General features: G+C 52.7%; 34 protein-coding genes, 4 tRNA genes, 3 rRNA genes, 11 pseudogenes and 1 riboswitch (2 of these 53 cut by a window edge). Of the genes and pseudogenes, 15 read left to right on the top strand and 37 right to left on the bottom strand.

Features of this window, described 5'->3' with window-relative positions:
• The 4 genes and pseudogenes from nagA to ACQ86O_RS06455 form a co-directional block, all read right to left on the bottom strand.
• Nucleotides 1-792 carry the 5' portion of an N-acetylglucosamine-6-phosphate deacetylase gene (gene nagA / locus ACQ86O_RS06470; RefSeq protein ID WP_431224567.1) on the bottom strand. The gene continues 417 nt to the left of window position 1, outside the view, so the window shows 792 of its 1,209 coding nt (coding positions 1-792); its start codon is at nt 790-792; its stop codon lies off the left edge, out of view.
• Complete coding sequence (locus tag ACQ86O_RS06465; RefSeq protein WP_431224566.1) at nt 785-2,137, bottom strand: class-II fumarase/aspartase family protein; 1,353 nt, start codon at nt 2,135-2,137, stop codon at nt 785-787. Before ACQ86O_RS06465 ends, nagA begins: the two co-directional genes overlap by 8 nt.
• A gap of 11 nt (nt 2,138-2,148) precedes the next feature.
• The gene (locus ACQ86O_RS06460; protein WP_431225667.1) at nt 2,149-2,436 is read right to left on the bottom strand and encodes a PTS transporter subunit EIIB; all 288 of its coding nucleotides are present in this window, start codon (nt 2,434-2,436) and stop codon (nt 2,149-2,151) included.
• A 270-nt stretch (nt 2,437-2,706) separates the two neighbouring features.
• Nucleotides 2,707-3,626: pseudogene (locus ACQ86O_RS06455) on the bottom strand (PTS transporter subunit EIIC); the annotation flags it as partial.
• A gap of 425 nt (nt 3,627-4,051) precedes the next feature.
• Between ACQ86O_RS06455 and ACQ86O_RS06450 the strand changes: the two are divergent.
• The 4 genes from ACQ86O_RS06450 to ACQ86O_RS06435 all read left to right on the top strand — a co-directional run bounded on the left by ACQ86O_RS06450 (nt 4,052) and on the right by ACQ86O_RS06435 (nt 7,412).
• Nucleotides 4,052-4,546: a hypothetical protein gene (locus tag ACQ86O_RS06450; RefSeq protein WP_431224565.1), complete on the top strand. Its 495-nt coding sequence runs from the start codon at nt 4,052-4,054 to the stop codon at nt 4,544-4,546.
• A 47-nt stretch (nt 4,547-4,593) separates the two neighbouring features.
• Complete coding sequence (locus ACQ86O_RS06445) at nt 4,594-5,085, top strand: hypothetical protein (protein WP_431224564.1); 492 nt, start codon at nt 4,594-4,596, stop codon at nt 5,083-5,085.
• Between the two features lie 22 nt (nt 5,086-5,107).
• On the top strand, nt 5,108-5,479 hold the full coding sequence (locus tag ACQ86O_RS06440) for a molybdopterin-dependent oxidoreductase (RefSeq protein ID WP_431224563.1): 372 nt from the start codon (nt 5,108-5,110) through the stop codon (nt 5,477-5,479).
• Nucleotides 5,480-5,597: 118 nt separating this feature from the next.
• Nucleotides 5,598-7,412, top strand: coding sequence for an ATP-binding response regulator (locus ACQ86O_RS06435; protein ID WP_431224562.1), 1,815 nt, complete (start codon nt 5,598-5,600; stop codon nt 7,410-7,412).
• A gap of 207 nt (nt 7,413-7,619) precedes the next feature.
• On the opposite strand, the gene ACQ86O_RS06430 is transcribed toward ACQ86O_RS06435, so the two are convergent.
• Nucleotides 7,620-8,471 carry a helix-turn-helix domain-containing protein gene (locus tag ACQ86O_RS06430; RefSeq protein ID WP_431224561.1) on the bottom strand — a complete coding sequence of 284 codons (852 nt, stop codon included), beginning with the start codon at nt 8,469-8,471 and terminating at the stop codon, nt 7,620-7,622.
• Nucleotides 8,472-8,886: 415 nt separating this feature from the next.
• On the bottom strand, nt 8,887-9,438 hold the full coding sequence (locus ACQ86O_RS06425; RefSeq protein ID WP_431225666.1) for a TetR/AcrR family transcriptional regulator: 552 nt from the start codon (nt 9,436-9,438) through the stop codon (nt 8,887-8,889).
• Nucleotides 9,439-9,821: 383 nt separating this feature from the next.
• Between ACQ86O_RS06425 and ACQ86O_RS06420 the strand changes: the two genes are divergently transcribed.
• On the top strand, nt 9,822-11,042 hold the full coding sequence (locus ACQ86O_RS06420) for a Tm-1-like ATP-binding domain-containing protein (RefSeq protein ID WP_431224560.1): 1,221 nt from the start codon (nt 9,822-9,824) through the stop codon (nt 11,040-11,042).
• 77 nt (nt 11,043-11,119) lie between these two features.
• Here ACQ86O_RS06420 and spy read toward each other — a convergent pair whose 3' ends face one another.
• Nucleotides 11,120-11,605: an ATP-independent periplasmic protein-refolding chaperone Spy gene (gene spy / locus ACQ86O_RS06415; protein WP_431224559.1), complete on the bottom strand. Its 486-nt coding sequence runs from the start codon at nt 11,603-11,605 to the stop codon at nt 11,120-11,122.
• A 367-nt stretch (nt 11,606-11,972) separates the two neighbouring features.
• Between spy and pdeR the strand changes: the two genes are divergently transcribed.
• Nucleotides 11,973-13,967: a cyclic di-GMP phosphodiesterase gene (gene pdeR, locus ACQ86O_RS06410; protein ID WP_431224558.1), complete on the top strand. Its 1,995-nt coding sequence runs from the start codon at nt 11,973-11,975 to the stop codon at nt 13,965-13,967.
• A gap of 18 nt (nt 13,968-13,985) precedes the next feature.
• On the opposite strand, the pseudogene ACQ86O_RS06405 reads toward pdeR, so the two are convergent.
• Nucleotides 13,986-14,851, bottom strand: a pseudogene (locus ACQ86O_RS06405) (crotonase/enoyl-CoA hydratase family protein).
• Between the two features lie 398 nt (nt 14,852-15,249).
• Here ACQ86O_RS06405 and yhjD point away from each other — a divergent pair.
• From yhjD to ACQ86O_RS06390, 3 genes and pseudogenes are all read left to right on the top strand, one after another.
• Nucleotides 15,250-16,256: pseudogene (yhjD, locus tag ACQ86O_RS06400) on the top strand (inner membrane protein YhjD).
• A gap of 340 nt (nt 16,257-16,596) precedes the next feature.
• Nucleotides 16,597-17,919, top strand: coding sequence for an MFS transporter (locus ACQ86O_RS06395; RefSeq protein ID WP_431224557.1), 1,323 nt, complete (start codon nt 16,597-16,599; stop codon nt 17,917-17,919).
• Nucleotides 17,920-18,009: 90 nt separating this feature from the next.
• Nucleotides 18,010-18,761 (top strand): annotated as a pseudogene (locus ACQ86O_RS06390) (CDP-diacylglycerol diphosphatase).
• A 188-nt stretch (nt 18,762-18,949) separates the two neighbouring features.
• On the opposite strand, the gene ACQ86O_RS06385 reads toward ACQ86O_RS06390, so the two are convergent.
• Together ACQ86O_RS06385 and pdeH are read right to left on the bottom strand one after the other, a co-directional pair.
• The gene (locus ACQ86O_RS06385; protein WP_431224556.1) at nt 18,950-20,995 is read right to left on the bottom strand and encodes an AsmA family protein; all 2,046 of its coding nucleotides are present in this window, start codon (nt 20,993-20,995) and stop codon (nt 18,950-18,952) included.
• 108 nt (nt 20,996-21,103) lie between these two features.
• Nucleotides 21,104-21,883: a cyclic-guanylate-specific phosphodiesterase gene (gene pdeH, locus ACQ86O_RS06380; RefSeq protein WP_431224555.1), complete on the bottom strand. Its 780-nt coding sequence runs from the start codon at nt 21,881-21,883 to the stop codon at nt 21,104-21,106.
• Nucleotides 21,884-21,991: 108 nt separating this feature from the next.
• Here pdeH and ACQ86O_RS06375 point away from each other — a divergent pair.
• Together ACQ86O_RS06375 and ACQ86O_RS06370 are read left to right on the top strand one after the other, a co-directional pair.
• Nucleotides 21,992-22,216, top strand: a pseudogene (locus ACQ86O_RS06375) (2-hydroxymuconate tautomerase family protein); the annotation flags it as partial.
• A 170-nt stretch (nt 22,217-22,386) separates the two neighbouring features.
• The gene (locus ACQ86O_RS06370; RefSeq protein WP_431224554.1) at nt 22,387-23,319 is read left to right on the top strand and encodes a sugar kinase; all 933 of its coding nucleotides are present in this window, start codon (nt 22,387-22,389) and stop codon (nt 23,317-23,319) included.
• A 199-nt stretch (nt 23,320-23,518) separates the two neighbouring features.
• Here the strand turns inward: ACQ86O_RS06370 and ilvC are convergent, their stop codons facing one another.
• Nucleotides 23,519-24,994 carry a ketol-acid reductoisomerase gene (gene ilvC / locus ACQ86O_RS06365; protein ID WP_431225665.1) on the bottom strand — a complete coding sequence of 492 codons (1,476 nt, stop codon included), beginning with the start codon at nt 24,992-24,994 and terminating at the stop codon, nt 23,519-23,521.
• Between the two features lie 153 nt (nt 24,995-25,147).
• Here ilvC and ilvY point away from each other — a divergent pair, with 153 nt between their 5' ends.
• Nucleotides 25,148-26,029 (top strand): HTH-type transcriptional activator IlvY, encoded by an 882-nt coding sequence (gene ilvY, locus ACQ86O_RS06360; protein ID WP_431224553.1) that lies wholly within the window; start codon nt 25,148-25,150, stop codon nt 26,027-26,029.
• 744 nt (nt 26,030-26,773) lie between these two features.
• Here the strand turns inward: ilvY and ACQ86O_RS06355 are convergent.
• The 8 genes and pseudogenes from ACQ86O_RS06355 to ACQ86O_RS06320 form a co-directional block, all read right to left on the bottom strand.
• Entirely contained in the window at nt 26,774-27,475 is a 702-nt protein-coding gene (locus ACQ86O_RS06355; protein ID WP_431224552.1) for a DUF2461 domain-containing protein, read from the bottom strand.
• Between the two features lie 21 nt (nt 27,476-27,496).
• Entirely contained in the window at nt 27,497-29,041 is a 1,545-nt protein-coding gene (gene ilvA, locus ACQ86O_RS06350; RefSeq protein WP_431224551.1) for a threonine ammonia-lyase, biosynthetic, read from the bottom strand.
• A gap of 5 nt (nt 29,042-29,046) precedes the next feature.
• Nucleotides 29,047-30,897: a dihydroxy-acid dehydratase gene (gene ilvD / locus ACQ86O_RS06345; protein ID WP_431224550.1), complete on the bottom strand. Its 1,851-nt coding sequence runs from the start codon at nt 30,895-30,897 to the stop codon at nt 29,047-29,049.
• A gap of 327 nt (nt 30,898-31,224) precedes the next feature.
• Complete coding sequence (ilvE, locus tag ACQ86O_RS06340; protein WP_431224549.1) at nt 31,225-32,151, bottom strand: branched-chain-amino-acid transaminase; 927 nt, start codon at nt 32,149-32,151, stop codon at nt 31,225-31,227.
• 22 nt (nt 32,152-32,173) lie between these two features.
• Nucleotides 32,174-32,431: an acetolactate synthase 2 small subunit gene (ilvM, locus tag ACQ86O_RS06335; protein WP_431224548.1), complete on the bottom strand. Its 258-nt coding sequence runs from the start codon at nt 32,429-32,431 to the stop codon at nt 32,174-32,176.
• Nucleotides 32,428-34,073 (bottom strand): annotated as a pseudogene (gene ilvG / locus ACQ86O_RS06330) (acetolactate synthase 2 catalytic subunit). The gene ilvM and the pseudogene ilvG overlap by 4 nt, the downstream one beginning before the upstream one ends.
• A gap of 141 nt (nt 34,074-34,214) precedes the next feature.
• A complete protein-coding gene (gene ilvL, locus ACQ86O_RS06325) occupies nt 34,215-34,313 on the bottom strand; it encodes an ilv operon leader peptide (protein ID WP_431225664.1) in 99 nt (32 codons plus the stop codon).
• Nucleotides 34,314-34,447: 134 nt separating this feature from the next.
• Nucleotides 34,448-35,678: pseudogene (locus ACQ86O_RS06320) on the bottom strand (MFS transporter).
• A 342-nt stretch (nt 35,679-36,020) separates the two neighbouring features.
• Here ACQ86O_RS06320 and ACQ86O_RS06315 point away from each other — a divergent pair.
• A pseudogene (locus ACQ86O_RS06315) lies at nt 36,021-37,549 on the top strand (YifB family Mg chelatase-like AAA ATPase).
• 28 nt (nt 37,550-37,577) lie between these two features.
• Here ACQ86O_RS06315 and ACQ86O_RS06310 read toward each other — a convergent pair.
• Nucleotides 37,578-37,915 (bottom strand): annotated as a pseudogene (locus tag ACQ86O_RS06310) (DUF413 domain-containing protein).
• 119 nt (nt 37,916-38,034) lie between these two features.
• Between ACQ86O_RS06310 and hdfR the strand changes: the two are divergent.
• Entirely contained in the window at nt 38,035-38,862 is an 828-nt protein-coding gene (gene hdfR, locus ACQ86O_RS06305) for an HTH-type transcriptional regulator HdfR (RefSeq protein ID WP_431224547.1), read from the top strand.
• A 4-nt stretch (nt 38,863-38,866) separates the two neighbouring features.
• Here hdfR and yjfF read toward each other — a convergent pair whose 3' ends face one another.
• The 13 genes and pseudogenes from yjfF to btuB all read right to left on the bottom strand — a co-directional run bounded on the left by yjfF (nt 38,867) and on the right by btuB (nt 52,487).
• A complete protein-coding gene (yjfF, locus tag ACQ86O_RS06300) occupies nt 38,867-39,859 on the bottom strand; it encodes a galactofuranose ABC transporter, permease protein YjfF (protein WP_431224546.1) in 993 nt (330 codons plus the stop codon).
• A pseudogene (ytfT, locus tag ACQ86O_RS06295) lies at nt 39,856-40,877 on the bottom strand (galactofuranose ABC transporter, ATP-binding protein YtfT). The gene yjfF and the pseudogene ytfT overlap by 4 nt, the downstream one beginning before the upstream one ends.
• A complete protein-coding gene (ytfR, locus tag ACQ86O_RS06290; RefSeq protein ID WP_431225663.1) occupies nt 40,874-42,388 on the bottom strand; it encodes a galactofuranose ABC transporter, ATP-binding protein YtfR in 1,515 nt (504 codons plus the stop codon). The pseudogene ytfT and the gene ytfR overlap by 4 nt, the downstream one beginning before the upstream one ends.
• A 22-nt stretch (nt 42,389-42,410) precedes the next feature.
• Nucleotides 42,411-43,367 carry a galactofuranose ABC transporter, galactofuranose-binding protein YtfQ gene (gene ytfQ, locus ACQ86O_RS06285; RefSeq protein ID WP_431224545.1) on the bottom strand — a complete coding sequence of 319 codons (957 nt, stop codon included), beginning with the start codon at nt 43,365-43,367 and terminating at the stop codon, nt 42,411-42,413.
• A 295-nt stretch (nt 43,368-43,662) separates the two neighbouring features.
• A tRNA-Trp gene (locus ACQ86O_RS06280) sits at nt 43,663-43,738 on the bottom strand.
• A gap of 53 nt (nt 43,739-43,791) precedes the next feature.
• Nucleotides 43,792-43,868, bottom strand: a tRNA-Asp gene (locus tag ACQ86O_RS06275).
• A gap of 94 nt (nt 43,869-43,962) precedes the next feature.
• Nucleotides 43,963-44,078 (bottom strand): 5S ribosomal RNA (gene rrf / locus ACQ86O_RS06270).
• Between the two features lie 106 nt (nt 44,079-44,184).
• Nucleotides 44,185-47,092, bottom strand: a 23S ribosomal RNA gene (locus tag ACQ86O_RS06265).
• 337 nt (nt 47,093-47,429) lie between these two features.
• A tRNA-Ala gene (locus tag ACQ86O_RS06260) sits at nt 47,430-47,505 on the bottom strand.
• Between the two features lie 149 nt (nt 47,506-47,654).
• Nucleotides 47,655-47,731, bottom strand: a tRNA-Ile gene (locus ACQ86O_RS06255).
• A gap of 74 nt (nt 47,732-47,805) precedes the next feature.
• Nucleotides 47,806-49,347 (bottom strand): 16S ribosomal RNA (locus ACQ86O_RS06250).
• Together the 16S, 23S and 5S rRNA genes with 4 tRNA genes alongside form the textbook arrangement of a ribosomal RNA operon.
• Before the next feature lie 411 nt (nt 49,348-49,758).
• Nucleotides 49,759-50,637, bottom strand: coding sequence for a glutamate racemase (murI, locus tag ACQ86O_RS06245; protein ID WP_431224544.1), 879 nt, complete (start codon nt 50,635-50,637; stop codon nt 49,759-49,761).
• A pseudogene (gene btuB, locus ACQ86O_RS06240) lies at nt 50,582-52,487 on the bottom strand (TonB-dependent vitamin B12 receptor BtuB). The gene murI and the pseudogene btuB overlap by 56 nt, the downstream one beginning before the upstream one ends.
• 44 nt (nt 52,488-52,531) lie before the next feature.
• Nucleotides 52,532-52,766: riboswitch (cobalamin riboswitch) on the bottom strand.
• A 122-nt stretch (nt 52,767-52,888) separates the two neighbouring features.
• Here btuB and trmA point away from each other — a divergent pair.
• Nucleotides 52,889-53,989 carry a tRNA (uridine(54)-C5)-methyltransferase TrmA gene (gene trmA / locus ACQ86O_RS06235; RefSeq protein ID WP_431224543.1) on the top strand — a complete coding sequence of 367 codons (1,101 nt, stop codon included), beginning with the start codon at nt 52,889-52,891 and terminating at the stop codon, nt 53,987-53,989.
• Nucleotides 53,990-54,023: 34 nt separating this feature from the next.
• Here the strand turns inward: trmA and ACQ86O_RS06230 are convergent, their stop codons facing one another.
• The 4 genes from ACQ86O_RS06230 to fabR all read right to left on the bottom strand — a co-directional run.
• On the bottom strand, nt 54,024-55,163 hold the full coding sequence (locus ACQ86O_RS06230; RefSeq protein ID WP_431224542.1) for a glycoside hydrolase family 88/105 protein: 1,140 nt from the start codon (nt 55,161-55,163) through the stop codon (nt 54,024-54,026).
• Entirely contained in the window at nt 55,150-56,751 is a 1,602-nt protein-coding gene (locus tag ACQ86O_RS06225) for an MFS transporter (protein ID WP_431224541.1), read from the bottom strand. The genes ACQ86O_RS06230 and ACQ86O_RS06225 overlap by 14 nt, the downstream gene beginning before the upstream one ends.
• A 275-nt stretch (nt 56,752-57,026) precedes the next feature.
• On the bottom strand, nt 57,027-57,383 hold the full coding sequence (locus ACQ86O_RS06220) for a YijD family membrane protein (protein ID WP_431224540.1): 357 nt from the start codon (nt 57,381-57,383) through the stop codon (nt 57,027-57,029).
• A 13-nt stretch (nt 57,384-57,396) separates the two neighbouring features.
• A protein-coding gene (fabR, locus tag ACQ86O_RS06215) for an HTH-type transcriptional repressor FabR (protein ID WP_024482854.1) crosses the window boundary here: on the bottom strand, nt 57,397-57,671 show its final stretch. It continues 358 nt past the right edge of the window; only the last 275 of its 633 coding nucleotides appear in the window; its start codon lies off the right edge, out of view — the gene reads right to left on this strand; it ends in the stop codon at nt 57,397-57,399.

Below are 57,671 nucleotides of genomic sequence, written 5' to 3'. Positions count from 1 at the left end.
GAGCAGATCAAATGCCTCGGGTTTAATGGTGATTCCGCTCTGTTTCGCCACTTCGGCGTAGGTATCCTGGTAGTACATCAAGGCCCCCACCACACCAAGCTCACGGTGGTGAAAGCCGCGCATCCCGCTGTAGGCATGCGTAAAATGGTTTAACCCCGCCTCGACTGCGGCCGTGATTTCGGCAAAAGTGGCATCGGTATGCCCTGCCGAAGCGGTAACGCCCTGCGCACGCAGGTAGCGGATTAATTCCAGCGCCCCAGCCAGTTCCGGGGCCAGCGTCATCAGGCGGATATGGTGGCCCGCCAGCCGATTGAATCGCTTAAACCCTTCAATGCTTGGCCGCTGCAAGCAATCGGCCCGTTGCATGCCCAGGTGCTTCTCGCTGATATAAGGGCCTTCCATATGAATGCCAATGGCTTCGGCCCCTTCTGCCGGTGTCGCCGTGGCGATATAGTCGGCAGCCGCCACTAGCGAAGCCTCAAGAAAATCATTTGGCATGGTGCCGGACGTCGGCAGATAAGAGGTAACGCCAGCCTTGACCAGATCCTGGCTCATCCACTGCAAAGAGGCGGCGCTGCCTTTGTAGGCAAAGGACCCTCGCCCCCAGCCATGCACATGAATATCGACAAAGCCGGGCATGATAATCCGCTCACTATGGTCGATGCAGCTCGCGGAAAAATGGGTTTCAAACCCAGTGATTTTGCCTTCCGTTACGATGAGGTAACCGGCCTTGATGCCATCAGGGAAGACAATCCTGTTGGATTTTATTACCCCGGAGCACAGGCTATTCATGATTTCGCCCCAGCACCCGATCCGCCATTTCATCGGCCAATACCGCACACAGCCCGGTATAGCAGGCAGGATCAAGCAGTTCCGCGATCTCTGTTGGGGTAAAGCTAGCGGCAATTACCGGGTGGTTGCTCAACACTTCACTGTATTTAAGATGCTCGTGGGTGCTGCGCATTGCCATGTCGTAAACCAGTTCGTGAGCCGGGTCTTTGCCCAGCTTATCCACCAGTTTCATCATGATTTTCTCGCTGTTGATCAGCCCCTGCGTCAGCATTACATTGTCGTGCATCCGTTCAGGGTTAATCACCAGCGTCCGCGTCAACTCCTCGGCGCGCAGGATAATCTCTGCCATCAGTTCGATACTTTCCTGCAGGCTGGCATCGAAAATAAAGTAGGCGGAACTGTCTGCCTCAAACGGCCTCGGGCAGACGTACAATGCCGCCGTCAGTACTGAATAGAGTTTCTGCGCGTTGGCAATAATGCCCTTTGCCAGCTTGGGATTAACCTTCTGCGGCATGGTGCTGCTGCCCACCGTGCCTTTGGTGAAAGCCTCTGAGACCTCGCCAAATTCCTCACTTGAGGTCTGATAAACCTCTTCGGCGATTTTATGCAGGGTGGTTGCCAGCAAGCATAAATTGCTGATGTACTCGGCGCGGAACACGCTGATATTGCGCGAAGGTACCAGCATCGAGTGCATGCCAAGCTGTTCGGCAACCAAGTCCTGTACCCGGCGGCCTGGCTCACCCATGGCGTGGAAGCCGCCAACTGCGCCCCCCATCATCACGCTGAATACTCTCCCCTCCGCCTGCTGCATGCGCTCTACCGCCGCCAGCAATTCATAAATCCACACTGAGACCTTATAGCCATAGGTGATTGGCAATGCGTGTTTGCCATGCGTGCGCCCTGCCATCAGGGTGTTTTTATAGGTTTTCGCCACATGAGCCAGGTTCACCAGCGTGTCATCCACGAACTTCATCAGTTTCTGGTGGAATTTTTTCACGATCAGCAGGTGAGCGGTCTGCTGAATGTTCTGGGTGGTCACGCCGTAGTGAACATACTTGCCACTTTCCGCATCACAAGCCTTGACCAGCACCTTGATCACCGGCACAAATCCGTGGCCAATCTGGCGCATTAACCGGTCAATCTCGGCAAGATCGATGCATTCCAACCGGCAGTTGGCGGCGATATTTTCTGCCGCAGTAGCCGGGATCATACCGACCTTTGCCTGCGCCAGTGCCAAAGCGCCTTCTACATCGAGCCAGGACTGCACCCGGGCTTCGTGGGTGAACAGGTCTTTCATGCCCTGATGGTCGATGGTTTTGCTTTTAGAATCATAAAGTGCGCGCATGCTGTTTCCTCTTAACGTTGCTGGATGCCAGCGAGATGATCATCCACCGCATTACGGACAAACTCGACGTGTGGCCCGAAGACGACGTGAATATGGTTACTGGAGGGAATAAAGGTGCCCAATGAACCCGCCTCCTTCAGCAACTCCATGTTCATCAGCTTTTGATCCCCGAGATCGATACGCAGCCGCGACACACAGTTTTCTACACGTTTTATATTCTGCTTGCCGCCCAGCCCCTCGACGACCAGCTCCGCGACTTTGTCGTACTCCTTGTTATTAAGCAGCGCACTGTCGGCCATTTCATTTTCACGGCCTGGTGTTTTGATATCAAATTTACCAATCGCGTAGCGGAATACGCCGTAGAACACCACAAAGTTAATGACGCCCAGCATAATAAGATTCACCCAGTGGGTGTTTTCGTACATCAGCCCGAAGATGCCGAAGTCAAATATAGTGCCGCGAATATACCCAATCGAAACTTCCAGGATTTGCAGCGGAATGGTTAACAGGCCGCATAATATCGCGTAGATGATAAACAGCTTGGGCGCGATAAACAGGAAGGAGAACTCAAGCGGCTCGGTGATATTGCCGAGGAACGCTGTCAGCACCACAGTCAGGATCATCCCTTTGGCAAATTTCTTGTTCTTGAAATAGGCCATATGGTACATCGCCAGCCCGATGGCCGGGACACGGAACAACGTGGTCAGCATCTGCGAAGAAGCCAGGTAGCTGGACAGCGTTGGCATAAACTCATTCCAGGCCGGATGATTTGGCCCCAGCTCAAACAGGATCTTGTTCATGGCTGGCAGAATGCCTACATAGGTTTGCCCATCAATCAGATAGGTGCCACCCGCCTCGGTAAAACGCACCGTTGAACTCAGCACATGGTGTAAACCGAACGGGATCAGCAGCCGGTTTAGGGTCATATAGATCCCGGCCCCGATATTGGGAGCCATCATAACGGTCGAGATGCTTCTCATCCCATAGGTGAAGACATCCCAGACAAAGGGAATAAGCAGCCCCACCGGAATGGTAAAGGCAATTGATAAGATGGCGACCGACTTTTTACCGCTGAAGAAGGCAAATGCCAGCGGCAGTTGCAGCCGATAGAACCTGTCTGTCACCTTGGCGGCAAGCAAACCGGCAATGATCCCCCCAGGGCTTCAATTTTCAGCGTGTGGATACCAAGCACCATTCCCTGGCCGACAAACGCCATATTTTCTGTGACCAATTGATCCATTAATTTCAGATGCACATGCATTGAAATCAATAAGGTCAAATAGGCGATTACCGAAGAAAAAACCGCAATACCCTTTTCTTTCTTCGACATCCCATAAGCCACCCCCATGGCAAACAGTAATGGGATGTTCTGGAACACGACGCTGCTGATTAATCCCACCGAAGACAGGATCGCCTTACAATAGACATTTCCCAGAAAGGGCAGCTTGTCTATCATATACGCTTGCCCCAGCGCACTGCAGATGCCCATTAACATCCCTACCGGGGCTAAAACAGCAATCGGCAATAATAGGGAGCGCCCAAATGTTTGTATTTCGTTTTTAAAATTGGATTTCATAGTCTGGCCCCTGGTTCACTTAACACCGCTATCAGACTATATCGGCGTAGTTACCATCAAGGCCAAATACTGGCCAATTCAAAGCTCACTTTTTGGCCGTCAAAATGCGGAGGGAAATCACTCAGGATTAACCCGGTATTTTTATATAATTCACTGGTAGCCTTAACAAGTGAAGGCTCTGTAACCGCCCACAAATAACCAGGCTGAGCTAGGTACATCTGCCGATAGCTGCTACGCTTGGATCGTTGATAAGCTACTGAAAGTCAGGCAATCGTTTCATTGTAGACTAAAGTTAAACGTTTAAACTTGGTGTCAAACATGCCAGTAGAATCATAGATATGATTATTTTAACAACGGACGACGTGTTATATCACCGAGGAAGCTTACTGACGCATGACGGCCTGATGATGGCCTCATGGGATCTCGAACAGCAGGACGGCTTTTCCGGTAAGTATTTTAGCCTGGCTGGCCATCGCGGTATCCTCAACGCGGCAGCCACCCCTTTCAACGTTGATTACCGCAGCGAATCCGTCGTGCATATTATAAATGGCATGGGCGTTACTCTGGGGGACTCAATTATTGGTCTGACAGCCATTGAGGCTCTGCGGGAGCTTAATCCGTCTCTGCGCTGTGTTCTCTACCGGCCAGGGCGCGCACCAGGCTATGTCGACAAGCTTTATCATCTGGCGGCAGGCGTGATCGCGGAAATGCGCTGGCTACCCCAGAAGGCCGAGAGTATTCCAGAGCAGGAACTGTGCATTGATGTAGGTAACCAACTGTTCTGGCCTGCCTTTGCCACTTTGCCGATGATTGATTTTTTCTGCAGGCATTAGGGGTAGAACCCTCGGTTATTCCTGCAACGGCCAAGGCTAACCGCTGGATGCAAAAACTGTGTCTGCCCGCCCTGCCGCAATATTGGCAAAATAGAAAGTATGTGCTGTTTTGCCCACAGGCCAGCACACCGCTGCGCAGCATCCCTGGCAGTTGCCATGCCACCTTGGTGAATGCCCTGTGGCAGAGATTTGCCTGCCCGGTGCTGGGGTTTGGCCAGGTGGACCATCCACATTATGTGAATATCCAGCCCTTTTCACCCGACAGCAGTGATTTCCTGGCATGGGTGAAGCACGCCAGCTATGTTATGACTGCAGACACTGCGGCCGTGCATATTGCGGCCGGTTACGATGTGCCAACCACGGCCTTTTTTACTTCTATCGCCCCAGAGTTGCGGGTGCGGGATTATCCATTATGCCAGCCGGTGTATTTCGCGCTGCCAGCGCTGAATAATCTGCAGGCAAGCGCAAGAAAACATGACCTGGATCTGGTCGAAAAAGCATTTACTACCCTGAAGCTGAACGAAATTCCGTGGGCTTGACCCACTGCCTGGAGACATACTGATGCTGTTGACCGTAATGAGAAATACCGCGTTCGCTCTGCTTGCTTTGGTTATTGCCCAATCGAGCGCGCTCAGCTTTACCCTGGAGATCGCTGGCAAGATTAAAAACACCACCGACGCAGAGAACAAAACCTTTGTCTTTACGGATAAAGAGCTGTTTGCCATGCCGGTTCACAGCATTACCACCACCACCTCATGGACGCCACGAGAAAAGTTCGACGGGGTTTTGCTGGGGGATATCCTGGCCAAAGTGGGTGCAGAAGGCACCATGATGACGCTGTACGCGCTAAACGACTATTCCATTGATGTGCCGATCTCCGATGTGGCCAAATACAATATGATCCTGGCCTACAAGATGGGGGGAATCTGTTAAAAGTACGCGATTTCGGGCCGCTTTTCCTGATATATCCCCGGGATGCCGGTGGTGCAGAACTCAACTCTCCGTTGTATAACTCGCGCTTTATCTGGCAGATCAACAGGATCGTGATTAAATGAAGTTAGTCCGATTTAAAGACAGCAAGCTGGCTATTCCGGCGATTTTTGCCGCTCTATTTTTGCTCGCGTCAACCGTGACTCTGTATTACTACAGCGCAACCTTATCCAAAAAAGGGCTATATGCCGTTGCCGGGACACAGGAGAACTACTCTTGGTCGATCGCAAAATTCGCCATCAAGCTGGCAGAATTTGAAACCTTGGTGGAACAGCAAAAAAGCGCTAATCCGCCAGATATCGACAATCTGCGATTAAAATTCGATATTCTCTACTCACGCTATTCGGTGCTCGCCCGCCCTTCTGAATCAACCTTGCCGCTGTATCACGAGCCGGGTTATCCCGAACTCGTCGAACGCATGCGTGATGAAATCAACCTGCTGGATAAGCTGGTAAACAATTCGAAGGTCGATCTGGAGGTCATCTCGCAGGCCATGCAGCAAGTCAAGCCTTCGGCCATTATGATGGCCAATCTGGCTGACCACGCAGAAGTCAAACAGCGCACGGGCGCCTACGAAGATTTTATCGAGAAAAGGCACATCATTTTCTACGGCCTGGTGATCATTATGTTCTCGGTGATTACCCTGATCGCGATAACGCTGATCGTTATCCGCCAGCAGCGCCAGACCATCAGCCAGCAGTCGAAAGCCATCCGTGCGGAGCAAAAGGCTATCCGCACCAAAAATGCCTTCCTGGGCGCCATCGGTCATGAATTGCGCACCTCGCTGCAAAGCATTATGTCCGCCATCGATGTGCTAACCAATACCCGCGTGTCATATGAGCATAGCGATACCTTCCACCGGCTGGAAACCGCTGCCGAGCAGATAGAAAGCCAGATGAAGGATCTCACTGACTATGCGCGTCTGGACAGTGGCATGATGGAGTTGCGTATCGTGCCGTTTAACGCACAGCAGGTGATTGATGAAGTGGCAGATGAAATCACCATGCTGACCCATAAAGTGGGGGTTAAGCTGGTGCGTGAGGTGGAATTCAATCATGCGCAGATTTATTCCGACCCGCAACGGTTGCGGCAGATCGTGGTTAACCTGTTGACCAACGCCTTTAAATATACCGAAAGTGGCACCATCACCCTGCACAGTTGCCTGCGCAGCCAACCGGCGGGCAGCTCGCTGATTATCGAGGTCACCGATACCGGTATCGGCATCGACAATAATTTGCTGCCGCAAATTTTTGAACCCTTCACCCAGTTGGATCAGTCACATACCCGCCAATACAGCGGTGTTGGTATGGGGTTGGCAATCGTCCACGGCCTGGTCGAACTGCTTAATGGCACCATTACGGTATATAGCGAAGTGGGGAAAGGCAGCACCTTTATCGTCAGCATTCCCGTTGAAATCAGCGAGTCACAGTTGCCGGATAAAAGCCCACAGCCTGAACCAACGCAGTTGAAAAAAGAGCAGCGGCTCCTGGTGGTTGACGACAATCATGCCGCTGGGCAGGCATTTGCCGCCTTACTCGACAAGCTAGGCTATCAGCATGAGTTGTGTGATTCCTCGGAGCGGGCGCTACAAAAGCTGTTAAGACGCCCCTATGACGCCTTGCTGCTGGATTTGCAGATGCCGGGTATTGATGGCGTTGCCGTAGCGACACAGTTACGCAGCCAGCGGGGCCCGAATCGTGACATCCCGATTATCGGCATCAGTGCCTACACCCCGGAATTGTTGCCCGCCGAACAACGGGCCATGTTTGACGACTATCTGATGAAACCGGTTCGAATGGAGGTGCTATCCACCTCATTAATCGCTTTATTTACCCCCAAAGTCATTGATGCGGCAACCAGGCAGCAAGAGCGTTAATCCCCTGGAGCTTACCAAGGTCAATGACTGGGGTTCACTCTCGCGGCCAACAACGCTGCGATTTCACATCGGAAGGGGATATACCCAAAGTAATTGGAGTGGCAGCCAGGCGGCAAGAGCGTTAATCCCCTGGAGCTTACCAAGGTCAATGACTGGAGTTCACTCTCGCGGCCAACAACGCTGCAACTTCAATTAAGAAGGGTATAGTTATAGATTGAAACAGCGCTGCAGTGCGGCTTCAATCACATGCAGCCGCACCGGTTTTTCATAAGGCCCAAGCACGTCGTAATCTCGCATCGCCCTGGCAATCTCAGACTCACGCAAGTCGGTACCCAATTGCCCGGTCAGAACCAATATCGGTGCGTCTGGATGCTCTGAGGTGCGGATAGTTTCAATACATTGTTGCGCTGTTTCCTGGCCAATCAACCAATCGACGACATATCCATCAAATGGGCCCTTGCTTACCGCCTGGCAAAAACGGCTAACGTCATAGAAAGCCACGGCGTTAAATCCCTGGCTATTGAGATACTTGGTCAGCTCATCGGCCGCCTGGTGCGCATCATCCAATACCGCAATGCTCAGGCGCTGATCTTCGATATGGCCGGGGCGGATTTCGATCAGTTCCACACAGTGGCGTTTACCCTGCGGAGCTTCATCGCAACGGTAGATAATCCACTGTCCATCCTGTTGCAACCCCATGTACTCCGCCTGCCTGCCAACCGGCAATTCATGGCCGATGTGCGCAACGCAAGGCAGCGCGACACCCGCGACAAAAAAGATGGCATCCTGCACCATCATTTGCCCTGGAGGATCGCTTTCGGGGAGAATATCGACAATGGCTGCCGGGGTTTCACCCAGAGCACCAGCCACAGTGTTGATTTGCTCTAGCGTCCACGGGCTCTGCCCTTTCAGCTTGCGGTGAGCATGGGAGAAACTCAGATCCAAAATGCGGCTGAGCTCCTTTGCGTGTTGACGCTTGCCGATCCCATGATGCAAAAATAGTTCTCGGACTTTTGCTGCAATCGACTGCGAATCGAATTTTTGATGGTTGTTATACATTTTATCCTTCGATCTTTTTCACTGACTTATCAGTCGCTTTGATGCACTTTTATCTTGAAACGTTAACGAAAACTCACATATTATGCAATCTCAACTGAATAGCTTGCTTGACATACCACCTTTTATGGTCAAACATGGTATCAGAAGCAACATATTATAAAAACGATAGTAGACCTTTAAAGCAATAATAACCATCACGACACCAGGGAATTTTAAAAGCGGCGCAGTACCTGAATAAGCAGTTTCTCAGGATATGCTGTCAACCGCGCAAATTTAGCCGTAGCGCTACGAGTTTTACCCGTTGTTAAACCGGACCCTGCAAGGGGGCCGGTTTTTTTATTTATATCACCATGAAAAAAGGCCGGGGAGAAACCCCCGGCCCTTCAGACCATGAAAAATGTCAGCCAATACAAGATTATGTTACAGCTGATGCCCCACCACCGTTCGCATCTTCTTCTGCCTGCCTGATGATGGCTTTTGCCATCCACTGGGTCACTTTCTGAATATCATCAAGCTGTAAGCCCCAGATATCTTTCAGTACCAGAAACACTTCCGAGCCATAAATCAGCGAAAAGGCATGGATCACCTGTTGCAGAGCCTCAGGTGGCAATTTATCTTGCAAGGGTTCCACTGCCAGCTTTAGCAACCGCTTACGGTTACCACGCACAAACTTTTCACCGGGAGTAGCATGAGCCCACTGTTGTAATGACAGTTGCAACGCCGCGCGCAATGCGCCTTCATGCTGCTCCATCTGCGGGTAGGCAAATGCCAACAACTGATGAATACGCTTCAGCGCATCGTTATCCTTCGGTTGCCATTCCAGGATCGGCCCAAGGCTTTGCGCCACTACGGCAGAGATCAACGCACTTTGAGTAGGAAAATAGCGGTAGGCTGTAGCACGGGAAACTTGTGCATGCGCTGCCAGCTCGGTGATGGAGGGGAAAATGCCGCCATCGTAGAGTTCCATCGCACAGGTCAGCAACAAATGGCGGGTACGGGCCCGGGTATGCGTCAAAGATTCATCCCGTGGTTCGGGAAAAGCGGATATTGGCACGTCGACCTCAAACTTCCTCGTATCATCCAACCCGGGGATCAATACGATAAAAAACGTAACCGGAGGCTCCTGGCCCACTGGCAGCGTAAAAAATCTGGCGGAAACCGCCCAAAACGAGACACAGGCTTACTTTAAGCGATTTAATGCTTGCAAAAATGATACGGCAGTCTCAATATGTCTACAAAATAAACGGCTGTACCATATTGTCCGACACCAGGGTTCCAAACTTAAAATAATAATTAGTAGTATTATCAAACTGTTCGGACATTTGTCCGAACCTTTTTCAGGAACAGACCATGAGAAACACCCCAACTTTTGTCTATATTGCTACCACAGCAGATACTAAAGGACAAGAGTTGGAATATGTTCGTGCCCGAATTGCCAACCTATGTTTGACCCCACTTACCTTAGATCTTTCCACTTCAGGCATACCGACTCATTATAAGACCGACATCTCGGCCATCGAGATCGCCCGTTACCATCCACAAGGCGAACAGGCCGTTTTTTGCCCCAATCGCGGCCAGGCCATTGCCGCCATGGCGATCGCTTTCGAACGCTTCATGCTGTCACGTAACGACGTTGCTGCGCTGCTTGGCCTTGGCGGTTCGGGTGGAACGGCGATCATCACACCGGCAATGCAACAATTGCCTATCGGCCTCCCTAAACTGATGGTTTCGAGCATGGCTGCGGGTGATGTCTCTGGCTATGTCGGCTCAAGCGATATCGCCATGCTGTATTCGGTTACCGATATCGCTGGCCTGAATCGTATTTCACGCAAGGTGTTGAGTAACGCGGCCAATCAGATTGCCGGTGCCATACGTTTTCATATTGATGATGATGCTGACAGCTTGCCTGCCACCGGCCTGACCATGTTCGGTGTTACCACGCCCTGTATTAAAGCCATCACCAGTGCTATTGAGGCCGAATGGGATTGCCTGGTCTTTCATGCCACCGGCAGCGGTGGCCGGGCGATGGAAAAACTGATCGACAGCCATTTACTGAATGCCGTATTGGATCTGACGACTACCGAGGTATGTGATTATCTGTTTGATGGCGTTTTAGCCTGCAACGAAGATCGTTTTGGCGCGATTGCCCGCACCGGGATCCCGTGTGTAATGTCTTGTGGTGCGCTGGATATGATTAACTTCGGCCATCCTAAAACCGTTCCGGCCCGTCATGCAAATCGCCATTTTTATAACCACAACACCCAGGTGACGCTGATGCGTACCACGGTGGCAGAAAATGACCATATGGGCCGTTGGATCGGGAATAAACTTAACGCCTGCGCAGGGGAAGTGCGTTTTGTGATCCCTCTGGGCGGCGTGTCGGCACTGGATGCGCCAGGGCAACCTTTCTGGGATCCCGGTGCGTTGAACGCTTTTGTCCACGCGCTGGAACAGACTCTGGTGCAAACGGAAAAGCGCAGGTTAATCAAAACACCGTACCATATCAACGATCCCTGCTTTGCCAATGTTGTTATCGAACAATTTCATGCCATTACAGCAATGGCTAAATAACGTGGATTAACGCGTTTTATCAAATAAAAAATGCCGGATATATCATCCGGCATTTTTTATTATTATACCTATTTACATTATTGAGCAGCGGGTTGCTGATCGCGCATTTTCTTCATATGCTCCATCATTTTCTGCTCACGTTTCTGATAATTCTCATTGTATTGTTTTTTCTGTTCTGGTGTCAGCAGGTTATACATTTTGTTTTCAGCTTTGGCACGTTCCAGCATGCGCTCAGATTGCGCTTTGCTGATAGTATCAATTTGCGCTTTTGCCTTGGCTTCATCGAAGCTGTCTGAAGCGACCATGTTGTGCAATGCCTGGCGCTGATCTTTGGCACCTGGGCCACGATTCTGATGCGACTCTTTCATAATATCGCGCATCTGTTGGCGTTGCTGCTCAGTCAGATTCAGCCCGGCAAATGGGCCTTCTTTACCTGGGCCTTTATGATGCATCATTTTTATCGGGGCGGCTGCCGGGGCAGTGGTGGTATCAGCAGCAAAGGCTGCAGAAGCCGAACCCAGGGCTAAAGTAGAAGCGACAAATAAAGCGATCAGTTTACGCATAATCATTTCCTTAAAAATTACTTTTTATCAGGAGCGCTGTACGTTAACAGGCTCATCCGGTCTTCGGAAATAATAATATGCGGAAAAATATATAGTAATGCCTTGGAGTGTAAATATTTTAAAATCGAAAATGACCTTATTCGTCAATTATGAACAAATTATGGAGATGACGTCGGGTATTTGGAAATTTGCATTTCGCCACTATCGCTATTGGTCTTATTTAACCCGGCTATTTATTCTGATCTCATTTATTAGCCAGATTAGCAACCATTGAACAACACGAGAAGAAACGGTTTTTCGCACAGTTTGCAGTTCTCTTTTACACTCTATAGGAGTCGCCGCTAAAGCGAAATTTTGAGGAAAGATCATGTTCGCAGACCAAGGCCCTATGCTTCTTAACACCCATTTTGGCACCAGCAGCCCCTATTGGCACCTGGCGTTTGACAGCAATGCCTTGGAGTTAACCGCAGTGAAAGGCAAAACGCACCTCGCGGTGGCGCTCAGCGAAATACAGGCGGCTAAAATCCGCCGCCTGACCGGGGTCACCGCCAGCCTGGATCTCACCATTCAACTCGGCGACCAACCCATTCATTTGCATCTGGTAGGCCGACGGGTCAATAAGCTTGAATGGGCTGGCACCGCCTCGGCTTATACCGATACTCAGGCCGTAGCGCGCGATCTGGTGCATGGCCTGTCATTTGCCGAACAGGTGGTCTCAGAAGCCAACTCGGTGATTGTGATTGTTGATCAGCATGGCCGTATCCAGCGCTTTAATCGTCTTAGCGAAGAGTACACCGGCCTGCAAGAGCAGGACGTTATCGGCAAAAATGTCTTCAAGATGTTTATGAGCCCGGCAGAAGCCGCCGCTTCACGGCGAAATATCGCCGGTTTCTTCCGCAATGGCTCGTCCTATGAGGTGGAACGCTGGATAAAAACGGTAAAGGGTGAGCGATTATTCCTGTTTCGCAATAAATTCGTTCACAGCGGCAGTGGTAAAAATCAGGTTTTCCTGATCTGCTCCGGTACGGATATCACTGAGGAACGCCGCGCGCAGGAGCGCCTGCGGCTGCTGGCAAATACCGATGTCATTACCGGCCTGCCAAACCGTAACGCCATCCAGGACGTCATCAACCAGGCCATTAGCGAACGCGGCGACAGCAACATCGGGCTGGTCTATCTCGATCTGGATAACTTCAAAAAGGTAAACGATGCCTATGGCCATATGTTCGGTGACCGTTTGCTGATTGAGGTTTCCCGCGCCATTCTCACTTGCCTTAACCACGGGGAAATGCTCGCGCGCCTGGGGGGTGATGAGTTTTTGGTTCTGGTGTCCCAGGCCGACCGCATCCTGTTGCAGGAACTGGCCCAACGGATTATCGATCGGCTGAAAACACCGTTCCGCATTGGCCTTATCGAAGTGTATACCGGTTGTTCAATCGGCATTGCGCTGTGCCCGGAGCACGGTAAAGATCTCGACAGCCTGATCCGCAGCGCGGACACCGCCATGTATGTCGCCAAGGAACAGGGTAAGCGAACTTTTATCGTGTTCTCGCCGGAAATGAATCGGCGTGTAGCTGAATATATGTGGCTGGATACCAACCTGCGTAAAGGGCTGGAACAGAACCAACTGGTGGTCTATTACCAGCCGAAGGTCAACACGCGCAGCGGAAAAGTCTACAGCGTGGAGGCCCTGGTTCGCTGGGACTCCCCAGAGCGTGGGTTGATCCCCCCGCTGCAGTTTATCTCTTATGCTGAAGAGTCGGGGCTTATTACCCCACTTGGCCGTTGGGTGCTGCAAACCGCCGCCAAGCAGGCCGCCAAATGGAAACGGCAGGGGCTGAATATACGTATCGCGGTTAACCTTTCTGCCAGACAATTGGTAGATGATAGCGTCGTTAACGATCTGGTTGAGGTGTTGCGGGAGAACCAGCTTACCCCTTGCCTGCTGGACTTTGAGCTGACAGAAAGCAGCCTGATAGAAGATGAAAACCGGGCACGTGAGGTGATCGGCCGGTTAAGAGCAATGGGCGCGCAGGTGCATCTGGATGATTTTGGCACCGGTTATTCTTCCCTGGCACAGTTGGCGCGTATCCCACTGGATGCCATCAAGTTGGATCAAAGCTTTGTGCGCGGCGTAAACCTGGCCCCGGTGTCGCAATCACTGATCCGCGCCATCGTGGCGGCCGCCGAAGCGCTGCAATTCCGGGTGATTGCCGAAGGGGTTGAAACGGAAAGTGAAAACCAGTTTCTGGATTGCGTAGGTGTTGATGAAAAGCAAGGGTTCCTGTTTGCACGGCCCATGTTGCCAGAACAGTTGGAACGCTGGCTGGAAGCATATCGCCCGCAATCACCAGCACAGTGATGCGGGCGGAATTAAGCGTTACCCTGCGTGGCGCAGATTAAGCGCATGCCGATCCTGCAGCATGACCAGCCGCTCAATATACAGGCGATCTTTCTCCTCGATGGTAAACGCTGAATGCACCCAATCCTCAGTAATATCCATCAGCTCAGAGCGGGTCAGTTGCAATACCCGTTGGCGGGCACGCAGCATGGCACGCATACCGTTCAGCTTGGGCCTGATGGTATCAATGAAGGTTCGGGTAGCCATATAGGCATCACCAGGTTGGAACAGCTGATCCACCAGCCCGCGGCTTTCAAACCATTCGGCGGTATGGGATTCACCGCTCCAGATCAGTTCTTCAGCCAGGCGCATCCCCGCCCTGCGCGTGACCAGTGAATACCCCCCATACCTGGGAACAGATTGAAGGCGATTTCCGGGAACCCCATCCGCGCATTGTTCTGCGCCAAAACAAAATGGTGCGCCAACGCTGCCTCAAAACCGCCTCCCAGCGCACTGCCCTCCACCATGGCAATGCTGACTGCGCCGGTATCAAAACCCCGGGCTGCCGCATGAACGCAGTCAATACAGGCTCTGGCATAGGCCATCATGGCTTCACGCTTGCGGTTTTTGATCGCTTGCGCAAAGAAGCTCAGATCCCCGCCGACGTTGAACATGTTCTGTACCAGCGAGCCCGTGACCCAAAAGTCGAACTGCAATGTCGACTCTTTCGCTGCCTGCGCCAACGACATAATGTCTTCGATCAATGCCTGGTTGAAACAAGGACGTGGTTCTGCCCGCAGCAGCATCCACATGATGTGGCGATCTTCCTCATAATAAGCGGAAATTTGCGACAGGTTGCCCGCTTCAGTGAATGGGCGGCAGGTTGGATGATTGAATAATTTCATAAGACCTTCCATTTATCTATGGATAACTGTTCCAGCCCCTACGGCTGCAATAGGCGCAGACAGCTCGAAAAACACTGCGCCATAAGATGAGTAAAAGCCTTCCTGGCGGTTAGATAGATAAAAATTGAAGGTCTCAGGTGAAAAGAATATGTATGGTGAATGGTACAAAATGAAACGAAGCGGCTCTCGCCGTTATCAGAATTGACCCAATCTGGCCCCACTACGGTCAAATCGGGGGCGCATTTAGCTATAATCAAGGACATGCTATTTTTTATACCCTATGAATTTCGAGTTGGCCGCTCAAGCGCATCCCTGCGCCCGCAACATTTGTACCTCCCTGTACAACACAGCGTTAGCTTGAAAGACGGCGGGTATATCGTTAAGGACATCATTGCGTAATGCCTACTGGAACAGATAAAGAAACCGCACAGCAGCAACCTGAGAACACAGAGAAGCCGCTGATTGCCATCAAGACCGGCCATCAGAAACTGGATAACGGCATCTCTGGATTTTCCCGCCTGGTGGCACGCATTCAAGCCTGGCCAAGCATTGCCCATTTGCTGCGTGCCACCGAACGCTTTAACGATCGCCTTGGCAGCCAGTTTGGGGCAGCTATCACCTATTTCTCGTTTCTGTCACTGATCCCCATCCTGATGGTTTCGTTTGCCGCTGTGGGTTTTGTACTGGCCTCCAACCCGGACCTGCTGGCCGAACTTATTAATAAAATCGTCAACAGCATCAGCGACCCCGTCCTGGCCAGCACGCTGAAAAACACGGTGAACACCGCCATTCAACAGCGCACCACCGTTGGCCTGACCGGTTTGGCGCTGGCGCTCTATTCCGGTATCAGTTGGATGGGTAACCTGCGTGAAGCAATCCGCGCCCAATCGCGGGACGTCTGGGAACGTAATCCGCAGGATCAGGAGAAATTCTATTTCCGCTACACTCGCGACTTTATTTCACTCACCGGCCTGGTGGTGGCACTGATCGTCACACTGTCGCTGACCTCCATTGCCGGTTCTGCCCAAGCGGCGATTGTCCGAGCACTGGGGCTGGATGGTATTGAATGGCTCCGACCCGCGATGACGCTGATTGCGTTGTCCATTTCCATCTTTGCCAACTACCTGCTGTTTTTGTGGATTTTCTGGATGCTGCCACGCCACAAGCCGAAGAAAAAGCGCTGCTGCGCGGCACGCTGATCGCCGCCATTGGCTTTGAAGTGATCAAGTTTGTGATGACCATGACGCTGCCACAGGTCGCCAGATCGCCTTCTGGCGCTGCTTTTGGCTCGGTGATTGGTTTGATGGCGTTCTTCTACTTCTTTGCCCGCCTGACGCTGTTTTGCGCCGCCTGGATCGCAACGGCACAGTATAAAGGGGATAAAACCCTGCCAGAGGTGAAGTGATTTACGGCCGCAAGCATTGCATTCATGCCAGTCGTGACTTTACGACTGGTTTTTTATTCTAAAAATAAAACCAAAAGCAGTTTATAATTTCAAAAATGAAACTGTCACACCTAAAAACCAGCATAACAAACTACCCCATGACTTTTCTTTAGCTATTTCCCAGTCTTTATCTCTGAATATTAGCGATTTAGCCACGTTTAAGACCACAGAAAACGATCCAACTAAAACATTAATCTTTTTAAAGGGTTAATCACCAGATTGCCCCACGGTTGCTCCGTTGAAAAGGCATTTCGCTATGACTAAGATGGATTTTTACACATTCAAAATATAAGAAATATCTATGCACGCCTCCATCGCAACAACTCTGGACGCCGAAGAAGCGTCAACCCCGGTTAACTCCCGGGGAAAAGTCATTGTCGCCTCTCTGGTCGGTACCGCCATCGAGTTCTTTGATTTCTATATTTACGCCACCGCCGCAGTGATCGTATTCCCCCATATCTTCTTCCCGCAAGGCGATCCTGCGGCCGCAACGCTGCAATCGCTGGCAACCTTTGCCATTGCTTTTGTGGCACGGCCAATCGGTTCTGCGCTGTTCGGGCACTTTGGCGATCGTGTCGGGCGTAAGGTCACTCTGGTTGCCTCGCTGCTGACCATGGGGATTTCCACCGTGCTGATCGGTCTGCTGCCAAGCTATGAAACCATCGGTATTTTTGCCCCGATCTTGCTGGCGCTGGCTCGCTTCGGCCAAGGTTTGGGCCTGGGGGGCGAATGGGGTGGGGCTGCCTTGCTGGCCACTGAGAATGCACCGGCGAACAAACGCGCGCTGTATGGTTCGTTTCCGCAGTTAGGGGCACCAATCGGCTTCTTCTTCGCTAATGGCACCTTTCTGCTGCTCTCCTGGCTGCTAACCGATCAACAGTTTATGACCTGGGGCTGGCGCGTGCCGTTTATTCTGTCTGCCGCGCTGGTACTGGTTGGCCTGTATGTGCGTATTTCTCTGCATGAAACACCGGTGTTTGCCAAGGTCGCCAAAGCGGGTAAGCAGGTGAAGGTCCCGCTCGGTACTCTGCTGAGCCAGCACAAGAAGGCCACCATCCTGGGTACCTTCATTATGTTGGCCACCTATACGCTGTTTTACCTGATGACCGTTTACTCAATGACCTACGGGACCGCCGCTGAACCCTTGGGTTTGGGCTATTCACGCAACAGTTTCCTGTGGATGCTGATGGTGGCGGTCATTGGCTTTGGGGTGATGGTACCGGTTGCCGGCCTGCTGGCAGATGCCTTTGGCCGCCGCAAAACCATGATTGTGATCACCCTGCTGATGATCGGTTTTGCGTTCCTGTTCCCAAGCATGCTGGGCTCCGGCAACCAGATGCTGGTTATGGCTTTCCTGCTGCTGGGGTTGAGCATTATGGGCCTGACTTTTGGCCCGATGGGCGCCTTGCTGCCAGAACTGTTCCCAACCGAAGTACGCTACACCGGCGCGTCGTTCTCTTACAACGTCGCCTCGATCCTGGGGGCTTCGGTAGCGCCTTACATCGCAACCTGGCTGGCCAATAACTTTGGGCTGTTCTACGTTGGCATGTACCTGGCGGCAATGGCCAGCCTGACGCTGATCGCGCTGTTGCTGATGAAAGAAACCCGCCATAAAACACTGTAATATCTCCCCGGCCCCTGCCTGCAGGGGCCGGTTGTCTGCTGTCATATAATACGTCTATGCTGACTCGTCTTATGTTACGGGATACCCGTTATGTCTTTGCGCCGTTGGCTCTGCTTGTGCGTTGCGTTGCTGGCCATTATCGCCATTACTCTCTATTTCTGGCTGAAACCGGCCAATCCGAATGCCTTGTGGTACATCATCAGCCTGCAGTGCCTGCCCAATCAGCAGCAAAACCGCAACCCGGCCCCTTGCGCACAAGTCGATGAACAGGCTGGGTTTGTGGTTTTGAAAGATCGTAACGGGCCGCTGCAATACCTGCTGATGCCAACGGCCAAAATCACCGGCATAGAAAGCCCGCAGGTTTTACAACCTGATACCGCCAACTTTTTCGCATTAGCCTGGCAAGCCAGGCATTTTATGACGGATAAATACGGTAAGCCGATCGATGATGCCGCTATCTCGCTGGCAATAAACTCTGAATATGGCCGGACGCAGAATCAACTGCATATTCATATTTCCTGCCTGCAACCGCAGGTAAAAGAGCGGTTGGCGCAATTGCGAGGGGATTTCAGCGAACAATGGCAACCACTGCTCGGGGGTTGCGGGATCACGCTTATCTGGTCCGCCGCGTCACCGTTACCGAGTTGAAACAACAAGGTGCATTTAGATTATTGGCTCAGGGTGTCGAAGGGGCCAAAGACAATATGGGCAGCTATGGCATGGCGATGACCGCCTTGCCGGAAGGTGATTTCCTGCTGCTGGCCGTCAAACGTAATCTGTGGCAATTGAATCTGGCTTCTGCCGAAGAGATCCAGGATCACAGTTGCCAGATATTGCGGTAAAAATCGGGGCAACCCCAGGGTATGTTTTCAGCTGCGCCCCGTCAGTTCTCTCTCCTTCGGGAAGAGGGTCAGGGTGAAGGGAACGCCCCTCTCCCAAAGGGAGCAGGGCATTCCCACAAACAGGGGGATGCCTTATTGAGCCTTTTGATGCGTAACTGCCGGGCATGCCGTCATGCTGCCCCAATAGGCTACTTCTTGTTTTTCATCTGCTGCAGGATCTGGCCACACTGATTTTCTTGGCCACCGTCACTCGGTGAGACCAGAGCCAGCAACGCCGCCGCCGGTGCAACTACAATGCCCAGTGCCACCGCTGCAGCACCGCGGGCAATCAATGGCCCAGGCTTCACCCCGGCATCCGGATGTTTAAACGTCCCTTTGACGTACAGTGGTGAGCGCAAGGTCAGCACCCGCATCCCTTTGCTTTCAGGGTCGATTGACAGATCCAGGCGCTCGGTGGCGAAATTGGTGTTGCCGGTGATGTTGATAACGGCATTTTCTGTATCAAAGATAAACAGGCGCGGCGTGGCCACCCCGCTATGAATACCCACATCCGCCGCTGCGCAGTTGATCCCCACCTCATCATCACCAAACAACTGCGCCACCAGATAGTTACCTACGTTAAGGCCGAGGATTTCCATCAGGCTGCGGCTGATCACTCCGTCATTGATCAACAGGCGCATATCACCGCTGCTGGTTGCCAGTAAATCGGCCACCGAGTTACCCTGGCCGGTCAGTTTGGCATCGCCATTCAGTTCGCCAAGGCTGCGTTGCATCGACTCGACATTGGGCAATAGCTGTTTGAGCTGGAATTTACGCGCATGCATATCCACCCGCCCCTGCATGGGGCTCTTGCTGCCGTCGAGGCGCACGGTGGAGTTGAGATTACCGCCGGCGACACCGAAACGCAGCGGATCCATCAGGAGCACCGCATTCTCCAGTTGAAGGTGGGTATACAAATCACTCAGCGGGAGCGAACTGCCATGTTCTATACGTTTGGCGGTAAATTTGACATCGGCATCCATCACCCCCCAGCTTTTGGTTTCAAACTTCTCAACCGGTAACACTTTGTCGCTCGGCTGGCGGGTTTTCTCACCGCGATTGGCTTTCTGCTGGTTGGAATCCGCACCAATCAAGGGTGCCAGATCGGCGAAACGCAACTGCTTGGAAACCACCTCACCACTCAGCTTTGGCCGAGGGTGGCTGGCAACGTATTTCAAGCTGCCGTGAATATCACTGTCGCCAATTTTCCCACCAAACTTCTGATATTCAAATACTGCGCCACCCGGCTGGTGCAACCGGGCAATAAGATGGCCATCGGTGGAGTAAGGAGGAGTATTAGGCAACAGCACGCCAGTCAGCGCATACAGATTCCCCAGGCTGTCACCGGAGAATTTCAACTGCAGATCCAGGCCGCCCAGGTTCAGCGGATCGGACAGGGTTCCAGCCACTTGCACCCGAGTACTGCCAGAACGAACGTCGGCTTGCAGCGGGAACGGAATATCTGCGTTTTGCAAAGACAGCATCCCGCCAATCTTGCCGCTGCCAGACAGCGCTTCGCCATGGTATTTTCCCTTCACCTTCCAGCCGAAGACATAATCCGGCGCCTGTGCTTTGCCCTCCTGCGCTTTGCCGGTGACTTCGCTAAAGGGCAGAGGTTTACCGAGTGGGTCGATCAACGCCTGGAAATCGGCTTTTAGCGTGGCATCTTTAAAATCAATCTGGCCACGATCGAATACGATATCGTGAATATTTACCGACCAGTCCGATTGTGGCTTATTGGGATCTTTATCGGCACTGTTGGCCAGGTTAAAGGTCCAGTTATTCTCGCCATTCGCCAACCGCTGCAATGAGGCATTCGGCTGCTTCAGCCAGATACGTGGGATCAGCACCTCTTTACCCAGCAGCGCCAGCGGCGCGATGGAAGCATCAACGCGCAGCAACGTGACCATCTCATCACCCGGTATCGTCTCCGGGTTGCCAAGCACAATATCCTCGGCATGAATATGTGGCCACGGCACCCAGGCACGCCAACCGCCTTCATCCTTTTGTCGCGCCCAGTCAACGCCCAGATTGCCACGAATAGCAAAAGGCCGCTGCAACTCTGCAGTGACTTTGCTATTGATGGTAGGTTTGAGACGGTTCCAATCGAAGGTGGCGATAAACACCGCCAGAACCACGATTGCCAGCAGCACAATGCCGCCAACCCAGCTGAAAACCTTGCCTGTTCTTGTCATAACGGCTCCCTTGAAGCGATAGCTGGCTGCCAAAATTGATAAGCAGCCTTGGTAAAAGCCTAGCCGAGGATGGGCCAGAGTTCACGCTTTACCGCGGGATGAATCAGGTCATGGGGCAATAAACAGCATAGGCAGGGTTTTGAGCTGGTCGAAATATGCGGGGCGGCGAAGATAATACCCTTGGGCAGCAAACGCGCCAGAACGCTGCACAAGCAGCCATTCCTGCTCAGTTTCCACCCCTTCAACAATCACTCCATCGCTGTGCTGACTCATCAATCGCACCAGGGTGAAAAACAGTTGGATCCCTTCTTCGTTTTGCTTAAGCAACGTAAATAGTTCACGCGCGATTTTAATATGCTGATATCGCCAGTTACTGACCGCCGAGAAGTTTGCCAACCCGCTGCCAAAATCATCGAGCCACAGGCGTTCTGCCCCTGGGATTTGCCGTAATGGCTCATTGATTGCGTTATCCGCCTGCTCCACCAGCTCAAAACGCAGATAAGGCATAACGCTGATTTGCCGTTGCATGGCCGGGTGCCGCTGCAATGCCTGTAACGCTTTGCCGTCAATGTTGATCGAGACCATCAGCCTATGGCGGATAAACATTGCTTGCCATTGCTGCAAGAGATTGAGCTGCTCGTGAATAATGGCCAATCGCTGGCGCAACCCTAGCGCGGCAAAATAGTGCTCAGGTGACAAAGGAGTGCCCGGTGTGGCCGGGTGATGGACTGCCGTCAGCAATTCTATCGCCAGTAGTTTGCCGCAGGTGCGGTAAATGGGTTGAAAAGTATATAAACGCTGGCACTGCCGCCAGTAGCGGGACACTTTGGTACGCTGCCAGACGGCAAAAAATGGCGTCAGTAGACCAGAGATGGTGTTGGTTATCATCGGTACTATTGCCATTAGAGAATGAAAACGATACCACTGTCGGTATTTCATCTTTCCGATTATCGGCAACGCACATTAAAACTTTAAGCCACGGCAAAAGCCCTCTACATTCAATACCACTATCAATTAATAAAAGAGGAAAAACAGATGCCTTACGTCAATATCAAAATCACCCGTGAAGGTGCAACAGCCGAACAGAAAAAGCAGCTTATCGCCGGCGTGACTCAATTGCTGGTCGATACGCTGGGCAAAAACCCGGCAACCACCGTGGTGGTGATCGATGAAGTGGAAACCGATAATTGGGGTATCGGCGGCAAATGCGTTACCGATCTCGCGTGCCGCAGCCAAGTAACCCCCAGAACTTCGACGGGAAACTTCAGGTTTCCCGATCGCGATCATAAACTAATTAAAACGGCGTTTTATTTCTATTGACTCACCCCGCCCTTGCGTTGAGACTGGATGCAACTCGCATCAACCAGACTCATTGTTAGCCAGGGATTATCATGAACAGCAAAAACCTCGCCGTGATCGGCGAATGCATGATCGAACTGTCGCAGAAAGGCGCAGATCTCAGCCGCGGATTTGGCGGCGACACCCTCAACACCGCCGTTTATATTGCCCGCCAGGTTCCCCAAAAGGCGCTGAATGTCCATTACGTTACCGCACTGGGCACCGACAGCTTCAGCCGGGAAATGCTGCAGGCCTGGCAGCAGGAACAGGTGAATACCGACCTGATCCAGCAAATGGAAAACAAACTGCCGGGGCTATACGTCATCGAAACCGACGATACCGGCGAGCGCACCTTTTACTATTGGCGCAACGATGCGGCTGCCCGCTACTGGCTGGATAGCCCGCAGGCAGAGAGCATATCCGCACGGCTGGCGCAGTTTGATTATCTGTATCTGAGTGGCATCAGCGTTGCTATCCTCAACCCGGGCAGCCGGGTAAAACTGCTGGCCTTGCTGCGCCAATGCCGGGCTAACGGCGGGAAAGTGATCTTTGATAACAACTACCGGCCACGCCTGTGGCAGAGCCAGGAAGAAACCCAGCAGGCCTACCGCGACATCCTTTCCTGTACCGACATCGCCTTCCTGACGCTGGATGATGAGGATTTGCTGTGGGGTAAGCAGCCGGTTGAGCAGGTAGTCAGCCGTACTCGCGACTTTGGCGTGACCGAGATTGTGATTAAACGCGGAGCAGATTCCTGCCTGGTCTTCAGTGCAGAGGGGGAAACCCATGACGTTCCGGCGGTAAAACTGCCGAAAGAGAAAGTGATTGATACTACTGCCGCCGGTGATTCTTTCAGCGCCGGTTATCTTGCCGTGCGCCTGACAGGTGGAGATGCGGTGAGTGCCGCCGAACGCGGCCACCTGACCGCCAGCACGGTGATCCAGTATCGTGGAGCCATTATCCCACGCGAGGCAATGCCGCAGTAATTCCTGATCGCCAGAAATGAGAAAGGCCAGCAACGATGCTGGCCTTTCTGGTTGGTTCCATACGTCGAGTTTATTGGACTCGAAAACCAATCTTAATACCCTATAGATTTCACGTTGTAGCCAGGCGCCAAACTATCTCATCCCCAGGAGCTTACTCTAGTCAGTGACTGGGGTGAGATAGTGCAGAGACGACGGGTATTTAGCCTGCTACCGCGATACGTTTCATATCGGTCATATAACCACGCAGTTTGCGGCCAACGGATTCGATCGGGTGGTTACGCACGGCTTCGTTCACGTCACGCAGTTGCGCGTTATCAACGGAAGTGCCAGCGACGGATTTACCCAGATCGCCCGCCTGCAGAGTGGTCATAAACTCTTTCAGCAACGGAACTGCAGCATAAGAGAACAGGTAGTTACCGTATTCCGCCGTGTCAGAGATAACCACGTTCATTTCATACAGACGCTTACGCGCGATGGTGTTGGCGATCAGCGGCAGCTCATGCAGTGATTCGTAGTAAGCCGACTCTTCGATGATGCCGGAATCCACCATGGTTTCGAAGGCCAGCTCAACGCCCGCTTTCACCATTGCAACCATCAGAACGCCGTTATCGAAGTATTCCTGCTCACTGATTTTGCCTTCAAACTGCGCGGCGTTCTCGAAGGCCGTTTTACCGGTCTCTTCACGCCAGGTCAGCAGTTTCACATCGTCTGCCGCCCAGTCAGCCATCATTCCGCTGGAGAATTCACCAGAGATGATGTCGTCCATGTGTTTCTGGAACAACGGTGCCATGATGCCTTTCAGCTGCTCTGATAGGGCATAAGCGCGCAGTTTCGCCGGGTTGGACAGACGATCCATCATCAGGGTGATCCCGCCCTGCTTCAGCGCTTCGGTGATAGTTTCCCAGCCGAACTGGATCAGTTTTTCTGCATAAGCCGCGTCGGTGCCTTCAGACACCAGCTTGTCAAAGCACAGCAAAGAGCCCGCCTGCAGCATACCGCACAGAATGGTCTGCTCGCCCATCAGGTCGGATTTCACTTCAGCAACGAAGGAAGATTCCAGCACGCCTGCACGATGACCACCGGTGGCTGCCGCCCATGCTTTGGCAATCGCCATGCCTTCGCCTTTTGGATCGTTTTCCGGGTGAACCGCGATCAGCGTCGGGACACCGAAACCACGTTTGTATTCTTCACGCACTTCAGTACCTGGGCACTTCGGTGCAACCATCACCACGGTGATGTCTTTACGGATCTGCTCGCCCACTTCAACAATGTTGAAACCGTGGGAGTAACCCAACGCAGCGCCATCTTTCATCAACGGCTGTACGGCACGGACAACAGAAGTGTGCTGCTTGTCCGGAGTCAGGTTAACCACCAGATCGGCCTGTGGGATCAGATCTTCGTAGGTACCTACTTTGAAGCCATTTTCGGTCGCTTTACGCCATGAAGCGCGTTTCTCTGCGATCGCTTCTTGACGTAATGCGTAGGCGATATCCAGACCGGAGTCACGCATGTTCAGACCCTGGTTCAGCCCCTGCGCGCCACAGCCGACAATCACCACTTTTTTACCTTTCAGGTAGCTGGCTTCATCCGCAAATTCGTCACGCGCCATGAAACGGCACTTACCCAATTGCGCCAACTGCTGACGCAGGTTCAATGTGTTGAAATAGTTAGCCATGGTGATACTCCAGTCAGATGTTATTTTCATCCCCGCCTTATCTGTGCGGGATTCGTTAAACTCAATGTATAACAGGAATTGCGTTGCTTAAATTGATATATTACGAATGTGACATTGCAATTTTTGCAACACTCCTGCTGCGAGCGTACTGATATGGATTTGCGTGATCTCAAGCTGTTCCTGCATCTTGCTGAAAGTCATCACTTTGGCCGTACCGCCAAAGCTATGCACGTCAGCCCTTCCACGCTGTCCCGCCAGATCCAGCGGCTGGAAGAAATTCTTGGTCAAACGCTGTTTCTGCGTGATAACCGCACCGTGCAACTGACCGATGCTGGCGAACAACTGAAAGCCTTTGCCCAACAAACCCTGTTGCAATATCAGCAGTTGAAACATGCGCTTGGCCAGCATGGCCCTTCGCTCAGCGGTGAACTCCGCCTGTTCTGCTCGGTAACTGCCGCTTACAGCCATTTACCGCCGATCCTCGATCGCTTCCGGGCTCAGCATCCGCTGGTGGAAATCAAGTTAACCACTGGCGATGCCGCCGATGCGGTGGATAAAGTGCAATCCAACGAAGCCGATCTCGGTATTGCCGGGCGGCCAGAGATGCTGCCCACCAGCGTGGCCTTTACCCAAATCGGGGAGATCCCGTTGGTACTTATTGCCCCAGCGTTGCCTTGCGCAGTGCGCACGCTGGCGTTTGCCGATCAGCCCGACTGGGCCAATATGCCGTTTATTTTGCCGGAGCATGGCCCTTCACGAAAACGCATCGAACTGTGGTTCCGCCGCCAGCGCATCAGCAATCCGCTGATTTACGCCACCGTTGGCGGCCACGAAGCCATTGTTTCGATGGTGGCATTAGGCTGCGGCATTGCGCTGATCCCCAGCGTAGTGGTAGACAACAGCCCGGAGCCGGTACGCAACCGGATTTCCCTGTTGGAGAATATCTCGCTGGTAGAACCCTTCGAACTGGGTGTTTGCGTACAGAAAAAACGCCTTAACGAACCGCTGATCGAAGCGTTTTGGCAGTTGCTATAAACAACGGCGCTATTGCCGCAACGAATTCAATGAACCCGTTTATGACAACTCGAAAATATCCTATGGATTTCAAGCCGTAACCAACAGCGTACGGTTTGAAAGACGACAAAGTAATACCCTATGGATTTCAAATTGTAGCTAGGCGGCAAGTGCGCGTATTCCCAGGAGCTTACTCAAGTCAATGACTGGGGTACGCGAACGCTGCCAACAACGCTACGGTTTGAAAGACGACAACAGTAAATACCCTATGGATTTCAAATTGTAGCTAGGCGGCAAGTGCGCGTATTCCCAGGAGCTTACTCAAGTCAATGACTGGGGTACGCGAACGCTGCCAACAACGCTACGGTTTGAAAGACGACAACAGTAAATACCCTATGGATTTCAAATTGTAGCTAGGCGGCAAGTGCGCGTATTCCCAGGAGCTTACTCAAGTCAGTGACTGGGGTACGCGAACGCTGCCAACAACGCTATGGTTTGAAAGACGACAACAGTAATACCCTATGGATTTCAAATTGTAGCCAGGCGGCAAGTGCGCGTATTCCCAGGAGCTTACTCAAGTCAATGACTGGGGTACGCGAACGCTGCCAACAACGCTACGGTTTGAAAGACGACAACAGTAAATACCCTATGGATTTCAAATTGTAGCTAGGCGGCAAGTGCGCGTATTCCCAGGAGCTTACTCAAGTAAGTGACTGGGGTACGCGAACGCTGCCAACAACGCTACGGTTTGAAAGACGACGGGTATTAGAGGTCTTCCGGATCGACCTGCTTCATCGCTTCTACCTGCATCAGCCAGTGGTAGAGCGGCTCCAATTGCTGAAAACCCTGTACCAGGATGGCGATCAGATTGGCGCTGAACAGTTTTTCTACCTGGGTATCGGAGGCCATGACCGCAAAGGATTTGCGGTTGTACCAGGTGGCAATTTCTGCCGCCTGCTCTTTCACCAACGGGCGTTTGTAGCTCTCGCCAACCAGTTCAAATGGCGCACGGCAGCACCCGGCCACCTCTAAAAACGGCTGGGGCCTGCGCAGCAGCGTGTGGCGGAATAAATCCATCGTCGGCTTGTTGGCGCTGTAATACCCCAGGCCATAACGCAGCATGTCTGGCCCCAGTTCAAAGAAATAGACCGGTGCATCTTTCCAGTCTTTGCTTGGCCGTTTGAAGGTCAGCCACATCCGGCTGCGGTAGCGGGATTTGTCGTGGGAGAAACGCGTGTCACGATGGATGCGTGACAGCGTTTTGCCAATTGCCGGGCGCGTTTCGAACTGCGGATCAATCTGCAGCATCGCCGGGCTCAGTGCGTCCACCAGCATACGAAACGGGGTTAACAGCTCACGGTCATAGACGCCCCGATTGGCATCAAACCATTCCTTGTCATTTTCGATCCGCACTTGCTGAAGAAAATTCAACCCTTGCTGGCTGAAGCCGGTGAACTCATTAGCCATATGCTGTCCTTGTCGCGAGTCTTAACCCTGCAGGAAGAAACGGAACGCCGGGTTATCGGTTTCATCGTGGCAATCGTAACCCAGAGCCTTAAGGTGTTGCTCAAACTCGGGTTCGATCTGCGAAAGCTCAAAACCTGCCAGCACACGACCAAAATCGGTGCCGTGGCTGCGGTAATGGAACAGAGAAATATTCCAGTGAGTCCCCAGCGTTTGCAAGAATTTGAGCAAGGCACCCGGTGATTCCGGGAATTCAAAGCTGTACAGACGCTCATGCAACGGTTTCGAAGGCCGCCCGCCAACCATGTAGCGCACGTGCAGCTTCGCCATCTCGTCGTCAGACAGATCCACCACCTGATAACCGCCACGGTTCAGTTCATCGAGGATTTCCAACCGTTCGGTATGGCCTCTGGTTAACCGCACACCCACAAAGATGCAGGCGTTGTCAGCATCGGCATAACGGTAGTTGAATTCAGTTACCGCCCGGCCACCCAACAGTTGGCAGAACTTGAGGAAGCTGCCTTTCTGCTCTGGAATGGTCACTGCCAGCAGCGCTTCACGTTGTTCGCCCAATTCACAGCGTTCAGACACGTAGCGCAGGCCATGGAAGTTCACGTTGGCGCCGGAAAGGATATGCGCCAGCCGTTCGCCCTGAATATTGTGCTGCTGCACGTATTTTTTCAGCCCCGCTAACGCCAAAGCGCCAGAAGGTTCAGCGATTGCCCGCACGTCTTCAAACAGATCTTTTACGGCTGCGCAGATGGCATCACTGTCGACGGTGATCACATCATCCAGGTATTCACGGCACAGACGGAAGGTTTCATTACCGATGCGTTTCACCGCCACGCCTTCGGCAAACAGCCCGACGCGAGCCAAATCCACCGGTTGCCCAGCATCCAGCGCCGCTCGCAAACAGGCTGAATCCTCAGCTTCCACGCCAATCACTTTGATTTGTGGCATCAGTTGCTTGATCAGGACCGCGACTCCTGCCGCCAGGCCGCCGCCGCCGACCGGCACAAAAACCCGGTCCAGATGCGCGTCCTGCTGCAGCAGTTCCAAGGCCAAAGTGCCTTGCCCGGCAATCACCGCAGGATGATCGAATGGGGGTACGAAAGTCATGCCCTGCTGTTGCGAAAGTTCGATCGCCTTGGCTTTGGCTTCATCAAAATTGGCACCGTGCAGTAACACTTCCCCGCCGAAACTACGCACGGCGTCAATCTTGATATCAGCAGTCGCCACCGGCATCACGATCAGGGTTTTGATCCCCAACCGGTTGCCCGAAAACGCAACACCTTGCGCATGATTCCCCGCAGATGCGGTGATCACGCCACAGGCTCTCTGTTCTTCATTCAGGCTGGCAACCATTGCATAAGCCCCGCGCAACTTGAAGCTGTGCACCGGCTGGCGATCTTCCCGCTTCACCAGAATGGTATTGCCAAGGCGTGAAGAGATCTTGTCCATCGCCTCTAATGGGGTGACTTGAGCCACCTCGTAAACCGGCGAGCGGAGAACCGCCCGCAAATATTCCGCGCCACCGGGGGCTTCGGGTAAAACTTGCGATACCGCCATGACGTTTAGCCTCCCAGCTTGCTCTTGTCGCGCACTGCGCCTTTATCGGCGCTGGTAGCCAACGTGGCGTAAGCCCGTAACGCATAAGAAACCTGGCGCTCACGTGCTGTTGGTGTCCAGGCCAAATCACCACGCGCCAGTTCGGCTTCACGTCGTGCTGCCAGTACGCTCTCTGGTACATCCAGCACCATGCTGCGTTTCGGGATATCGATGTCGATCATGTCCCCTTCTTCGACCAGCGCAATCAGGCCACCGCTGGCCGCTTCCGGAGAAACGTGACCAATGGATAAACCGGAAGTACCGCCGGAGAAGCGGCCGTCAGTGATCAACGCACAGGCTTTACCCAGGCCCATGGATTTCAGATAGGTCGTCGGGTAGAGCATTTCCTGCATGCCCGGCCCGCCTTTTGGCCCTTCGTAGCGGATCACCACTACGTCGCCTGCGACCACTTTGCCACCCAGGATCGCTTCAACCGCCGTGTCCTGGCTCTCATAAACTTTTGCCGGGCCACGGAAGGTCAGGTTGTCCTGGTCGACACCGGCGGTTTTTACGATGCTGCCATCTTCCGCCATGTTGCCGTACAGCACTGCCAGGCCACCCTCCAGGCTGAAGGCATTCTCCAATGAACGGATGCAGCCATCAGCACGATCGTCGTCCAGCGTGTCCCAGCGGCAATCCTGCGAGAATGCCTGGGTGGTGCGGATGCCTGCCGGACCCGCGCGGAACATCTTCTTCACGGCATCATCTTTGGTCAGCATGATGTCGTATTTTTCCAGCGTTTCGGGCAGCTTCATCCCCAGGATGTTATCGACATCGCGATTCATCAAACCGGCGCGATCCAACTCGCCCAGAATAGCCAGCACGCCACCAGCGCGATGCACATCTTCCATATGGTATTTTTGGGTGCTTGGTGCCACTTTGCACAGATGCGGCACCTTGCGGGACAGGCGATCGATATCTTCCATGGTGAAGTCGATTTCACCTTCCTGTGCGGCCGCCAATAAGTGCAACACGGTGTTGGTGGAGCCACCCATAGCGATATCCAGCGTCATGGCATTTTCAAAGGCCGCCTTGTTGGCGATGCTGCGTGGCAGTGCGCTGAGATCGTCTTGCTCGTAGTAACGCTTGGTCAAATCAACGATGCGCTTACCGGCGTTCAGGAACAGCTCTTTACGATCGGCGTGGGTCGCCAACAGCGAACCGTTGCCCGGTTGGGAGAGGCCCAGCGCTTCAGTCAGGCAGTTCATCGAGTTGGCGGTAAACATGCCGGAGCAAGAACCGCAGGTTGGGCAGGCGGAACGTTCGATCTGCGCACTGTCGGCGTCGCTGACGTTCGGGTTCGCGCCCTGGATCATCGCATCGATCAGATCCAGTTTAATGATTTTATCGGAAAGCTTGGTTTTACCCGCTTCCATCGGGCCGCCGGAGACAAAGATCACCGGGATATTCAGGCGCAGCGATGCCATCAGCATCCCTGGGGTTATTTTGTCGCAGTTGGAAATACACACCATCGCATCGGCACAGTGGGCATTAACCATATACTCCACCGAGTCGGCGATCAGTTCGCGTGATGGCAGAGAGTAAAGCATGCCGCCGTGGCCCATGGCGATACCGTCATCCACCGCAATGGTGTTGAACTCTTTGGCAACACCGCCAGAGGCTTCAATCTGTTCTGCAACCAGTTTGCCCAGATCGCGCAGGTGCACATGGCCCGGAACAAACTGGGTAAATGAGTTAACCACCGCAATAATCGGTTTGCCGAAATCGGCGTCGGTCATCCCGGTCGCGCGCCATAATGCGCGGGCACCCGCCATATTACGGCCGTGGGTGGTGGTGGCGGAACGGTACTTAGGCATGCTTTTTCACTCCAAATGTATTATTTACAGGCGGCGAACGAACCGCCCGTTTAGTCTTGTCTAATCTGCTCTTTTTACCCTATGGATTTCGAGCTGGCCGCTCTTGCGCATCCCTGCGCTCGCGGCATTCGTACATCCCTGTATAGCACTGCTAGGCGACCCGCTATCTCATCCCCAGGAGCTTACGTTTTGTAAGTGACTGGGGTGACAAATCTGTCAGGAACAGATTTGAACGCTGTACACAGCGGCCCGTAAGGGGTGAGGCCCACGGATGGGCCGAATAGCTGTGCAGATAACAACGCTGCAGCTTGAAAGACGACGGGTAAATTACTGATTAACCGGATCCAGCCACCCGTACTTGTCTTCGGTCTTGCCGCTAAACAGGCCAAAGAACGCCTGTTGGATCTGTTTGGTGATGGGGCCGCACTTGCCGATCCCCACCTGAATGCCGTCCACGCTGCGCACCGGCGTGATTTCCGCTGCGGTACCAGACATAAACACCTCATCCGCCAAGTACAGAGATTCGCGGGAAAGTACCTGCTCGCGCACTTCAAAGCCCATATCCTTCGCCAGCTTGATGATCGCGTCGCGAGTAATGCCCGGCAGTGCAGAAGAGGTGAAGGGAGGAGTAAACAGAACACCGTCTTTCACTTCAAACAGGTTTTCACCCGCACCTTCAGAGATGTAGCCGTGAACATCCAGCGCGATGCCTTCCTGATAGCCATGGCGGCGTGCTTCGCTGCCCACCAACAAGGAAGAAAGGTAGTTACCACCAGCTTTGGCTGCGGTAGGAATGGTGTTTGGTGCCACACGGTGCCAGGAAGAAACCATCGCATCGATACCTTGATCCAGCGCTTCTTCACCCAGATAAGCACCCCAAGGAAACGCGGCGATAATCACGTCGGTTGTATAGCCAGCGGGTGGGTTAACGCCCATACCAACATCACCAACAAATACCAGCGGACGAATATAAGCGCTGACCAGATTGTTCTTGCGCAACGTGGCGCGGCAGGCTTCCATCAGTTCATCGATACTTTGCGTCAGCGGCATACGGTAGATTTTTGCCGAATCATGCAGGCGTTGCATGTGTTCACGGTGGCGGAAGACAACCGGCCCCTTATGGGAGTCGTAGCAACGTACGCCTTCAAAGACCGAGGTCCCGTAATGCAGGGCGTGTGACATCACGTGTACTTTGGCATCGGCCCAAGGAACCATCTCACCATTGAACCAAATATAATCGGCTTTCTTCGTCATTGTTCTGTTCCTTACTGCGCCATCAGGCGCTTATTTGTTGTGATGTTTGCTGCTGGATCTCAACGCTGGAGACATCCATCAACTTACTTAACTGGGATGACAGTAAATCTACAGGGCGCTGGCTGGCAACGGTCAATTCAATATTAATATCGTCGGTGTTGATACCCATCGCCATATTCATAGCACAGACCTGGAAGCCACGGTGACGTACAACGCGCAATACGCGCTCTAACATTTCAGGGCGGAAGCGGGCCTGGATCGAGACTTGATGCTGCATCATGATACTTTCTCCAACATGGTTTCGTTGCCTGCGCCCGGCGGCACCAGCGGCCAGACGTTCTCGAGTTCATCAATGGAAACCTGCAGCAGATAGGGCCCCTCGCTGTTGAGCAAGGCATCGAGCGCGTCTGCAACCTGGTCTTTACGGGTAATGCGTTGGCCGGGAATGCCGAAGGCACTGGCCAATATCAGAAAATCGGGGTTATCGGAGAGGTTGGTTTCGCTGTAACGTCCATCAAAAAACAGTTGCTGCCATTGGCGAACCATCCCCAAGCGCTGGTTGTCCACCAAGACGATCTTCAGCGGCAGCTGTTTTCGTTTTATGGTGCCCAGTTCCTGAACGTTCATCATGAAGGACCCATCCCCGGACACGCAGAAAACCATGTCCTTCGGGCGCGCCATTTGGGCCCCTATTGCTGCGGGTATGCCAAAGCCCATCGTCCCCAGGCCGCTGGAGGTAATGAAGTTTTCCGGGCGTTCAAAGGTCATGTGCTGGGCTGCCCACATCTGGTGCTGCCCCACATCCGTTGTCACTACGCTATTGGCAGGCTTACGTTCAGAAAGCTGTTTGAGCAACAGCGGGGCGTAAATGGGTTGGCCAGGATGATCGTAACGCCAAGGGTGGATTTCTTTCAGTTCAGCCACCCGTTGCTGCCAGGCGGTGATATTCAGCGGTTGCTGCAACGCCGGTAGCAGCGTTTTCAAATCCCCCTGCAAGGCAACATGTGCCTGACGCAGCTTGCTCATTTCGGCCGGGTCAATATCCATGTGGATCACCTTGGCCTGCGACGCGAAAGCGTTCAGCTTACCGGTCACCCGATCGTCAAATCTGGCCCCCACGGCGATCAGCAAATCGCATTCCTGCACGGCAAAGTTGGCGGCTTTGGTCCCGTGCATGCCAAGCATACCCAGATAATAGGGATGGCTGGCTTCCGGTGCGCCCAACCCTTTCAGCGTGGCCACCGTGGGCATCTGCGTGCATGCGACAAATTCACGCAGTTCCGTTACCGCCTGCGCCATCCCAACGCCACCCCCTACATAAAGCATTGGTTTTTTCGCCTGTGCCAACAATTGCGCTGCCGCCGCCAGTTCTGCAACCGGGTGCGCCAATTCGTCTTCCACCGGCATCAGATGAGGGGGTAAATCGCCATGGGCCAGTTGGATGTCTTTCGGGATGTCGATTAATACCGGGCCTGGGCGGCCGCTGGTGGCGATGGCAAATGCTTCCGCCATGATGCCTGGCAGCGCTTCCAGAGATTCCACCAGGAAGCTATGTTTGGTACAGGCCAGGGAAAGGCCCAGAACATCGATCTCCTGAAAAGCATCGGTACCGATAAGCCCAGAGCCTACCTGACCGGTGATGGCCACCACAGGCACCGAATCAAGCAGCGCATCGGCCAGCCCGGTGATCAGGTTGGTCGCTCCCGGGCCGGAAGTGGCGATACAAACGCCCACTTTACCGCTGGAGCGGGCATAACCAATAGCCGCTATCGCTGCGCCTTGTTCATGGCGGCACAGTAGGTGTTCTACTCCGCCGTCGTACAACGCATCGTAGACCGGCATGATTGCGCCGCCCGGATAGCCGAAAACGGTGTCTACCCCTGCGCACGCAACGCTTGAACTACCCACTGGGCACCATTCATGATTATTTCCCCGCCTGGCTGTGGAAAACGCAGGATTTTGTTCTGTTACTCATGCACTGCTCCTTGTTTCACTTTTCTCTTGGCATAAAAAAACCCCGGACCTTAGGGTGCGGGGGTTATCTTGCGATTCCGGCTTGTTTTCTAAGCCTTTATTCGTCCAAGTGCAGCCCCGCACGGTGGGATAATAATCACCACCACGCTAATCACGACTAGGCTAATCACTTGGGCTAGGGCTTTCATAATAGGGTTGTTCACTGTGCTCGTTTCGAACTAATGCCTACAGAGTTACCATAGCAGCGGGTAGAATGACAACACTTTTTTTGCGTTATTATTCGCCGCGTTCTGGTCATACCTCACACAAACTACATATAAATCTAAACGTTAGCTTGTATACCCGGCGTGCTGGCATCCACCGCTATCGCTTTACCGCGCGTATCTTTGCCAAAGAACACCAGCACCGCGATCACTAGCGCCACCGTCCCGGCGATCATCGCCATGGCCAAGCCGTAATTTTGCCCATGGTGCTCAGCGATAGTCGCCTGCAACGTCGCATTCACGGAGGCAATCAGGTTACCTAACTGGTAGACAAAACCAGGCAACACCGCACGGGTATTCGCTGGCACCAGTTCGTTGAGATAAGTCGGGATCACCCCCACGCTCCCTGCACCATAAACTGCATCATAAACGCCCCGATCCCCAACATCAGCGACCCGCTTGAGAATGCCCACAGCGGGATCACCGGCAGCGCCAGCAATGCGGCAATGATAATGGCTTTCTTACGGCCTATTTTTTCTGACAGGGTTCCAAAGAAAATGCCGCCGATAATTGACGCGATATTGTAGCTAATTGCGATGATACTGACGGTCTTAGGATCGAAACCATGTTGGATCTTGAGGAAGGCCGGATACATGTCCTGCGTGCCGTGAGAGAAGAAATTGAATGCCGCCATCAACAACACCAGGTAGACGCATAGCTTCCAATGGCTCTTCAGTACCGGCAGTAAAGCGGTGCTCTCTTTGCGCGCTCGCGCTGCCAGCCACACCGGTGATTCCTGCACACAATAGTGAATAAACGGCAACAGCAGGATGGGGGCAGCCCCGATCACAAACATGCCCCGCCAACCGATGATTTCAAACAACAAACCATAAGCCACCGCTGCCAGAAGATAACCAAATGGATAGCCTGCCTGAAAGACCCCCGACATCAGGCCACGGGAACGATCTGGGATAGTTTCCATAGCCAGCGAAGAAGCTACGCCCCAAATCCCCCCATCGCCACGCCGTAAAGAACGCGCAGCAACAGGAAAACCGTCAGCGAAGGTGCTGCTGCGGACAACAATTCAAATACCGAGAAAAACACGATGTTCAGCATCAGGATCGGTTTACGGCCATATTTTTCCGCCGCACGGCCAAAAATAAGCGCTCCGATCGGGCGTACCGCCAGCGTCAGCAAGATAGCCAACGTGACCTCTTCCATCCCGACCTGGAAGGCCTTGGCAATGTCACTGAGCAAAAATACCAGTACAAAAAAATCAAAAGCATCGAGCGTCCAGCTTGAAAAGCTGGCTATTGCCGCGTTGCGTTGCAGCGGAGTCCAACCAAACATAATGTTATCCCTACCGTAGAGTAGAAAGTCATAAGATTAGCGGCGGCCGCAACAGGTGCGGTAGCGGTCGGGGCTTTGTTAATGAAGTGATTTTTATTTTAACTAATTGTTAAATACACCCATTAACTCTCTGGTTGCAACTTGCTTAGCCTGCTAATTTGTTGCGATTATCCGGTAATTGTTAATGGTTATTACTGTAAAATGCGTGCCAACACGCAAAATCAGCAGTAAGTAACTGAAATAAATTAATTTTAACTGCCATCCGCCGCGCAAGTTGCTTATTCTCCAAGCGCGGTAACCTGTGACATCCCGCATCATGTTGCCTTCTGTAAGGAGAGCAATATGTCACTGGCGGTAATCTATACCCGTGCCACAATCGGCGTTCAGGCCCCTTCCGTTATGGTAGAAGTCCATATCAGTAATGGGCTGCCTGGTCTCACGCTGGTCGGTCTGCCGGAAACCACGGTGAAAGAAGCTCGCGATCGGGTACGTAGTGCCCTGATCAACAATGGGTTCACCTTCCCGGCCAAACGCATCACCGTCAACCTGGCCCCTGCCGATCTACCCAAAGAAGGCGGCCGTTATGATTTACCCATCGCCCTCGCCATTCTGGCGGCCTCGGAGCAGTTGCCTGCAGATAAACTGGCGAACTACGAATTTCTCGGCGAACTGGCCCTTTCCGGCGCGTTAAGAGCCGTCCACGGTGCGATCCCAGCGGCGATAGCGGCTAGCGAAGCAAAACGTGAACTGATCCTGGCTGCGGCCAATGGCAAAGAAGTTGGGTTGGTTCCCCACAGCAAAACCTGGGTGGCTGAACATTTGCTGGATGTCTGCGCGTTCCTGCAGGGCAAGAGCGATTTGCCGTTCGCTGTTACCCCCGAAGCTGCAACCACGATCGAAACCGCCGATCTGCATGATGTCATCGGCCAGGAACAGGCAAAACGGGCATTGGAAATTGCCGCTGCCGGTGGTCATAACCTGTTGCTGCTTGGCCCACCAGGCACCGGTAAAACCATGCTGGCCAGCCGCCTCAACGGCTTGTTGCCACCGTTAAGCGATCGAGAAGCACTGGAAAGCGTCGCCGTTGCCAGCCTGTTGCATCACCCGGATGAAACCCTGCCTTGGCGCCAGCGGCCTTTTCGCGCGCCACATCACAGTGCTTCGATGGCCGCCCTGGTTGGCGGTGGGACTTTACCCCGGCCAGGGGAAATCTCCATGGCGCACAATGGGGTATTGTTTCTCGATGAATTACCCGAATTTGAACGGCGGGTTCTGGATGCGCTACGTGAACCACTGGAATCCGGTGAAATCGTTATTTCACGCGTCAGTGCCAAGGTGCGCTTTCCTGCCAGAGTGCAGTTGATTGCGGCAATGAATCCGAGCCCAACCGGGCACTATCAGGGAATACACAACCGCACGCCCCCCAACAGATTTTGCGCTATCTGGGGCGGCTTTCTGGCCCGTTTCTCGATCGGTTCGATTTATCGATCGAAGTGCCGCTATTACCGCCCGGTATGCTCGGCAAACAATGCAATACCGGGGAAAGCAGCCTACAGGTACGCCAGCGGGTATTGTTGGCTCGGGAACGGCAACTGGCTCGGGCAGGGAAGGTAAATGCGTTGTTGAATAACCGCGAAGTGGATCGGGACTGCCATTTGCCTGCGGCAGAAGCAGACTTTCTGGAAAAAACACTCAATAAGTTGGGGTTGTCGGTTCGTGCCTGGCATCGGATCCTGAAGGTAGCGCGCACGCTGGCAGATTTGGCCGGGGAAAAAGACATCGATAAACGTCATCTCGGCGAGGCACTCAGTTACCGCAGTATGGATCGTCTATTGCTACAGTTGCACCGCAGCCTGGGCAGCGTGGAATAAAAAATGGGGCCCACAGGCCCCATGATGATCAATCGTCGCTTTCAGTGTAGTCTTCTACCGCATCAGCTTGCGGCTTGCCACCTGACAGCGTATGGAATTTTTCGGGCGGCGGGTGCGCGCCAGATATTTAGACCATACTTTTTCTTGCTCGGTTACCGGTTCACGTTCACCACGGCACACTGCAACGAACAACTGTTCTTCTTCAGTGGCTGGCTGGCGTTTACCTGCATCCAACTCGTTGAACGCAGCCCCGAAACGCTCTAGCAATTGCGCTTCTTTAATGGTGAAATCGCCGTGACGGGAGAACCCGCGAGGATAGTGTTTATTATCAAAAAAACGATTATTGGTGTTGAAGCTATCCGCCATCTGACACGCTCCTAATTCTCTCATGGCCGTGCTGTTTATGGCGCGGAGTATTAGATAGGCTTGACATTGTGTAAAACAAAACATTTAAATCTTAACGACAAAAAATTTTGGAGACAGGTGTGGACACCGAATTACTGAAAACCTTTTTGGAGGTCAGTAGAACGCGTCACTTTGGCCGAGCAGCGGAATCTCTGTACTTAACGCAGTCTGCGGTGAGTTTCCGCATCCGCCAGCTTGAAAATCAATTAGGTGCGAATTTATTCACCCGTCACCGTAATAACATCCGCCTGACACCTGCGGGAGAACGGCTGCTGCCCTATGCGGAAAGCCTGATGAACACCTGGCAGCTTGCCAAGAAGGAGGTGGTGAGGTCGCTACAAAACACCGAACTTTCCATCGGTGCTACCGCATCGCTATGGGAAGCTTATCTGACCCCGTGGTTGCAATCACTCTATCAGCAGCGGGAAGCCCTGCAGCTTGAGGCCAGAGTGGCGCTACGCCATTCGCTGGTGAAACAGCTACATGAAAGGCAGCTCGATTTGCTGATCACTACCGAGCCGCCAAAAATGGATGAGCTGGCAAGCCAGCTGTTAGGTAATTTCTCGTTACGCTTGTTTTCCTCATCTGTGCGCGAGAAGCAAGCGCCAATGCCTTATATCAAACTGGAATGGGGCGCCGATTTTCACCAACAAGAGAGCCGTATGCTGGACAGCGACGGTATGCCGGTACTGACCACCACTTCGGCACACCTGACTCGTCAACTGCTGGAAACAACCGGTGGCTGTGCTTTTCTCCCCAGCCAATGGGAAAAAGAGTATTCACAGCTTACCGCCGTAGCCGATATACAGCCCATCATTCGCCCTCTCTACGCCGTCTGGCTGCAAAATAGCGATCAACAGCCGTTAATCCGCCAACTGCTGAAAATACCTCTAAATACCGCAAGCTAAAGCGCTATGAGGGCTTCAGCCGCGGATGGCGTGGTTTTTCCCGTCTGGTCTGCCAAAAGGCGCTCATCGCCTTCTGGAGGCCGATAAAGCAGAACAACAGAATACCGATGACAATTTTTGTCCACCAGGAACTGAGCGATCCGTCGAAAGTGATATAGCTCTGGATTAACCCCTGGATCAACACGCCAAACAAGGTGCCCAAGATAGTGCCGACGCCACCGGTCAGCAGCGTTCCCCCAATGACGACTGCCGCAATGGCATCCAACTCGACACCGCTAGCGGCCAGTGCATAACCTGCGGAGGTGTATAACGAAAAAATAATGCCCGAGAGCGCGGCCAGCGTGCTGGAAAGCATGTAAATCTTTATCGTAGTGCGCCGCACCGGCACCCCCATCAGCGCAGCGGAAGCCGGGTTGCCACCAATGGCGTAAACGTTATGGCCAAAACGGGTACGATGCGCCAGGATCATGCCGATCGCGACCACCAACAGCATCACTAAAGCCAATAAGGTAAATCGCCCACCGCCAGGCAGCTTCCAGGCATAGTTCGCCAACGTGGCGTACAGCGGGTGATCGATCGGGATTGACTCTTCCGAGACAATAAAGCTCATACCACGCACGAAGAACATGCCAGCAAGCGTGATGATAAACGCCGGCAGCTTCAGTGCATCAATGATCCAGCCCATCAACGCACCAAACGATGCCCCCATCAGCAATACAATGACAAACGCATAACCCGGAGCAATACCATAAGCGCCAATCAGTTTGGCCAACAGCACGCCGGTAAAGGCGATCACCGAGCCGACGGACAGATCGATCCCTCCGGAAAGGATCACGAAGGTCATCCCCACCGCGACAATGCCCAGAAAGGCGTTGTCAGTCAGCAGATCACACCAGACACGGGTTGAAGCAAAGCTGGGAAACTGGCTGAGACAAAAGGCATAGCCCAGCAGGAAAACCACGATGGTAATTAACAGGGGAAGATTGCGTTTCATCATGATTTTCGTCTCCGCCACAACCGATGTAATGAAACGCTTGGGGATTGCACCATCAACACGGCTAACACCACCACCGCTTTCAACACCAGATTAAATTCTGGTTTGTAACCCGAAAGCAGAATCCCTGTATTCATACCTTGAATGATTAAGGCACCCACCACGGAAAGCAGGAGGTTAAAACGCCCTCCCAGTAGGGAACCGCCACCAATAACCACGGCCAGAATCGCATCCAACTCCAGCCACAGGCCCGCATTATTGGCATCTGCGCCACGGATATCCGCCGTCACGATAATCCCTGCCACTGCGGCACACAGACCACAAATGACATAGACCGCGATAATCACCCAGCGAGTACTGACTCCAGCATTGCGTGCCGAACGTAAATTGATGCCGACAGCCTCAATAAACAGTCCCAACGCAGTTTTGCGCGTCAGCAACCAAATCAGCAACAACATAATGGCGGCAATAATCACTGGCATTGGCAGATACATCAGCGCACCGCTGCCAAGCTTGGCCAACCCTTCATTCTCGAAGGTGACAATTTGCCCTTCGGTAATCAGTTGCGCGATCCCACGCCCGGCCACCATCAGCATCAGGGTGGCCACGATCGGTTGTATCTGCAGCACCGCCACCAGAAAACCATTCCACAAACCGCACAGCGCCCCCACTGCCAACGCAGCACCCAACACATAAGCCAGAGGGTATCCGGCACTGGTCATGGTTGCCGCGGTCGCTCCCGCAATGGCCATCACCGCCCCGACGGAGAGATCAATCCCCCCGGTAGCAATCACCAACGTCATGCCCAATGCAAGTAAGGCGACGGGAGCGCCGCGGTTAAAAATATCAATTACGCTGCCGAACAGGCGGCCATCCTGGATATGGATGGAAAAAAATGGGGGGCAACCAGGCTGTCAATGATCAAAATTGCCGCCAGCGCCCCCAGTTGTGTCGCCCCGGCGGGCATCACCCACCTTACTTTGCGCGGTCCACCGGTCATGTCAAAACTCCTTTGGCTCATCCTGCCCCCTGTTGCACTGCAATGGCCTGCATAATGGCGGGAACCGTAATGGCATCATGATCGAGCTGCGCCACATGTTTTCTATCACGTAATACCACGATGCGATCGGCATAACCTGCCAGTTCCTCCAGTTCTGAGGAGATCACCAGCAGCGCCAATCCTTCATCACAGAGTCGTTCAATCAGGCGGATGATTTCCGCGTGGGCACCAACATCAATACCACGCGTTGGCTCATCCAGGATCAGGAAGCGGGGTTTAGTCGCCAACCACCTTGAAAGCAATACCTTCTGCTGATTGCCGCCTGACAGGTACTGAATTTGCTGCTCCGGCCCTGGCGTGCGGATCCCCAGCAACTGGATAAAATTTTCGGCAATCCTGGTTTGCTCCCGCAGCGGTAAAGGCCTTAACCAGCCGCGCTGCGCCTGCAGTGCAAGAATAATGTTCTCTCTAACCGTGGCCGCTCCAACAATACCGTCGGTTTTACGATCCTCAGGGCAATAGCCAAAACCCAAACCTGCCGCTTTGCGAGGAGAAGAAATAGCTACCGTTTTGCCTTCAACTTTTGCCGTGCCTTTGTCCCGGGCTTTGATGCCGAAGATCAACTGCGCGGTTTCGGTACGCCCTGAACCAAGTAAACCAGCCAGGCCGACAATCTCCCCTGGTCGCAGAGCCAGATCGAAGGGTTCAACCATGCCACGCCGACCATAACCGCTAAACTCCACTAACGGTGGCGCTTCCACGGCTTGGTGTTCAGTGCGTTTAAGCAGGGTCTCATCGAAACTGTGGCCAAGCATCATCTGTACTAACTCTAGCCGAGGTAATTCGGCGGTGACACGGGTTCCGACCAGCTTGCCGTTACGGAGCACCGTAATACGATCGCTGATCCGATAAACTTGTTCGAGAAAATGGGTGACGAAGATCATGCCCATGCCTTGAGAACGGAGCTGGCTCAGGATATCCAGCAGCATGGTAACTTCCTTGGCATCCAGGCTGGCTGTAGGCTCATCCAGAATCAACACCTTGGCTGAGAGATCGACAGCCCTGGCAATGGCAACAATTTGTTGAATCGCGATCGAGTAATTACCCAGCGGCTGGCTGACATCCAGCTGTAAGCCATAACCTTCCAGCAATTTCCGGGCGTTGCGCAACATGGTATTTTGATCGATCAACCCAAAGCGGGTGGGTTCGCGGCCGATAAACAGGTTGGAGGCTACCGAGATGTTGGGTAACAGATTAACTTCCTGATAGACCGTGCCAATCCCAAACGATTGCGCCTGAGCCGTACTCTGCGGCGCAATCGCTTTTCCTTCAAGCCAGATTTCACCGGCGGAGCGTTGGTAAACACCGGTCAATGCCTTGATTAATGTGGACTTCCCTGCACCATTTTCCCCAAGCAACGCCACAACCTCGCCGCGCTGTAGTGTGAAATCAACCTGCTCCAGCGCCTTTACACCTGGAAACTCAACGGATAGCCCGCTTATTGCCAACAATGTTGCCTGAGGTGTGGCCATCATCTGCTCCGCCAGTTACCTATCAATAACCCATGCTTTTCTTCATCTCAAATTCCTGCTTGGCAGTATCAGGCTGCAGCAGTTTCGATTCTGTCTGGATAAATTTTTGCGGTTGAGTGCCGTCTTTTTTCAATGCAATCAAAGCATCAAAGGCAGGGCCTGCCATATTTGGCGTCAATTCAACCGTAGCGTTTGCTTCCCCGCTCATCATCGCTTTAAAGATATCAGGTACGCCGTCGATAGAAACAACCTTGATCTGAGAACCCGGCTTCAAACCAGCCTCTTTAATCGCCTGGATTGCGCCAATCGCCATATCGTCGTTATGTGCATAAACGGCACAAATGTTTTTACCGTTCTGCTCAGCCTTAATGAAGCTTTCCATCACTTCTTTACCCTTGCTGCGAGTAAAGTCGCCGGACTGCGAACGGAGGATTTTGATGTTGTCAGCGGAGGCAATACCGTCTGCAAAGCCCTTCTTACGGTTAATGGCCACACTGGATCCCACAGTGCCTTGCAGTTCAACCACATTACATGGCTTGCCAGCGACCTCTTTTTGCAGCCATTCCCCTGCAACCTTGCCTTCATGAACGCTATCTGAGGCAACGGCAGCGGTATACAGCGAGGGATCATTCACTTCAATCATGCGATCCAGCAGAAAGACCGGTATTTTAGCCTCTTTCGCTTCCTGCAATACCGGGGTCCAACCGGTTGCTACCACTGGCGCAATAAAAATGGCATCGACACCCTGGGCAATAAAGGATCTCACCGCCTTGATCTGGTTTTCCTGTTTTTGCTGTGCATCGGCGATTTTCAGCGTAATACCACGTTTTTCCGCTTCCTGTTTTGCCACTTTGGTTTCTGCAGAACGCCACCCTGATTCAGAACCGATCTGAGAAAAGCCGACAACCAAGGGGGCAGCCTGAGCCGCTCCCATCAACACACCGCTTATGGCGGCCGCTAACAGTAAACGCTTATACATGTTTTTCTCCTCGCTCAGCCTGAGCCAGTCAGGCAGAGATGGCTGTTGGTGTATTCGCTTTAATGGAATGTGCGTCCAGATACTTGGGCGCTTATAAGGTGTAGCTGAAATTCAGCTTGGAATGATGAGCAGTATCACAGCACGGGATTACAACCATTTTGTGCATAGATACAGCTAGAAAAGTCTAAATTGGGAACGATTTCAGTGTGAGTTTTGAGCAGACATATTGAGGAAATGAATACTAAGAGCAGTAGAAAGCAAAAAAGCCCTTCGCTTTCGCGAAGGGCTTTTAATATGGCAGGGGCGGAGAGACTCGAACTCGCGACACCCGGTTTTGGAGACCGGTGCTCTACCAACTGAGCTACGCCCCTAAACTACGCTTAACATTATGCCTGCTAAGATTAGCAGGCATAATTTAAATAAGTGGCGGAACGGACGGGGCTCGAACCCGCGACCCCCTGCGTGACAGGCAGGTATTCTAACCAACTGAACTACCGCTCCACCGATTCTTTCACGTTGCATCTTCCGATGCCAGCAAAACCACCTTGGTGATTTCGCTCATTATCAGGTGTCATGCTGATAACGTTTATTTGATGCCTGGCAGTGTCCTACTCTCGCATGGGGAGACCCCACACTACCATCGGCGCTACGGCGTTTCACTTCTGAGTTCGGCATGGGGTCAGGTGGGACCACCGCGCTATCGCCGCCAGGCAAATTCTGTTTCATCAACCCGCATCACTTTCGTCATGCCAGCCAATCCAATCTCGGAACTTCGCTGAAAATCAATCTCGTCTCTCTAAAACACCTTCGGTGTTGTAAGGTTAAGCCTCACGGTTCATTAGTACTGGTTAGCTCAATGCATCGCTGCACTTACACACCCAGCCTATCAACGTCTTAGTCTTAAACGTTCCTTCAGGGACCTTAAAGGCCCAGGGAAGACTCATCTCGAGGCAAGTTTCGCGCTTAGATGCTTTCAGCGCTTATCTTTTCCGCACGTAGCTACCGGGCAGTGCCATTGGCATGACAACCCGAACACCAGGGGTGCGTTCACTCCGGTCCTCTCGTACTAGGAGCAACCCCTCTCAATCTTCCAACGCCCACGGCAGATAGGGACCGAACTGTCTCACGACGTTCTAAACCCAGCTCGCGTACCACTTTAAATGGCGAACAGCCATACCCTTGGGACCTACTTCAGCCCCAGGATGTGATGAGCCGACATCGAGGTGCCAAACACCGCCGTCGATATGAACTCTTGGGCGGTATCAGCCTGTTATCCCCGGAGTACCTTTTATCCGTTGAGCGATGGCCCTTCCATTCAGAACCACCGGATCACTAAGACCTACTTTCGTACCTGCTCGAGCCGTCACTCTCGCAGTCAAGCTAGCTTATGCCTTTGCACTAACCTCACGATGTCCGACCGTGATTAGCTAACCTTCGTGCTCCTCCGTTACTCTTTGGGAGGAGACCGCCCCAGTCAAACTACCCACCAGACACTGTCCTCACCCCAGATTATGGGGCCGAGTTAGAACATCAAACATTAAAGGGTGGTATTTCAAGGTTGGCTCCATGCAGACTGGCGTCCACACTTCAAAGCCTCCCACCTATCCTACACATCAAGGCTCAATGTTCAGTGTCAAGCTATAGTAAAGGTTCACGGGGTCTTTCCGTCTTGCCGCGGGTACACTGCATCTTCACAGCGAGTTCAATTTCACTGAGTCTCGGGTGGAGACAGCCTGGCCATCATTACGCCATTCGTGCAGGTCGGAACTTACCCGACAAGGAATTTCGCTACCTTAGGACCGTTATAGTTACGGCCGCCGTTTACTGGGGCTTCGATCAAGAGCTTCGCCTTGCGGCTGACCCCATCAATTAACCTTCCAGCACCGGGCAGGCGTCACACCGTATACGTCCACTTTCGTGTTTGCACAGTGCTGTGTTTTTATTAAACAGTTGCAGCCAGCTGGTATCTGCGACTGGCTTCAGCTCCAGGAGTCAATCCTTTCACCTACGCGCCAGCGTGCCTTCTCCCGAAGTTACGGCACCATTTTGCCTAGTTCCTTCACCCGAGTTCTCTCAAGCGCCTGAGTATTCTCTACCTGACCACCTGTGTCGGTTTGGGGTACGATTCAATGTTACCTGATGCTTAGAGGCTTTTCCTGGAAGCTTGGCATCAACTACTTCTGCACCGTAGTGCATCGTCATCACGCCTCAGGGTTGATAGCGTTCCGGATTTACCAGGAACACCCCCTACACGCTTAAACCGGGACAACCGTCGCCCGGCTAGCCTAGCCTTCTCCGTCCCCCCTTCGCAGTAACACCGAGTACGGGAATATTAACCCGTTTCCCATCGACTACGCCTTTCGGCCTCGCCTTAGGGGTCGACTCACCCTGCCCCGATTAACGTTGGACAGGAACCCTTGGTCTTCCGGCGAGCGGGTTTTTCACCCGCTTTATCGTTACTTATGTCAGCATTCGCACTTCTGATACCTCCAGCAGACCTCACAGTCCACCTTCAACGGCTTACAGAACGCTCCCCTACCCAACAACGCCTAAGCGTTGCTGCCGCAGCTTCGGTGCATGGTTTAGCCCCGTTACATCTTCCGCGCAGGCCGACTCGACCAGTGAGCTATTACGCTTTCTTTAAATGATGGCTGCTTCTAAGCCAACATCCTGGCTGTCTATGCCTTCCCACATCGTTTCCCACTTAACCATGACTTTGGGACCTTAGCTGGCGGTCTGGGTTGTTTCCCTCTTCACGACGGACGTTAGCACCCGCCGTGTGTCTCCCGTGATAACATTCTTCGGTATTCGGAGTTTGCATCGGTTTGGTAAGCCGGGATGGCCCCCTAGCCGAAACAGTGCTCTACCCCCGAAGATGAGTTCACGAGGCGCTACCTAAATAGCTTTCGGGGAGAACCAGCTATCTCCCGGTTTGATTGGCCTTTCACCCCCAGCCACAAGTCATCCGCTAATTTTTCAACATTAGTCGGTTCGGTCCTCCAGTTAGTGTTACCCAACCTTCAACCTGCCCATGGCTAGATCACCGGGTTTCGGGTCTATACCTTGCAACTATTCGCCCAGTTAAGACTCGGTTTCCCTACGGCTCCCCTATACGGTTAACCTTGCTACAAAATATAAGTCGCTGACCCATTATACAAAAGGTACGCAGTCACCCAACAAAGTAGGCTCCCACTGCTTGTACGTACACGGTTTCAGGTTCTATTTCACTCCCCTCGCCGGGGTTCTTTTCGCCTTTCCCTCACGGTACTGGTTCACTATCGGTCAGTCAGGAGTATTTAGCCTTGGAGGATGGTCCCCCCATATTCAGACAGGATGTCACGTGTCCCGCCCTACTCATCGAACTCACACCTTGTGCATTTTAGTGTACGGGGCTATCACCCTTTGCTGCGCGACTTTCCAGACGCTTCCACTAACACACAAACTGATTCAGGTTCTGGGCTCCTCCCCGTTCGCTCGCCGCTACTGGGGGAATCTCGGTTGATTTCTTTTCCTCGGGGTACTTAGATGTTTCAGTTCCCCCGGTTCGCCTCGTATGGCTATGTATTCACCATACGATAGTGCAACGGATTGCACTGGGTTTCCCCATTCGGGTATTGCCGGTTATAACGCTTCATATCAGCTTACCGACACTTTTCGCAGATTAGCACGCCCTTCATCGCCTCTGACTGCCTAGGCATCCACCGTGTACGCTTAGTCACTTAACCTCACAACCCGAAAGTGTTTCCTTCTCGGTCTGGCTGCGCCACACAAATCCCGCGTTACGCAGTGCTCGGAATGCTCATGGACGTTGTGTCCACTCCGCGTCCTCCGCGCTGGGCGCCTTGGCTTTGTGCTGCTCGCTCAGTCCTCATAAAGAGAACTTCAGATTGCAAAAAATTTGAGAGACTCTATGACAGGTTACTCCTTACCCCAATAGTTCTACGGAGGGATAAGTTTCAGCTGTCATGTTTCAATTTTCAGCTTGTTCCAGATTGTTAAAGAGCAAAATACTTCGCAGCATACTGTCGCCAGTACACTCTGAAGTATTATTCGAGGACTATATGGTGGAGCTAAGCGGGATCGAACCGCTGACCTCCTGCGTGCAAGGCAGGCGCTCTCCCAGCTGAGCTATAGCCCCATACAGTCACTGGCAGAAACCTTTATTTACCACTCGGAGAGTTACATTCGCCTTAAAATGCAAATGTAATTTCTTTTCAGGCAAGGCATGTGAAAGGGCAGTTTACTTCGGTAAACGACCGCGCACATCACGCAGCATGAGAAGAAATTTGGTAGGCCTGAGTGGACTTGAACCACCGACCTCACCCTTATCAGGGGTGCGCTCTAACCACCTGAGCTACAAGCCTATAAAGGGTTTCCTGCTCGTTACTTTTTCATCAGACAATCTGTGTGGACACTGCACTCAACCAATATCTTTAGGTAAGGAGGTGATCCAACCGCAGGTTCCCCTACGGTTACCTTGTTACGACTTCACCCCAGTCATGAATCACAAAGTGGTAAGCGCCCTCCCGAAGGTTAAGCTACCTACTTCTTTTGCAACCCACTCCCATGGTGTGACGGGCGGTGTGTACAAGGCCCGGGAACGTATTCACCGTAGCATTCTGATCTACGATTACTAGCGATTCCGACTTCACGGAGTCGAGTTGCAGACTCCGATCCGGACTACGACATACTTTATGAGGTCCGCTTGCTCTCGCGAGTTCGCTTCTCTTTGTATATGCCATTGTAGCACGTGTGTAGCCCTACTCGTAAGGGCCATGATGACTTGACGTCATCCCCACCTTCCTCCGGTTTATCACCGGCAGTCTCCTTTGAGTTCCCACCATGACGTGCTGGCAACAAAGGATAAGGGTTGCGCTCGTTGCGGGACTTAACCCAACATTTCACAACACGAGCTGACGACAGCCATGCAGCACCTGTCTCACAGTTCCCGAAGGCACTAAGCTATCTCTAGCGAATTCTGTGGATGTCAAGAGTAGGTAAGGTTCTTCGCGTTGCATCGAATTAAACCACATGCTCCACCGCTTGTGCGGGCCCCCGTCAATTCATTTGAGTTTTAACCTTGCGGCCGTACTCCCCAGGCGGTCGACTTAACGCGTTAGCTCCGGAAGCCACGCCTCAAGGGCACAACCTCCAAGTCGACATCGTTTACAGCGTGGACTACCAGGGTATCTAATCCTGTTTGCTCCCCACGCTTTCGCACCTGAGCGTCAGTCTTTGTCCAGGGGGCCGCCTTCGCCACCGGTATTCCTCCAGATCTCTACGCATTTCACCGCTACACCTGGAATTCTACCCCCTCTACAAGACTCTAGCTTGCCAGTTTCAAATGCAGTTCCCAAGTTAAGCTCGGGGATTTCACATCTGACTTAACAAACCGCCTGCGTGCGCTTTACGCCCAGTAATTCCGATTAACGCTTGCACCCTCCGTATTACCGCGGCTGCTGGCACGGAGTTAGCCGGTGCTTCTTCTGCGAGTAACGTCAATGCCCAGTGCTATTAACACTGAACCCTTCCTCCTCGCTGAAAGTGCTTTACAACCCGAAGGCCTTCTTCACACACGCGGCATGGCTGCATCAGGCTTGCGCCCATTGTGCAATATTCCCCACTGCTGCCTCCCGTAGGAGTCTGGACCGTGTCTCAGTTCCAGTGTGGCTGGTCATCCTCTCAGACCAGCTAGGGATCGTCGCCTAGGTGAGCCATTACCCCACCTACTAGCTAATCCCATCTGGGCACATCCGATGGTGTGAGGCCCGAAGGTCCCCCACTTTGGTCCGAAGACGTTATGCGGTATTAGCTACCGTTTCCAGTAGTTATCCCCCTCCATCGGGCAGTTTCCCAGACATTACTCACCCGTCCGCCGCTCGTCACCCAGAGAGCAAGCTCTCCTGTGCTACCGCTCGACTTGCATGTGTTAGGCCTGCCGCCAGCGTTCAATCTGAGCCATGATCAAACTCTTCAATTAAAAGCTTGATTTGCTGCAACTCGTGCAGCGATGCTCGAAAATTAACTTTCGTAATAATTCATTCGCATGAATTACTGCTTGGTCACTCTTCAAGACTTGATATTTTTTTGCCACCGAGGTGGCTGGATATCGTCTTGTGAGTGCCCACACAGATTGTCTGATAAATTGTTAAAGAGCGTTGGTTACCGCCATCTTTCTCGGTAACGCGGGAGGTGCATATTACGCTTTCCCGCTGAAGAGTCAACCTTTTTCTCTTGCGAGAGGCGGTGTTTTCACCGGGTTGCTTCTTCCTGGCTGGGCGACATTCTTTGCTATCAAGGAGTCGTTGTTCCCGGTCAGTGGAGGCGCATTATAGGGAGTTCTGAGAACGCCGCAACCCCTAAATTCATTTTTTTGCTGACCGCCGAATGTTTAATCAAAAGCCACTTTAAGCGGCAATTTTTTCAACGATTTGAAGCCATAACCCTGCAATACGGGCAATAAAGCCTCGGTATCTTCATTTAATGCCATGCAATAGGCCAGATTCTCTTCCTGAGTAGAAACCAGATTCTCTTGGGTAGAGATAAGCCAGGCAGCCCTGCGGGCAATAGCCGCACCCGAATCCACCAGCCGCGTCCCTTCGGGCAGCACCTGCATCAGCTCTTCAGATAAAAGAGGGAAATGGGTACAACCCAGAACGACAGTGTCGGGAGGTTCGCGCATGCTCAACCACGGATGCAGTATTTTTTTGAGCGTTGCCAACGGCACCGGTGCACCATGCAACTTAGCCTCTGCCAGCTCCACCAGCTCAGAAGAGCCTAACAGCTCGATTTTACAATCCGTGGCAAAACGCTCAATCAATTCACGTGTATAGGTACGCTGAACCGTACCACGCGTGGCTAACAGGCCGACAATACCATTAGTGGTAAGTTTGGCTGCAGGCTTGATGGCGGGCACAACACCGACCACCGGGAAGGTAAAATGCTCGCGCAATGCAGGCAGAGAAACTGTGCTGGCGGTATTGCAGGCGATAATGACAATCGCCAGAGGGTGACGCTGCTGAACGGCAGTGACAATCTCCAGCACGCGCTCAATGATAAATTCTTCGGATTTCTCGCCGTAGGGAAATGCCACGTTATCGAAGGCATAGATATAGTGGAGATCCGGCAGCAGTTGCCGAACCTCCTGATACACTGACAGCCCGCCGACACCGGAATCAAAAACCAGCGCCGTCGGACGAGGGGCCGCCGTGCTGTTAGAAGGTATAGCTTCCAGTGAGGTAGTATTCTCTTCCTGGAGTAACGTAGCCATAAGCCGTCTCATAATCTTTATCAAACAGGTTGGCAATTCTACCACGAACTGTCAGCTGAGAGGTGATTGGATATGATGCTGCCGCATCAACAGTGCTGTAACTCGGCAATACACGCTGCTCAGGATTATAAGTAGAGGAGATGTTGTCGTACCGCTTGCCGTAATACTGATATGAAATATCCATATCTACGTTGAACATCGTCCAATCCAACTGATATTTGGCTTGGCGTTTCGAACGGCGCGCCAGCACCTCATCCGTCTTGTCGTTACGAGGATCAATATATTGCAATGTCACCTGATGGGTGAAGATCCCGGTATCAAAGCTCCCCGTCCATTCCACACCTTTAATCGTTGCCGCATCCACATTGTAATACTGGCCCTGATAGGTAACCGGGTCAGAATCATAGTTGATCAGGTTTTGGATTTTGTAATGGTAAGCCGACAATCGCCAGTCCAGCGGCCCGGTCAAACCTTCCAGACCGGCTTCCCACTGCTTGGACTCTTCCGGCTTGAGGTTGCTGTTTGAATCAATACCGAAGCGTTTTGAACCATATTGCTGGCCCAGCGATGGCGTCAGGAAACCGGTGCCATAAGATAAAGTCGCCCGATAGCCATCAATAAACTCCCAACCCGCAGCGGTCTGCCAGGTACCATGCCAACCAAAATCACCGGCTTTGTCTTCACGCCCAGAGGCCTCAAGCGTCACGCTGCCAAACTGTTGCTGGCCACTAAGGTATAGACCGGTATTGTCTCTTTTATAGCTGTCAGCGAAGAAGTTATCAGAAGAGGTCAGACGTTGTTGCTGGAAATCGGCACCGGCTGTAACGCTACCCTGTTCGAAAGCATAGGTATTACCCCACTGCAAATTGCGCTGGTCCATATCATCCAGCGTAGTGCTAATACCATAACGACCATTCTGGCTGCTGTAGTTGTAATCTTTCTGTTTCTGATAGCTACCGGTAAGTTGAGATGAGAACGCTCCAGCAAGATACCGCAGTCCCATATCATAGGTGTGGCTATAAAGACGGTCTTCATCATTACTGTATTGCGGGCTGAAAGGCACACTGCCAACATCGTAATCCGAGTTGTTGGTGTAACCATAACCGCGCACGAAGCCAGAGAAGTTTTGGTTGAACGAGTGTTCCAGCCCCCCAGAAGCTTTTATTGCGGAAACCATCACGATCGCTGTCAACCGAATAAGGTGAGTCGGGTTGTACATTGAAGCCGTTGGTCATCTGATAGCTGCCCGCGACGGTAGCCATGGTGTTGTCGAAGCGCTGGCGCACCGCACCATCGTACTGCTGGTATCCGTTTGAGCCGATACCCACCTGAACTTTTCCACCTTCTTGATCGGTCTGGGTAATGACGTTAATCACCCCGCCGATAGCGCCAGAACCATAAATGGCTGAGCGCGGGCCACGGATAAACTCCACACGCTGAACCAGCGCCAGCGGGATCTGGTTAAAATCAACACCATTGGTGATCCCCAGACGGGCTAACGGCACACCATCGATCAACACCAATACGTGGCGTGCTTCGGTGCCACGAACTGAAAGAGATGAGCCCTGCCCCATTCCCCCGTACTGCGCGATGTCCACGCCCGGCAAACGGCGCATAACATCATTGAGGCTTTTAGCCTGCCAACGGTTGATTTCATCACGGGTAACAACATCGGCAGGTGCCAGCACGGAAGAGACTGGCTGAGGGAAGCGGTTGGCGGTTACCACCAGATTATCGCTGTCATTGGCAGTGGTGTTGTCTTGCGCCCATCCAGAAAAGGCCGTCACGGAGGAAACCACCGCCAGCAGTGTTTTTTTATCATTGTCATTAAAAAAGCATCCAAACTTCATTGGGGATGCCGCAGGCCACAGCCGATAATTCGCGACGGCGATGGATATTGCGACGTACACCGGCAGGTTTTCGGGCTTGGGATTTGCCGATTGCCATTGGCAACCCGCACCGAGCGATGACTTCCCATCCAGCAGTGGACAGTGTCTGCGTAATTCGATCTGTTAAATTCCAGGCCGAAACGCTATCGCCGTGACTTCCCCATACCGCTGCGCGTCAGCTCCAGATTTGCACTGGATTCCCTTTTCACTCGCTGCTTGAGGCCGGACGGTAATGCTACAATCAATGAAAATAGATGTCTAGACTGCTAATAATGTTACCAACATTAAACACAACAAAACTGGACTTCACAGACTGATTCCCTACAATCCCCGCTGATCCAATTTGACTGACGAGAAGAGCCATGACGCCCGAGAATTTGCCCATTGAACGCTATGATGACCAACTGGCAGAGAAAACTGCCCGTCTGAAGACGATGATGTCACCGTTCACGGCGCCTGAGCCGCAAGTGTTCCGCTCGCCAGTCAGCCACTACCGTATGCGTGCGGAATTCCGCATCTGGCATGATGAGGACGAGATGTACCACATCATGTTCGATCAGCAGACCAAGCAACGTATCCGCGTCGATACCTTCCCAGCAGCCAGCGAGTTGATTAATCGCCTGATGAGCGCGCTGATGGCCGCGATCAAACCCAATCCAGTCCTGCGCCATAAGCTGTTCCAGATAGATTATCTTTCCACGCAAAGTGGCAAAATCATCGCTTCTTTGCTGTACCACCGCAAATTGGACGAACAGTGGCAGCAGGATGCCATTGCGCTGCGTGATGCATTACGCACACAAGGTTTCGATCTGCAACTGATTGGCCGTGCTTCAAAGATGAAAATCATGCTGGATCAGGATTACGTCGATGAAGTACTGCCAGTTGGTGGCCGCAATATGATTTACCGCCAGGTAGAAAACAGCTTTACTCAGCCAAACGCGGCAATGAACGTGCAAATGCTGGAGTGGGCGCTAGATGTCACCCAAGGTTCCAAAGGTGACCTGCTGGAGTTGTATTGCGGTAACGGCAACTTCTCGCTGGCACTGGCACGCAATTTCGAGCGTGTGCTGGCCACTGAGATCGCCAAACCCTCAGTCGCAGCGGCGCAATACAACATCGCCGCCAACCAGATCGATAATGTGCAGATTATCCGTATGGCCGCAGAAGACTTCACTCAGGCAATGAATGGGGTGCGTGAGTTCAACCGCTTAAAGGGCATCGATCTTGGCAGCTACAATTGCGAGACGATTTTCGTCGACCCACCGCGCAGCGGGTTGGATGAAGAAACGGTGAAGATGGTGCAAGCCTATCCCCGCATCCTTTATATCTCCTGCAATCCGGAAACGCTGTGCGCCAACCTTGGCACCTTGCAAACCACGCACAAAATCACCCGCCTGGCGCTGTTCGATCAGTTCCCCTACACCCACCATATGGAGTGCGGTGTACTGCTGGAGCGCCGCTGACCGGTTGAACGGCGGGCCAATGCCCGCCGGGTTCCTAAAGGTAGACCCTGAGATATTCCGACAAGCATAAAATCGCCATCGCCTGGCCGTAGGGCATTGAAGTCAGGGGGATCTGGCGATAATAATCCAGCGCCGTACCCATTGCAGTGCCAAAAGAGACCTGCATTAACTCCCCGGCCGGATTGATGTTGGCAATCACACCACGCACGGCTTTCTCTGCCACTGGCGCATATGCCGCATCGATATAACGTTTACGTACCGCTTTTAATATGCCGTAGGCGAAACCGGCGGTGGCTGAACTCTCCAGGTATGAATGCGGATCGTCTAGCAAGGTATGCCACAAACCACTCTCATGCTGGCATTGCGCCAGAGCGCTGATCTGGCTTTCCAGAACCTGTAATAAATAACGCCGGGTTGCGTTTTGCTCCGGTAAATCCAACAGCTCTAAAAATTCAGGAATGACTATCGTTAACCAGCTGTTCCCTCTGGCCCAGCGAGCCTGAGCAAAGTTGTGGTTCCCCTCATATGTCCAGCCATGGAACCACAGGCCGGTTTGTCGATCCATCAGGTACTGAACATGTAACAGGAACTGGTAGATTGCCTCCTCCACAAATTCAGGCCGGTCCAGCAGCTTACCGATTTTCGCCAGGGGCAGTACGCTCATCATCAAAGTGTCATCCCACATTTGCTGATGATTTTCATTGTTGTAGACGATGTGTTGTAACCCCTGCTTTTCAGTACGCGGCATCTCGTACATCACCCACTCCGCCCAGCGTTCCAGATAAGGCCGCCAAATCGGGTTAGCGGTTTCTTCATAGCGGTATGCCAGGGTCAAAAATGGGCAGACGGTATTCACATTTTTAGTGGGTGTGCCCTCAGCCAACCGGGCACTGAACCAGTCATCAATCACCGCTTGCATACCGAGATCGCCGGTCTGCTGGTAATACTGATAAATACCGTAGAGCCCAATGCCATGTGTCCACTCCCAGCCAGCCCATCCTTTGGTATCGATAACGCGGCCATCATCAAGACGTAACAGGAATTCCCCCGTCATATCCTTGATGTTCACCAGATTCTCCGTGACTTGGTGGATCAATCCCTTCAGTTCACTGCGTGAAATGAAATGCTGCGGCTGGCGCAATAACGCGCTGTGCTTGACCTCAAAAACCTTCATGATGCTCTCTTGTCATGGCTGGCAGTTCTCTCGCCGCGTTACGCACCGGTTTTTCAGGCGGTGGATTGTGGCGGTGTAAATAACCGATATTGTTATTACCCCAAAGGGATTCGTATCTGATGCCGGTCAGTACCTCAACGACGGTACGGGCCTGGGGAGTGATAAGGTCGGGAACCGGCCGATTGGCAGTACGCATTTTCTGCGTTTCCTGTATCAGTATCCGGTGGGTATTCAGGTTAAGACGGAAATAAAGCGAAATGACAAAGCCGAGGGTGAGCATCACCAGAGAGCCGCAAACCAACACGCCCAAGATGGTATGCCCTACCGAAGGCGCCTGCTGACTTTGCCCGGAAACAAAGCCTGACAACTGCAAGATAATGCCAACCAGCATGACCGCCCCCGCCTGTGAGGCTTTGCGCGTCAACGTCATCACACCGGCAAAAATCCCTTCCCGACGCTGGCCGGTAATGGTTTCATCCACATCGGCAATGTAGGTATAAATGTTCCAGGGAACATAATTGATACCGCCACGGCCCAAGCCTGCCAGCGCCGAAATCAACAACAGCATCGACATGGAATCACTCATATCGGTGAAGTACAGAATGCCGTAGGAAATCACCGCCAGGGCAAACAGACTGACCGCCAGCCGATAAGAAGGGGCTGGCCCAAAGCGGATACACAATGGGATCATGCCAATCACCGCGACAAACTGCAGGATTGCCATCATTCCCATCAGGTTGGAAGCCACCGTGGCCGTCTGCATCAGCACAAACACCACGTAATAGGTAAACACGGCGTTAAACACGTCCTGAGCAATATAGCCGCCGAGATACAGCCCAAGATGCTGGCGGAAAATACGAACACGCAGCGTCGATGTCAGTTCGGTGTTGAGGCGCTTGAGGCTTTGCCACAACGTCAATTGCTGGCGTTCCCGCTCAAGCTCACGCATCGCCTCAGACTTCAAGGCGGCCGGGCGCTCCCAGGTAAAGAAATAGACCAATGTGAGCACCAGTGAACAGATCACGGCAAACACCAGGCTCGAGTAAAAGAATGAGACAGCATTATCCTTACCGAAGTGCTGCAACAGGACGCCCGGCAGGAAAGCGGCCAGGATCGCTGACAGCTGCGCCATGGCAATCCTGGCACCAGAAAACTTGGTTTTCTGTTTGAAGTCGTCGGTCATCTCCGGCACCAGCGTTTCATACGGCACCAGGATCATGGTGTAAACAATGTCGAACAGCAGATAAGTCAGCAGATAATAGAGATACCCCATATCGCCAACCCACATCAGGCTGTAACTGAATACGCAGGGGATCCCCAGTAAGATAAAGAATTTGCGCCGACCAAACCGCTTGCCGAACCAGGTGCTGCCAAAGTTATCCGTGAGATACCCCATCAGCGGGCTAAGCACCGCATCCGCGACGCGGGCAATGGCAAAAATGAACGTCGCTTCAATGGGCGTCAAATGACAAAACGTGGTGTAGAAATAGAGTAACCAAGCAGCGGTGAGTGCGGTGGTACCTGCGCCGAGAAAGTCTCCCGAGCCGTAGGCCAGATAATTGAGTAACCCGATCTTTCGTATCTTCATTACCGTCGTGTCCCTGTTGAGTCATACAGAAAGCGGGCAATGAATGCCCGTTCGGCCTTGAGCCAAACTAGCAACAGGGTTGGGGGAAACCTTTGTATTTTTGCCATCCGGCGCTAGCCTATGGCAATCAGGCAAAGAACAACCAGATCAATGATCGATTATTGAAAATACGTTATTTTTTAAATGAAATATCGTTTCATTTAGTTGGTGAGTGATTTGAACCCACTAAAAACAAAAAGGCACCCCGAAGGATGCCCATGACATAGCGCGGGTTGTTACTGCACCGCTGTATGACGTTTCTTTAAATTAAAGCCAATCCAGAACACTAACGCCACGCAGAGAATCGAAGGCAGGAAGTTAGAGCCAATCTGCGGATATTCTACGCGCACTACTGCACTGTATCCCAGAATCCCCAGCAGGAAACAGCCAGCAGCCAGTTTTGGCATGCCTTCAGGCATCGGCTGGCTCAAATAACGCTGATGTAGGCAATACACCGCCAGCACCAATGCAATCAACGGAAAGGCAGAAAACGGCACCACCGAGCTGAACAGCGCGGCAAAAGAGCCGTTAATCGACAGGCCAGCGATTAACGCCAGCAGTAAAGTACTCTTCTCTCGGCTTGGTTTTTCCATTACTTTCACCTTGTTATACGTGGGATACAGACGCTTTTTCTTGCTCGCGGCGATACCAGTAATAAGCCCCTTTGGAAATCATCCGCAATTGCAACACTAACCGTTCTTCAAGCTGGCGCCGTTGCTCAATATCAATATCCAGTGCTTCCGCACCAGCACTGAATACAATCGTCACCATCGCTTCCGCCTGCGCTTCGGTAAAGCTGCGCGGCATGTGGTTTTCGAGCTCGAGGTAGTCTGCCAGTTCGGCAATAAAATGTTGAATTTCGCGTGCTACCGCGGCACGGA

Source organism: Serratia sp. L9 (assembly GCF_050632285.1).
Lineage (GTDB): Bacteria > Pseudomonadota > Gammaproteobacteria > Enterobacterales > Enterobacteriaceae > Chania.
This window is presented reverse-complemented; position numbering and strand designations above follow the sequence as displayed.

Excerpts from the sequence above, each read along its gene's own strand:
- ACQ86O_RS06465 (WP_431224566.1), bottom strand. The coding sequence starts at position 2,137 with ATGCGCGCACTTTATGATTCTAAAAGCAAAACCATCGACCATCAGGGC.
- ACQ86O_RS06460 (WP_431225667.1), bottom strand. The coding sequence starts at position 2,436 with ATGGCCGACAGTGCGCTGCTTAATAACAAGGAGTACGACAAAGTCGCG.
- ACQ86O_RS06450 (WP_431224565.1), top strand. The coding sequence starts at position 4,052 with ATGATTATTTTAACAACGGACGACGTGTTATATCACCGAGGAAGCTTA.
- ACQ86O_RS06445 (WP_431224564.1), top strand. The coding sequence starts at position 4,594 with ATGCAAAAACTGTGTCTGCCCGCCCTGCCGCAATATTGGCAAAATAGA.
- ACQ86O_RS06440 (WP_431224563.1), top strand. The coding sequence starts at position 5,108 with ATGCTGTTGACCGTAATGAGAAATACCGCGTTCGCTCTGCTTGCTTTG.
- ACQ86O_RS06435 (WP_431224562.1), top strand. The coding sequence starts at position 5,598 with ATGAAGTTAGTCCGATTTAAAGACAGCAAGCTGGCTATTCCGGCGATT.
- ACQ86O_RS06430 (WP_431224561.1), bottom strand. The coding sequence starts at position 8,471 with ATGTATAACAACCATCAAAAATTCGATTCGCAGTCGATTGCAGCAAAA.
- ACQ86O_RS06425 (WP_431225666.1), bottom strand. The coding sequence starts at position 9,438 with ATGGAACTCTACGATGGCGGCATTTTCCCCTCCATCACCGAGCTGGCA.
- ACQ86O_RS06420 (WP_431224560.1), top strand. The coding sequence starts at position 9,822 with ATGAGAAACACCCCAACTTTTGTCTATATTGCTACCACAGCAGATACT.
- spy (WP_431224559.1), bottom strand. The coding sequence starts at position 11,605 with ATGCGTAAACTGATCGCTTTATTTGTCGCTTCTACTTTAGCCCTGGGT.
- pdeR (WP_431224558.1), top strand. The coding sequence starts at position 11,973 with ATGTTCGCAGACCAAGGCCCTATGCTTCTTAACACCCATTTTGGCACC.
- ACQ86O_RS06395 (WP_431224557.1), top strand. The coding sequence starts at position 16,597 with ATGCACGCCTCCATCGCAACAACTCTGGACGCCGAAGAAGCGTCAACC.
- ACQ86O_RS06385 (WP_431224556.1), bottom strand. The coding sequence starts at position 20,995 with ATGACAAGAACAGGCAAGGTTTTCAGCTGGGTTGGCGGCATTGTGCTG.
- pdeH (WP_431224555.1), bottom strand. The coding sequence starts at position 21,883 with ATGATAACCAACACCATCTCTGGTCTACTGACGCCATTTTTTGCCGTC.
- ACQ86O_RS06370 (WP_431224554.1), top strand. The coding sequence starts at position 22,387 with ATGAACAGCAAAAACCTCGCCGTGATCGGCGAATGCATGATCGAACTG.
- ilvC (WP_431225665.1), bottom strand. The coding sequence starts at position 24,994 with ATGGCTAACTATTTCAACACATTGAACCTGCGTCAGCAGTTGGCGCAA.
- ilvY (WP_431224553.1), top strand. The coding sequence starts at position 25,148 with ATGGATTTGCGTGATCTCAAGCTGTTCCTGCATCTTGCTGAAAGTCAT.
- ACQ86O_RS06355 (WP_431224552.1), bottom strand. The coding sequence starts at position 27,475 with ATGGCTAATGAGTTCACCGGCTTCAGCCAGCAAGGGTTGAATTTTCTT.
- ilvA (WP_431224551.1), bottom strand. The coding sequence starts at position 29,041 with ATGGCGGTATCGCAAGTTTTACCCGAAGCCCCCGGTGGCGCGGAATAT.
- ilvD (WP_431224550.1), bottom strand. The coding sequence starts at position 30,897 with ATGCCTAAGTACCGTTCCGCCACCACCACCCACGGCCGTAATATGGCG.
- ilvE (WP_431224549.1), bottom strand. The coding sequence starts at position 32,151 with ATGACGAAGAAAGCCGATTATATTTGGTTCAATGGTGAGATGGTTCCT.
- ilvM (WP_431224548.1), bottom strand. The coding sequence starts at position 32,431 with ATGATGCAGCATCAAGTCTCGATCCAGGCCCGCTTCCGCCCTGAAATG.
- ilvL (WP_431225664.1), bottom strand. The coding sequence starts at position 34,313 with ATGAAAGCCCTAGCCCAAGTGATTAGCCTAGTCGTGATTAGCGTGGTG.
- yjfF (WP_431224546.1), bottom strand. The coding sequence starts at position 39,859 with ATGATGAAACGCAATCTTCCCCTGTTAATTACCATCGTGGTTTTCCTG.
- ytfR (WP_431225663.1), bottom strand. The coding sequence starts at position 42,388 with ATGGCCACACCTCAGGCAACATTGTTGGCAATAAGCGGGCTATCCGTT.
- ytfQ (WP_431224545.1), bottom strand. The coding sequence starts at position 43,367 with ATGTATAAGCGTTTACTGTTAGCGGCCGCCATAAGCGGTGTGTTGATG.
- murI (WP_431224544.1), bottom strand. The coding sequence starts at position 50,637 with ATGGCTACGTTACTCCAGGAAGAGAATACTACCTCACTGGAAGCTATA.
- trmA (WP_431224543.1), top strand. The coding sequence starts at position 52,889 with ATGACGCCCGAGAATTTGCCCATTGAACGCTATGATGACCAACTGGCA.
- ACQ86O_RS06230 (WP_431224542.1), bottom strand. The coding sequence starts at position 55,163 with ATGAAGGTTTTTGAGGTCAAGCACAGCGCGTTATTGCGCCAGCCGCAG.
- ACQ86O_RS06225 (WP_431224541.1), bottom strand. The coding sequence starts at position 56,751 with ATGAAGATACGAAAGATCGGGTTACTCAATTATCTGGCCTACGGCTCG.
- ACQ86O_RS06220 (WP_431224540.1), bottom strand. The coding sequence starts at position 57,383 with ATGGAAAAACCAAGCCGAGAGAAGAGTACTTTACTGCTGGCGTTAATC.